This is a genomic window from Marinobacter sp. EhC06, from assembly GCF_001650915.1.
Lineage (GTDB): Bacteria > Pseudomonadota > Gammaproteobacteria > Pseudomonadales > Oleiphilaceae > Marinobacter.
In genome coordinates this window covers 1-56,639 of record NZ_LXYO01000015.1, presented here as the reverse complement: position 1 = coordinate 56,639, position 56,639 = coordinate 1, and the positions used below count along the sequence as shown (strand labels likewise).

Annotated in this window: 56 protein-coding genes and 5 pseudogenes; 43 read left to right on the top strand and 18 right to left on the bottom strand. The window is 54.8% G+C overall.

The genetic code is table 11. From position 1 onward, the window contains the following. Positions 1–420: 420 nt before the first annotated feature. On the bottom strand, positions 421–1,179 hold the full coding sequence (locus A8B84_RS09505; RefSeq protein ID WP_064227899.1) for a lysozyme inhibitor LprI family protein: 759 nt from the start codon (positions 1,177–1,179) through the stop codon (positions 421–423). 307 nt (positions 1,180–1,486) lie between these two features. Between A8B84_RS09505 and A8B84_RS09500 the strand changes: the two are divergent. The 3 genes and pseudogenes from A8B84_RS09500 to A8B84_RS09495 form a co-directional block, all read left to right on the top strand. Then, positions 1,487–2,359, top strand: a pseudogene (locus tag A8B84_RS09500) (metallophosphoesterase family protein); the annotation flags it as partial. Between the two features lie 415 nt (positions 2,360–2,774). Further along, positions 2,775–2,927, top strand: a complete 153-nt coding sequence (locus A8B84_RS21590; RefSeq protein ID WP_161487080.1) for a hypothetical protein — start codon at positions 2,775–2,777, stop codon at positions 2,925–2,927. 27 nt (positions 2,928–2,954) lie between these two features. Then, positions 2,955–3,179, top strand: coding sequence for a hypothetical protein (locus A8B84_RS09495; protein ID WP_064227898.1), 225 nt, complete (start codon positions 2,955–2,957; stop codon positions 3,177–3,179). A 41-nt stretch (positions 3,180–3,220) separates the two neighbouring features. Here the strand turns inward: A8B84_RS09495 and A8B84_RS09490 are convergent, their stop codons facing one another. Continuing rightward, the gene (locus A8B84_RS09490) at positions 3,221–3,976 is read right to left on the bottom strand and encodes a hypothetical protein (RefSeq protein WP_064227897.1); all 756 of its coding nucleotides are present in this window, start codon (positions 3,974–3,976) and stop codon (positions 3,221–3,223) included. A 125-nt stretch (positions 3,977–4,101) separates the two neighbouring features. Further along, positions 4,102–4,815 (bottom strand): DUF429 domain-containing protein, encoded by a 714-nt coding sequence (locus tag A8B84_RS09485; RefSeq protein ID WP_227512701.1) that lies wholly within the window; start codon positions 4,813–4,815, stop codon positions 4,102–4,104. An 812-nt stretch (positions 4,816–5,627) separates the two neighbouring features. On the opposite strand from A8B84_RS09485, the gene A8B84_RS09480 reads away from it, so the two are divergent. The 7 genes from A8B84_RS09480 (at position 5,628) to A8B84_RS09445 (ending at position 12,594) form a co-directional block, all read left to right on the top strand. Continuing rightward, positions 5,628–6,254: a hypothetical protein gene (locus A8B84_RS09480; protein ID WP_064227895.1), complete on the top strand. Its 627-nt coding sequence runs from the start codon at positions 5,628–5,630 to the stop codon at positions 6,252–6,254. 21 nt (positions 6,255–6,275) lie between these two features. Then, positions 6,276–6,926: a HEPN domain-containing protein gene (locus A8B84_RS09475; RefSeq protein ID WP_064227894.1), complete on the top strand. Its 651-nt coding sequence runs from the start codon at positions 6,276–6,278 to the stop codon at positions 6,924–6,926. 80 nt (positions 6,927–7,006) lie between these two features. Next, positions 7,007–8,416 carry a M16 family metallopeptidase gene (locus tag A8B84_RS09470; protein ID WP_082905128.1) on the top strand — a complete coding sequence of 470 codons (1,410 nt, stop codon included), beginning with the start codon at positions 7,007–7,009 and terminating at the stop codon, positions 8,414–8,416. Between the two features lie 237 nt (positions 8,417–8,653). Then, on the top strand, positions 8,654–9,169 hold the full coding sequence (locus A8B84_RS09465) for an opioid growth factor receptor-related protein (protein ID WP_064227892.1): 516 nt from the start codon (positions 8,654–8,656) through the stop codon (positions 9,167–9,169). A gap of 231 nt (positions 9,170–9,400) precedes the next feature. Continuing rightward, positions 9,401–10,501, top strand: a complete 1,101-nt coding sequence (locus tag A8B84_RS09460; RefSeq protein WP_138103069.1) for a hypothetical protein — start codon at positions 9,401–9,403, stop codon at positions 10,499–10,501. Between the two features lie 321 nt (positions 10,502–10,822). Beyond that, positions 10,823–11,935, top strand: a complete 1,113-nt coding sequence (locus A8B84_RS09450) for an ADP-ribosylglycohydrolase family protein (protein ID WP_064227889.1) — start codon at positions 10,823–10,825, stop codon at positions 11,933–11,935. Between the two features lie 38 nt (positions 11,936–11,973). After that, positions 11,974–12,594, top strand: a complete 621-nt coding sequence (locus tag A8B84_RS09445) for a hypothetical protein (protein WP_064227888.1) — start codon at positions 11,974–11,976, stop codon at positions 12,592–12,594. An 88-nt stretch (positions 12,595–12,682) separates the two neighbouring features. Here the strand turns inward: A8B84_RS09445 and A8B84_RS09440 are convergent, their stop codons facing one another. Then, on the bottom strand, positions 12,683–12,985 hold the full coding sequence (locus A8B84_RS09440) for a hypothetical protein (RefSeq protein WP_064227887.1): 303 nt from the start codon (positions 12,983–12,985) through the stop codon (positions 12,683–12,685). Positions 12,986–14,200: 1,215 nt separating this feature from the next. Between A8B84_RS09440 and A8B84_RS09435 the strand changes: the two genes are divergently transcribed. The 20 genes and pseudogenes from A8B84_RS09435 to A8B84_RS22155 all read left to right on the top strand — a co-directional run bounded on the left by A8B84_RS09435 (position 14,201) and on the right by A8B84_RS22155 (position 34,307). Next, positions 14,201–15,127: an integrase domain-containing protein gene (locus tag A8B84_RS09435; RefSeq protein WP_064227886.1), complete on the top strand. Its 927-nt coding sequence runs from the start codon at positions 14,201–14,203 to the stop codon at positions 15,125–15,127. 508 nt (positions 15,128–15,635) lie between these two features. Beyond that, positions 15,636–16,052, top strand: coding sequence for a hypothetical protein (locus A8B84_RS09430; RefSeq protein ID WP_138103067.1), 417 nt, complete (start codon positions 15,636–15,638; stop codon positions 16,050–16,052). Beyond that, positions 16,049–16,903, top strand: coding sequence for a hypothetical protein (locus A8B84_RS09425; RefSeq protein ID WP_064227884.1), 855 nt, complete (start codon positions 16,049–16,051; stop codon positions 16,901–16,903). The genes A8B84_RS09430 and A8B84_RS09425 overlap by 4 nt, the downstream gene beginning before the upstream one ends. Positions 16,904–16,906: 3 nt before the next feature. Next, complete coding sequence (locus tag A8B84_RS09420; protein ID WP_064227883.1) at positions 16,907–18,079, top strand: hypothetical protein; 1,173 nt, start codon at positions 16,907–16,909, stop codon at positions 18,077–18,079. A gap of 14 nt (positions 18,080–18,093) precedes the next feature. After that, complete coding sequence (locus A8B84_RS09415) at positions 18,094–18,879, top strand: hypothetical protein (protein ID WP_064227882.1); 786 nt, start codon at positions 18,094–18,096, stop codon at positions 18,877–18,879. A 947-nt stretch (positions 18,880–19,826) separates the two neighbouring features. After that, positions 19,827–20,087 (top strand): annotated as a pseudogene (locus A8B84_RS09410) (transposase); the annotation flags it as partial. A 239-nt stretch (positions 20,088–20,326) separates the two neighbouring features. Further along, positions 20,327–20,968, top strand: coding sequence for an IS110 family transposase (locus tag A8B84_RS09405; protein ID WP_201257881.1), 642 nt, complete (start codon positions 20,327–20,329; stop codon positions 20,966–20,968). Between the two features lie 515 nt (positions 20,969–21,483). Beyond that, complete coding sequence (locus tag A8B84_RS09395) at positions 21,484–21,930, top strand: MarR family transcriptional regulator (RefSeq protein ID WP_064227879.1); 447 nt, start codon at positions 21,484–21,486, stop codon at positions 21,928–21,930. Positions 21,931–22,266: 336 nt separating this feature from the next. Continuing rightward, a complete protein-coding gene (locus tag A8B84_RS09390) occupies positions 22,267–23,199 on the top strand; it encodes a lipid A deacylase LpxR family protein (protein ID WP_225316764.1) in 933 nt (310 codons plus the stop codon). A gap of 56 nt (positions 23,200–23,255) precedes the next feature. Continuing rightward, positions 23,256–24,509: an efflux RND transporter periplasmic adaptor subunit gene (locus A8B84_RS09385; RefSeq protein WP_064227878.1), complete on the top strand. Its 1,254-nt coding sequence runs from the start codon at positions 23,256–23,258 to the stop codon at positions 24,507–24,509. Next, entirely contained in the window at positions 24,506–27,673 is a 3,168-nt protein-coding gene (locus A8B84_RS09380) for an efflux RND transporter permease subunit (RefSeq protein WP_064227877.1), read from the top strand. The genes A8B84_RS09385 and A8B84_RS09380 overlap by 4 nt, the downstream gene beginning before the upstream one ends. Then, on the top strand, positions 27,663–29,096 hold the full coding sequence (locus A8B84_RS09375; RefSeq protein ID WP_064227876.1) for an efflux transporter outer membrane subunit: 1,434 nt from the start codon (positions 27,663–27,665) through the stop codon (positions 29,094–29,096). Before A8B84_RS09380 ends, A8B84_RS09375 begins: the two co-directional genes overlap by 11 nt. Further along, the gene (locus tag A8B84_RS09370; protein ID WP_064227875.1) at positions 29,080–29,547 is read left to right on the top strand and encodes a GbsR/MarR family transcriptional regulator; all 468 of its coding nucleotides are present in this window, start codon (positions 29,080–29,082) and stop codon (positions 29,545–29,547) included. The genes A8B84_RS09375 and A8B84_RS09370 overlap by 17 nt, the downstream gene beginning before the upstream one ends. A 228-nt stretch (positions 29,548–29,775) precedes the next feature. Further along, positions 29,776–30,396: a glutathione S-transferase family protein gene (locus A8B84_RS09365; protein WP_064227874.1), complete on the top strand. Its 621-nt coding sequence runs from the start codon at positions 29,776–29,778 to the stop codon at positions 30,394–30,396. Positions 30,397–30,459: 63 nt separating this feature from the next. Continuing rightward, entirely contained in the window at positions 30,460–31,128 is a 669-nt protein-coding gene (locus tag A8B84_RS09360; protein ID WP_064227873.1) for a cupin domain-containing protein, read from the top strand. Positions 31,129–31,172: 44 nt separating this feature from the next. After that, the gene (locus tag A8B84_RS09355; RefSeq protein ID WP_064227872.1) at positions 31,173–31,739 is read left to right on the top strand and encodes a TetR/AcrR family transcriptional regulator; all 567 of its coding nucleotides are present in this window, start codon (positions 31,173–31,175) and stop codon (positions 31,737–31,739) included. Positions 31,740–31,883: 144 nt separating this feature from the next. Next, complete coding sequence (locus tag A8B84_RS09350; RefSeq protein WP_064227871.1) at positions 31,884–32,690, top strand: dienelactone hydrolase family protein; 807 nt, start codon at positions 31,884–31,886, stop codon at positions 32,688–32,690. Between the two features lie 84 nt (positions 32,691–32,774). Then, a complete protein-coding gene (locus tag A8B84_RS09345) occupies positions 32,775–33,860 on the top strand; it encodes an aldo/keto reductase (RefSeq protein ID WP_064227870.1) in 1,086 nt (361 codons plus the stop codon). A 163-nt stretch (positions 33,861–34,023) separates the two neighbouring features. Beyond that, a complete protein-coding gene (locus tag A8B84_RS21710; RefSeq protein ID WP_201257880.1) occupies positions 34,024–34,149 on the top strand; it encodes a MipA/OmpV family protein in 126 nt (41 codons plus the stop codon). Positions 34,150–34,169: 20 nt separating this feature from the next. After that, positions 34,170–34,307: a MipA/OmpV family protein gene (locus A8B84_RS22155; RefSeq protein ID WP_367184215.1), complete on the top strand. Its 138-nt coding sequence runs from the start codon at positions 34,170–34,172 to the stop codon at positions 34,305–34,307. Between the two features lie 115 nt (positions 34,308–34,422). Here the strand turns inward: A8B84_RS22155 and A8B84_RS09340 are convergent, their stop codons facing one another. Genes A8B84_RS09340 through A8B84_RS09320 form a run of 5 tightly spaced genes read right to left on the bottom strand, consistent with a single transcriptional unit; the run spans position 34,423 to position 40,431 of the window. Next, positions 34,423–37,458 (bottom strand): efflux RND transporter permease subunit, encoded by a 3,036-nt coding sequence (locus A8B84_RS09340; RefSeq protein WP_064227869.1) that lies wholly within the window; start codon positions 37,456–37,458, stop codon positions 34,423–34,425. After that, positions 37,455–38,507, bottom strand: a complete 1,053-nt coding sequence (locus A8B84_RS09335; RefSeq protein ID WP_064227868.1) for an efflux RND transporter periplasmic adaptor subunit — start codon at positions 38,505–38,507, stop codon at positions 37,455–37,457. The genes A8B84_RS09340 and A8B84_RS09335 overlap by 4 nt, the downstream gene beginning before the upstream one ends. Positions 38,508–38,544: 37 nt before the next feature. Beyond that, a complete protein-coding gene (locus A8B84_RS09330) occupies positions 38,545–39,447 on the bottom strand; it encodes an alpha/beta fold hydrolase (RefSeq protein WP_064227867.1) in 903 nt (300 codons plus the stop codon). After that, positions 39,437–39,928, bottom strand: a complete 492-nt coding sequence (locus tag A8B84_RS09325) for a PaaI family thioesterase (protein WP_064227866.1) — start codon at positions 39,926–39,928, stop codon at positions 39,437–39,439. Before A8B84_RS09325 ends, A8B84_RS09330 begins: the two co-directional genes overlap by 11 nt. Continuing rightward, positions 39,925–40,431 carry a PaaI family thioesterase gene (locus tag A8B84_RS09320; protein WP_227512698.1) on the bottom strand — a complete coding sequence of 169 codons (507 nt, stop codon included), beginning with the start codon at positions 40,429–40,431 and terminating at the stop codon, positions 39,925–39,927. The genes A8B84_RS09325 and A8B84_RS09320 overlap by 4 nt, the downstream gene beginning before the upstream one ends. Positions 40,432–40,670: 239 nt before the next feature. Here A8B84_RS09320 and A8B84_RS09315 point away from each other — a divergent pair, with 239 nt between their 5' ends. After that, positions 40,671–41,285 (top strand): TetR/AcrR family transcriptional regulator, encoded by a 615-nt coding sequence (locus tag A8B84_RS09315; protein WP_064227865.1) that lies wholly within the window; start codon positions 40,671–40,673, stop codon positions 41,283–41,285. 30 nt (positions 41,286–41,315) lie between these two features. Here A8B84_RS09315 and A8B84_RS09310 read toward each other — a convergent pair whose 3' ends face one another. Both A8B84_RS09310 and A8B84_RS09305 read right to left on the bottom strand, forming a co-directional pair. Beyond that, positions 41,316–42,296, bottom strand: coding sequence for a lipid A deacylase LpxR family protein (locus A8B84_RS09310; protein ID WP_064227864.1), 981 nt, complete (start codon positions 42,294–42,296; stop codon positions 41,316–41,318). A 15-nt stretch (positions 42,297–42,311) separates the two neighbouring features. Then, positions 42,312–42,905, bottom strand: coding sequence for a MipA/OmpV family protein (locus A8B84_RS09305; protein ID WP_064227863.1), 594 nt, complete (start codon positions 42,903–42,905; stop codon positions 42,312–42,314). A 174-nt stretch (positions 42,906–43,079) separates the two neighbouring features. Here A8B84_RS09305 and A8B84_RS21860 point away from each other — a divergent pair, with 174 nt between their 5' ends. Together A8B84_RS21860 and A8B84_RS09295 are read left to right on the top strand one after the other, a co-directional pair. Then, positions 43,080–43,349, top strand: coding sequence for a hypothetical protein (locus A8B84_RS21860; RefSeq protein WP_064227862.1), 270 nt, complete (start codon positions 43,080–43,082; stop codon positions 43,347–43,349). Positions 43,350–43,599: 250 nt separating this feature from the next. Continuing rightward, positions 43,600–44,544: a ketopantoate reductase family protein gene (locus tag A8B84_RS09295; RefSeq protein WP_064227861.1), complete on the top strand. Its 945-nt coding sequence runs from the start codon at positions 43,600–43,602 to the stop codon at positions 44,542–44,544. 59 nt (positions 44,545–44,603) lie between these two features. On the opposite strand, the gene A8B84_RS09290 is transcribed toward A8B84_RS09295, so the two are convergent. Beyond that, positions 44,604–45,053, bottom strand: a complete 450-nt coding sequence (locus A8B84_RS09290; protein ID WP_264753892.1) for a substrate binding domain-containing protein — start codon at positions 45,051–45,053, stop codon at positions 44,604–44,606. Between A8B84_RS09290 and A8B84_RS21855 the strand changes: the two genes are divergently transcribed. Continuing rightward, on the top strand, positions 45,040–45,234 hold the full coding sequence (locus A8B84_RS21855) for a hypothetical protein (RefSeq protein ID WP_227513977.1): 195 nt from the start codon (positions 45,040–45,042) through the stop codon (positions 45,232–45,234). The genes A8B84_RS09290 and A8B84_RS21855 overlap by 14 nt on opposite strands. Here A8B84_RS21855 and A8B84_RS21495 read toward each other — a convergent pair. Next, positions 45,210–45,356: pseudogene (locus A8B84_RS21495) on the bottom strand (IS256 family transposase); the annotation flags it as partial. The gene A8B84_RS21855 and the pseudogene A8B84_RS21495 sit on opposite strands and share 25 nt — an antisense overlap. A 366-nt stretch (positions 45,357–45,722) precedes the next feature. On the opposite strand from A8B84_RS21495, the gene A8B84_RS21850 reads away from it, so the two are divergent. From A8B84_RS21850 to ltrA, 5 genes are all read left to right on the top strand, one after another. Then, a complete protein-coding gene (locus A8B84_RS21850) occupies positions 45,723–45,944 on the top strand; it encodes a hypothetical protein (protein ID WP_413772184.1) in 222 nt (73 codons plus the stop codon). 46 nt (positions 45,945–45,990) lie between these two features. Next, a complete protein-coding gene (locus A8B84_RS21845) occupies positions 45,991–46,158 on the top strand; it encodes a hypothetical protein (RefSeq protein ID WP_227512696.1) in 168 nt (55 codons plus the stop codon). A 58-nt stretch (positions 46,159–46,216) separates the two neighbouring features. Next, positions 46,217–47,032: a DODA-type extradiol aromatic ring-opening family dioxygenase gene (locus A8B84_RS09280; protein WP_064227860.1), complete on the top strand. Its 816-nt coding sequence runs from the start codon at positions 46,217–46,219 to the stop codon at positions 47,030–47,032. A gap of 149 nt (positions 47,033–47,181) precedes the next feature. Continuing rightward, positions 47,182–47,808: a 7TM-DISM domain-containing protein gene (locus A8B84_RS09275; protein ID WP_064227859.1), complete on the top strand. Its 627-nt coding sequence runs from the start codon at positions 47,182–47,184 to the stop codon at positions 47,806–47,808. 740 nt (positions 47,809–48,548) lie between these two features. Beyond that, on the top strand, positions 48,549–49,775 hold the full coding sequence (gene ltrA, locus A8B84_RS09270) for a group II intron reverse transcriptase/maturase (protein ID WP_367184214.1): 1,227 nt from the start codon (positions 48,549–48,551) through the stop codon (positions 49,773–49,775). 104 nt (positions 49,776–49,879) lie between these two features. On the opposite strand, the gene A8B84_RS21705 is transcribed toward ltrA, so the two are convergent. After that, entirely contained in the window at positions 49,880–50,035 is a 156-nt protein-coding gene (locus A8B84_RS21705) for a hypothetical protein (protein WP_201257879.1), read from the bottom strand. Positions 50,036–50,385: 350 nt separating this feature from the next. Between A8B84_RS21705 and paaI the strand changes: the two genes are divergently transcribed. Then, positions 50,386–50,832 carry a hydroxyphenylacetyl-CoA thioesterase PaaI gene (gene paaI / locus A8B84_RS09260; protein ID WP_064227858.1) on the top strand — a complete coding sequence of 149 codons (447 nt, stop codon included), beginning with the start codon at positions 50,386–50,388 and terminating at the stop codon, positions 50,830–50,832. Positions 50,833–51,070: 238 nt separating this feature from the next. On the opposite strand, the gene paaX is transcribed toward paaI, so the two are convergent. After that, positions 51,071–52,039, bottom strand: coding sequence for a phenylacetic acid degradation operon negative regulatory protein PaaX (gene paaX, locus A8B84_RS09255; protein WP_064227857.1), 969 nt, complete (start codon positions 52,037–52,039; stop codon positions 51,071–51,073). A 443-nt stretch (positions 52,040–52,482) separates the two neighbouring features. Here paaX and A8B84_RS09250 point away from each other — a divergent pair. From A8B84_RS09250 to A8B84_RS21490, 3 genes and pseudogenes are all read left to right on the top strand, one after another. Next, a pseudogene (locus A8B84_RS09250) lies at positions 52,483–53,394 on the top strand (transposase); the annotation flags it as partial. A gap of 5 nt (positions 53,395–53,399) precedes the next feature. Further along, a complete protein-coding gene (locus A8B84_RS09245; RefSeq protein WP_064227856.1) occupies positions 53,400–54,776 on the top strand; it encodes an IS1182 family transposase in 1,377 nt (458 codons plus the stop codon). Between the two features lie 127 nt (positions 54,777–54,903). Then, positions 54,904–55,107, top strand: a pseudogene (locus tag A8B84_RS21490) (IS110 family transposase); the annotation flags it as partial. A 418-nt stretch (positions 55,108–55,525) separates the two neighbouring features. Here the strand turns inward: A8B84_RS21490 and A8B84_RS21840 are convergent. The 3 genes from A8B84_RS21840 to A8B84_RS09230 all read right to left on the bottom strand — a co-directional run. Continuing rightward, complete coding sequence (locus A8B84_RS21840; RefSeq protein WP_227512695.1) at positions 55,526–55,861, bottom strand: transposase; 336 nt, start codon at positions 55,859–55,861, stop codon at positions 55,526–55,528. After that, the gene (locus A8B84_RS21835) at positions 55,858–56,010 is read right to left on the bottom strand and encodes a hypothetical protein (RefSeq protein ID WP_227512694.1); all 153 of its coding nucleotides are present in this window, start codon (positions 56,008–56,010) and stop codon (positions 55,858–55,860) included. Before A8B84_RS21835 ends, A8B84_RS21840 begins: the two co-directional genes overlap by 4 nt. 56 nt (positions 56,011–56,066) lie before the next feature. Then, positions 56,067–56,639: LysR substrate-binding domain-containing protein (locus tag A8B84_RS09230; protein ID WP_201257877.1), on the bottom strand; the 573-nt coding region annotated here is incomplete at its 5' end.

Genomic DNA, 56,639 nt, shown 5'->3' with positions numbered 1-56,639 from the left:
AAGAGCTGATGACTTAAACGCGACATCTACGTTGACAGACTCCGCCCCGGATCTTAGCCAAGTCAGATAGCTAGGCGTTTTCATGTCAAACTCTCCAATTCCTTTGTTGAATCGAGCATCAAATTGAGCCGAATCGCCATGATTGAGTGGGGGGCGATTTGTAGTGAGTGGGTCGTGAGAGAAACCAGTCCGATAAGGGCTGTAAGCAGACAAAATCGAGATAATGAAATCGATTCAATTCTCGATATACACTCTCACAGAAATTTTTCACCTTAATTTCATAGCTCTCGATAAGCAGGATTAAGATGCCCGCTTACACACAAATCTGGTGATTGTGCAAAAAATCAATCTCCACACCGCCCTCCTAGGCAAAGGCCAGCCCACACACAAGTCGTGAGCCTTTGCTCAGGGGCGGTTAGCTTATCGCCACGGTATAAAGATATCTGCGATAGGTTCTTTGTTTGTTTTGTCGAACCTGGAAAAAGTTATGTCGTGGAAGGCGGCTCTCATGCCGCAAGACGTTGATTTGCATGAATAGTCGGGGTCCAAAAGCGTTATCTGCCCCTCCGAAAACTTGATTTTTAGTTCGCAATCGTCGTTAAGTGGAGTGCCGTCCAAATCTCTGCCGACAACAATTTCACTTCCCTTGATTCTTCCAAGTCCGTTGAGTGTACAAGAATGACCATTCGTCGTTACCGTGTGCACCAACGTTTTTATAGTCCCGTCTGGCTGTGGCGCGCTCAACGAGAGGATATCAACAACTTCTGTAGAATCCTCCCAGTCTCGGCGAGCCGAGTTGTATATGGGAACACTGTGTTTTTTCTCATAGTGCCCCAGCCAACGGCTTTCCACTTTTGTTCCACGATCCCAGAATCGCAGTGTGTGAATGCGCTCGAGATAAGCTTCAACGAGGCATTCCTCCGATTTGCACTTTCTTTGCTTCTTTTTTATCCAAGCTATTTGGTCTCGTTTCAGGGCAGGCTCATAGGTAATGGTTTTGGTCATCTCGTATTGGGATATAAGTGCCTCGTCCAAAGCACTAAGTACATCTGACTCGCATATAAGCGTTTCAATTTGATTGAGAGTCCCGTCACAGTTAAAGCTTGCGGCATGCGATAAATGGGGCGTGGCCAAAACAAAGCAGTAGCAAGCCAAGACTTTTATTTTCTGACGAATCACGTTTTTGCTCCCTTGGTTTTTCCGAGCGCACTAAACACGGTCGCGAGTGGATATTCATTAGTCTACAACGGCTGAGAGCATCGAAGGGAAGAGATGTGATCCCTTCCTTTTGAATGCAGGCATTTCAGTGAATGGCTTGAAGGGGCAACTTCAATCATCAGACAGCAGATCGACTTGCTCAGCGACGCTTGATTAAATTTTCATTTTTTCTATTGATCTTTGCGACGTCATTTGTCGCCTCTTGCCTATACAGTGTCTGCATGTCGTCTAGAATGGCGCGAACAATTCGAATTTTCAGGGACATGGAATGCCAAAACTTCTGCACACAGCAGACTGGCAAATGGGCCGGGCATTTACCCGTTTCGAAACAGAGGACGGCGCAGCTTTGGTCGAAGCACGGTTTGAGGCTATCGAAACGCTTGCTCGGCTGGCCAACGAAAACAAGTGCGATGCGGTTCTTGTTGCTGGTGATGTCTTCGATGCCCAAACCGTTTCCGACCGCACCATTCGCCGGGTATTTAACGCGACAACAGCGTTTCCCGGGCCATGGGTCATGTTGCCAGGTAACCACGATGCGGCTCTGGCAGAGAGCGTCTGGACCCGGGAACGGCGCCTGGGTGCAGTGCCTGAAAACGTAAATTTGGCCCTCGAACCCGGCGTTATTGATTTGGAACTTCAGAAACTCAGCGTGCTCTGTGCACCGCTGACACAGCGAAACACCTACGAAGATCTGACCGAGCCTTTTAATGGCTTAGAGTCGCCGGAAGAGTTTGTCAGAATCGGCCTGGCTCACGGCAGTGTTCAGGGTTTGCTGTCCGACGATATTGATTCCACCAACCCTATAGCACCCGACCGTGCCAAAGCCAGCAAGCTGGATTATCTTGCCTTGGGCGACTGGCACGGTACCAAACAGATCAACGAGCGCACTTGGTACAGCGGGACGCCAGAGCCTGAACGGTTTCGAAATAATGATGCAGGGAATGCCCTTATCGTTGACGTCTCTGAATCTGGTGCAGCTCCTGCCGTAACCACTATTCCCGTTGGGAGATATCAGTGGCACCAGTGGCGAGAAATCCTGGCGGTACAGTCTGATCTGGAGCAGTTGCTGGAGCGATTGAATGGTCTGCCTGAATCCACCGTGCTCGACTTGCGACTTGAAGGTTCTGTGACTCTGGCCGGCGTCCATAATTATTGAGCGGCTTACATCGGAGCCTGTTATCTCTTTTAGTGGGAGTTTGGCCTGGGTATTTCCTCGGATGTGTCGAAAGTAGAGCAGTGGTGTGGCCAGAGAGGTAAACAAGCGCAAGAACCACGGTTTGTTGCGATGCAGATAGGGGGGTGCCTGGAATTCCAGCATCTTATCTATGAGTAAATCACTCTACAGGTGCGACATGATCTGTCGGCTTGACTGCTTAACATATGGGCAAACAACAAGGTCGGGTATCTTGGCGTCCTCATCTGAAAATGAATAACAATGCCCAGATATTCACTCAGCGTTTTTTAATCTAGAAAAAGCTTCTTTTCTGAAAGCGACACCATCTGTCGTTTAAGCCCTATAACCTAGCCTTCACTTAAAGCTGAATCAGGTGAGAACGATGTCTTTTCCTCAAATGGCGATTGGTGGTGCGGGTCTTGTGATGCTTTGGGCAGTCCTCAGTGGCGATTACTGGGTAATTCCTTTTGCCCTTATCGCAGTCGAAGTATCGACCGGCTTTGCCGGCTCGATCATGAGTTATCTTTTCGATTAATCCTGGATGACAGAGGAGTCTCTGGCCATGCATAAACGTAAGTATTCCAAGTATCGCCGAAAGCCAGCCGGGCTCGGGAGAGGATTTTTCTCGGTTGATCCGCGCCAACTGGAACGCGCCCGCAAGGCAGACCGTTTTGGGGATTCCGTCATCAAGGCCATTCTTTGGTTCGGGTATGGGTTCGCGCTGATGAGTTGGTTTGTAGCGGTCAACGGCGTCATTCTGTTTTCACAGATGCTGAAAACGAAATAACACCCGTAATATCGACGACGTATTAAATTGCTTGGCGGAAGCTATTCCGGATTACTCGAGGATCTATCGCGGGAGCAAATCCGGCTGTAAGATTTGTAATTTTCAAAGTGTTCTGCAGACGATAAAAAGGCGTTGGGCTGTGCAATGACTGTATACGCCGAAGGAAAATGCCTTTTAAAATCGGGCTCGACAACGTTCGCCACGCCTTTTCCAATACATATGACATGGTCCGGTTGGGCTGATATCACGATATCCCGTGTGTAAGAATGCCAGGATGTCTCTAGAGCATCGAACATGTTCGGGATCTTTTTCCCATCTTGATAGAGCGCGACGATGCTTGCATCGACAAGCCAGATTCCCCGTCTCTTCATCTGTTTCAGGGTTTCAATCTTGTTGCGGAGTCTCTGGTTGGCAGGTGTTTTACCCAGGATGGGGTGGAAATCGTCAGGGGAGGAAATCGGGTTGCAGCAACTGAAGAAGATTTTCCAGAACTGCGGTGTGCCGTCGCGTTTTGGGTGATCTACTGAGTTAGTCAGTTGTTTTTCGCCGTACCCCAAGCAATAGACGAATCGAGCATATTGCTGAGGATATCCCTCAAGACCGCGAACAGACTGCAAGGGGATTTGTCTCTCCAAATCGTTGGTAAATACATGGGATTCGGCAAGGAGCAGAAACCTGACTTTTTCGGGTTTAAAGTATTGACGGTAGGCTTCAACCAGCTCCACTGAATCCAGTGGCTCGGTGTTGTCTCCGAGAATCTCTTTGATTGCCGCGTAGGTCTTTCTTAGCTTGTCCATTCCACTTCCTTTAAAAGACAAAACGCCCACTTTCCACTTAATGCTGACATTCATAAAAGTGCGGCGTTGCAGCCTTATTTGCAGAAGAGCACACGCCCGCAGACTTTAAGGAAATGGGGGTGAGTTTACGGCAACTGTTCAACCTCAGGTACGTAAATGTAACCGTCCCCCGCCGAACCGAAAACCCTATCCTGCATCCCAAGCTGGTAAAACGCAGCGACTATCAGACAAATTACAGAGTCCAGTACGTCCTCGTTGTGCTTGAGTGCTTTACCTTTAAGCTGAGCGATATAATCGGGATCGAAGTAATGGCGGAAGCCTTCCGGTACTTCCAAGGTTAAATAGCCCTCGCCCGATAAGCTCGAGAGAAGTCGAGCCAGGGTGGCTTGCCCCGACCTTTTCTCACCAACGCGTCCACGTTTGTAGGGTAGGCGCATAGGCAGCTTAAACAGCTCTATGAGTGCTGGATGCGGGTAACACTCAATTTGCCAGCACTCGCTTGTGGAGCCCAGGTGAGTAAAGCCCTCGGCGACAAGGCGCTCCGAAAGCAATGCCGCATCGGAATCCGGGAACTTGGTTAAGTTTGAGGTGTGGCAGGACGCATGTCGGGACCCGTATTCACGGCCGATGGCCTTCTCGCAATCACGTTGGCCGGATTGGTTTTTGATAATCAGCGGCGCATCAATTGCGATCCCCCGAAGATTGGGAACGTTTGTCAGGGTCTCTAGGACTGCATTAGCTGTATAGAGCTGCTCGTGAACGGAAGCAATTTTCAACTTGCGGCCGGAAAGCGAACCTGCGGCTATTGCCGTCGGGTTGCGTTTGCTTTGCCAGGCCAGGTCGACGCCGGCAAGTGTTGCGGTTTCTGAACTTCTCTCGCCGTCTTGGATAAGCGCTCCCCGGTCTGATTGGCAGATAGCCTGTTAAACATATCCGCAGTTAGCCCCAGTGGCAACTGGGCCCGATTCGGCCTTTATCTCTCCTGCAGAAGTCGGATCGTCGTCTTAGGCGCCTCTAAATGGCTTCTGCGAAAGGAGAAATACATTCGGGGACTCCTCATTATTGATGCATGGCTGCTATCTTGTGGAGCGTGGTGGCAGAGACACCCTGATTTGTTCGATTTGAGAGCGGCACATCCGTGGATACCGATTCAGATCCCCGAGCATTGGCGCAGCTTTGGTGTGGTTAGCGTCCTCTAGAGTTCAGTTACAACAGTTCAAAAACATGCCCCGGATTAACTTGACCACTACAAAATGCCCTTGAGTGCGAGAAACGGATTTCATCGTTGTCCGAGATCTCAATGCCAACTCCTGAGAGGCGCGCCTCCGAACTGTTGCGAGGGATAGCCAGTTGCAGCGTCCATCCATCTCTTTACCCTGAAGAAATGCGCGTTGTAACGCGTTGTTTGGGCGAGCGACCGGGGCTACGTGAGCTGTTCGACCGTCAAACCATTGATGAGGTTGGGGACCGTACCAAAGACTATGGCGACCGCTTGGCTCGATGGTTTAAGGATAAAACTCGTTAGAAACTGCTTAGGTTTTCTTCAGAGCTCAAGGGAAATCGACAGCTAAAGCGTTTGCAGAGTTCTGCCCTGTCTCGGACGCTTAAATTTTGATCAAAGTTAAAAAGCAACGATAGGGAGCCGTCGGCTATGCCATTACAAAACCGGGTGAGTCCACTGGGTACGATTGAAAGCAGTCCTGCTCGAGGCACTCTTATGGGCAACAGAGGCGTTCTGCACAATTCCAAAAAAGAGGTGCAGCACCTGTTCAGAAATAAAGGCTGGATTACCTGCCTTTTGGAGTTCAAAGGCAGACAACGCGAATTGATGTCTGCTGGTTTCTACACAGAGCTGTTCTTCCTTGATGAGGTGACTGCTTTTGCGGCGGGGCATCGCCCTTGCGCGGAATGCAGACGCAAGCGTTACAACGAGTTTCGTGATGTCTGGAGTAGAGTGAATGATCCACGTATTGAAAAGCCTGTTCGAGCGCCTCAAATGGACGGGGTTCTTCATGAGGAAGGGCTACATGGCGACCAAAAGGTCACATGGAGAAGCCCTATCTCGGATTTACCGCATGAAACCATGTTTTCTTTTGACGGGGTTAGTTACGCCATCTGCAATCAAAGGGTGTTGAGGTGGGCCTTTGGTGGGTACTCGGTTGTTGAGCCTGAAAAGCTGCCAGATACAGTCGATGTCCTGACACCAAAATCTGTTGTCCGAATTGTCGAGAGCGGTTTTCGACCACAGTTTCACTCAAGTGCCGATTCATCAGACTAATCAGACGCGCAGGAACGCAATATGGATTATGAACAGTTAAAGCATCGACACAGAAACGAGCGAGATCAATTTCATCCAAACCTCAGTCTTCGCGTCCATCGATCACTCAGTTGGTTACAACGTGCCGAAATGCAGGATGACCTTGATGGTCGTTTTATCTTTTTATGGATCGCATTCAACGCAGCGTATGCCACCGACATCGAGGAAGAATACAGAACATCGGAACGGACAGCGTTCAGGGCTTTTTTAGAGAAGCTTTGCGGATTGGACAGAGAGCGTCGGTTGGAAGCCCTCGCCTGGAGTGAATTTCCTCGCAGCATCCGTGTGCTGTTGAACAATCGTTATGTGTTTCAGGCATTCTGGGATTACCACAATGGCAAACTTTCGCAGGAGGAGTGGCAGGTGCAGTTTGAGCGAGCCAAAGTGGCGGCCCAGACTGCGCTTGGGAGTCAAGATACCGCGACGGTTCTTGGCATTGCCTTGACCAGGATATACACGTTGCGGAATCAGATAATTCACGGCGGTGCCACTTGGAACAGCTCTGTTAATCGTGACCAGATCAGGGATTGCGTGGCTTTGATGGAAAAGTTGGTTCCCTTCATCCTCACGATTATGATGGATCATCCAGATACCCTTTGGGGCGACGCTTGTTATCCGGTCGTCACCGAATAATCTCCTGTCCATGCGACGCGTAAAGTCGCAATTGACCCGTACACTCAACCCATTCCCATCCGTTTAAAAGGTAACGCAGAATGTCTTCATCAACCGTCGGAACGATATATCGATCAGTTGCGATAAGGATGGTGCACCTCACGTGTTTAATGCTGTCGTTCGCCAGTGCGATTTCTGCTGCGCCTTCTATGAATAAGCTGGTTGAGCGCGCAAATGCCGGCGATTACTCGGCGCCTGAGTTGTACTCACCCACCTATATCCGCTTCGACAATGGCCTTCAGTTGGTGATGCTCGACCGTGAGTTTGCCCGTTCTGTGTCCTTCAAGGTCCGTGTGGGTGTTGGGATGTCTGATTTTGAGTGTGGCACTCAGGAGATCCCGCACGCGCTTGAACATATGGTTTTTGGCGGTTTGACCGACATGCCGGAAGCTGAGTTGGAGAAGCGTTTCTGGGAATTGGGGGTCAGCTCAAATGCGTACGTCGCAGGCTCCGAAACGGTATTTGAGGCTGCGGCGTTTCCTTCAAGTCTTGAAGAGACAATGGCGCTGACACGCCGGATGCTGACGGAGGGTCAATTCACTGAGGAACAGTGGCAGAAAACCAGCGATATTTTGTGGCAAGAAATGGGGGGCGAGCCCACGGAACTGGAACGCTCATCGTCGACCGCTGGTGAATTGGCATCAGCCGGTACGAAATTTCTTGCTGAGATTGATCGCCAGTACCATCAAGTTTGTCCTCAGTACGATCAGCAAAGCGATGTGGAGCTTGAGGATATTCAGAGCGCATACGACCGATATTATCAGCCCCAGAATATGCTTTGGGTTGTGGTCGGCGACATCAAGGAGGAAGAGGTCCGCGACTGGGCAAAAGCTAATCTTGCAACGTTAGAAAATCTTGGAGAGGTTCCCGATCAAAAGATTGCTCCAGAAAATTGGCCAGAACAGCGTACGTGGGAGGGCTATAGCTACGACTCTTCAGTTGGTCTTTATTTTAAAACACCCTCGATTGGCCACCCTGACTATTTTCCTTTAATGGCTCTGAAAGAATGGCTTGATCAGCGTGTTTACACCGCATTGCGAATTGGCGATGGGAGCGCATATTCACCAATGGTTGATTTTTGGGCTGACGAACATCATGGTCAGTTCGCTATGGCAACGGATACCCAACCGGGGTCCCACTCAAAAGCGCTCGCGCGGCTTGAGAGCCTACTGAGGTCGGTCACCGATCAATCATTAAGTGATCAAAGCTTCCAGCGCTTCATGACGGGAATTCTGAGAAGTTGGGCTCAGTCTCCTGAGACCAATGAGGGCTATGCAGACTTTTACATTGCATCTCTCTGGGAATTTGAAACTCGGGGGCGATTGATTCACTACGAGCGCGAGCTGGCGGCTGTGACGCTATCCGATGTCCAGCGCGTTGCCAGGGGTTTGCTCGAATCGGACTCAAAATACCGATTCATCAATATTGAATATCCAGAGGATACGCTTTGAGTCTTGTTTGCTGGCAGGCATGTGAGGATGCGAGCGCAGCGGGAAACAAATTGTCGAAGTAACCACCCTGAGCAGACTCCCTCGATTGCCTTTTGCTGTCAGAGGTTGCCGAGAATCTTGATCCACAAACGCTCGAATAGATCGGGGAATCGTCGACAATCTTGCCCATGCTTGGCTTGAACTCAAAGCTGCGCCAAGCCTTCATTGATTAGAAACCATAAACATGAGTTTACTCGGATGACCAGCACGGAGAAATTGATCGGATTTACGCTGGGCGATACGCCGGACCATAGTGGGCGACTGATTCATGGGGTTTGGGCATTTTCAGATTCTCTCCTTGAGACCACGCATGATTACATCCAATGGTTGTTCCCCATTCCCGAATCTAATGAGGTAAACCAATTCGCCCCCGTGCTCACCGATGAAGCTCGTATCTTTTTCAGAGGCAGTGATACGCTTCGCGCACAGCAAGAAAAATCACTGAATCGAATGCTCATTTTTCTGGGGTTGGAGAAACAACGTGGGGCCTTTGTTGCGGCATTGGACATCAATGCTCAACAGCATCGGTGGTTAAATCGCTTTGACCATAATCATCGCAGGATCACCCGGATGATCCGCAGTCTTGACCTGTGCGGTCAGCCGGAGCGTGCTAAAAAGCTGCGAACGGCTGTGATAGAAGTAGGGAAGCGACACGGTGATGTTCCGGAAGGCGTCATGGATTTCTGGCGGCAAGCGACAGACAGGTCGCAGTGAGGCTCAGGAATTCGCGACGCCCAAGGGAATGCGAATTACCGTTATAGAACCGCCCTTGGAAACCGTGTAGATGACCCTGACCCCGTATTAGGTCCACCCGGAGGTGGAAAAATCCGGCTCCTGATCATGAATATCCCGCGGAGGGGCGGTGGTCTCGAGCGGTTGGGGAACTGGGCCTACGTGCATGAGTAAGGGGAATTGTAAATGCATCGGACACAGCTGGATTCATAAATGAGTCGATTCACGTTAGAGCCCCGCAAGTGGTACGCCATGGAGCTCCTTGGTCCGGAGTTTGGTGAAAACGTTCGGCATTGTTCGCCCATAGAGGTTCATTCACTCAAGCCCGCAGGGGGCGGAAAGCGCTGCCTTGATCTTACTTTTTGTTATGCTGCGTATGCTGTAGGTGTTCAAAATAAGGCCTATACCCTGCAGACGATCAATCGCAGCAAACACTTTCTTCTGGCCAGTGTTGTTGGTACCGAACGCCTTGCCTTATTCATGGAGTTGACGGATGACTGGCTTAATAAGAACTTTGAGCATTCGTTGCACCCTGGTCGACGGGATAAAAAAAGTTCTTTCCGGGTGACCTCAGAATTCGATTTGCATGAAATCTTTGGCGCTTCGAAAAAAGAAGCATTTGGTGAGCTGCACTGGTCTGCCGAAACGATGAGTAGTTACGGCCTCCCGAACATTGGGTACCCAGTGCCTCATGCTGCCATCAAAGCTGCAATGTCCGGGCAGATTGAGATTGGATTTGAAGAGCTTCTGTATTGGCTGCAGCTTTATACAGAAATCAATACGGTTTCCCGTCGCGATTATGCGCCCGCTGTGACACGCCTCGCGGAAGTGATTACAAACGAGCCGGCAATGGACTTGGTGACCATAGAAGGGCAAAAATTTTGGCTGGAGCTCGGAGAGGTGGATTTGCTCCGCAACGATATTGTAACCATTCAGCGGGGTGACGAGTTGGTCGGTGCGTTTCAAAGACGTAAAGATGGCACTTTACGTTTTGCCGCCTATCAACCGTTGGATGCCAAAGCCATTGGCTATGCAACCGGGCTCGCTCTTCGGCCTGCTGCTAATGGCACCGTGTGCATGTGTCCCGATAACTGGGAATATGCGCTGGATTGTTCAGCCGGTAATGGAAACTGTTATGCGGCTGACCGCGGAACCTGTTATCTCTCCCGGTGGGAGTTTGGCCTGGGTATTTCCTCGGATGGGTCGAAAGTAGAGCAGTGGTATGGCCAGAGAGGTAAACAAGCGCAAGAACCAAGGTTTGTTGCAACGCAGATAGAGGTGTACCTGGAATTTCAGCATCTTATCGGTGAGTAAATCGCTCTACAGGTGCGACATGATCCGTCGGCTTGACTGCTTAACATATGGGCAAACAATAAGGTCGCGTATCTTGGCGTCCCCATCTGCAAAGTAATAACAATGCCCAGATATCATGGTGAGTTTGAACATACCCGCCTCTATGAAACCACGGCACCTATCGTCCAAAAGAAGCTGAGGGAATTCCATGCTGGGTTTGCACCTCTTTTCGTATCGCTCAGCCAGGAGTGACACACACGCATGGGATGTTTCGTAGGGAAGTTATTTTGCGGATAAAGAGTCATCTCGGTCAGGCCTAAGCGATTTCACAGGGAAGTTGTCATGACGAATCAAGTTCAACCGGATTCTTCTCCCAGCTGGGAGACCCCTATCAGAGACTACTTCAGTGCATGCCTTCTGGGCGGGGCTGTAGGTGATGCCCTGGGTGGCGCGGTGGAGTTCATGTCCCGCTCCCAGATTCTGGATCGCTTCGGACGGGACGGCATCACCGATTACGCTGAAGCGTACGGCGGAAAAGGTAAGATTACCGACGACACCCAGATGACGTTGTTCACCGCCGAGGGTTTGTTGAGGGGGAGAATGCGTGGGGTCACTAAGGGCATAACCAGTTTCGGTCACGCAGTTGCCGGCGCTTATCTTCGGTGGCTTGCAACGCAAAGGTATGAGAACCACCACATTTCATCGGTGTTGGATGGATGGCTCTTCCAGCAACGGGAGCTTCACAGCGTGAGGGCACCGGGGATGACTTGCCTGAGTGCGCTGCGAGATTATGAGGGCGATCCGGGTATTGCCGGGAACGACAGCAAGGGCTGTGGTGGCGTGATGCGAGTAGCCCCGGTTGGGTTGTTCTGGCTCACGTTCAAAGAAGGGCTTGAAACCTCCGCAGTGTTTGAGTCCGGCAAAATGTGTGCAGGCCTTACCCATGGCCACCCCAGTGGTTATCTCACGGGTGGCGTGCTGGCGATTCTTGTTTTCGCGCTGGCGGATGGTGCCACATTGAACGACGCCTTGGCTCAGGCAAGATCGCTGCTGATAACTTTTCCAGGTCATGAAGAAACTCTTAAGGCGTTGGATAAGGCAGTAACATTGAGCGCGTCCGACCTTCCGCACCACGAGGCCATCAAAATACTGGGTGAGGGTTGGGTTGCTGAAGAGGCCTTGGCGATTGCCGTCTATTGCGCCCTTGTGGCAGACAGTTTCGAGCAGGCCATTGTTCTGGCGGTGAATCATGACGGCGATTCGGATTCCACCGGTGCCATCACCGGAAACATACTCGGTGTGATGCAGGGGACCAGCGTCATTCCCGAGCGCTGGCTGGAGCCGTTGGAATTGCGTGGTGTTATTGAGAAAGTGGCTTCTGATTTGTGGACCTGCCAGCACTGGACGAGCCGGATGGATAGCGAGGATCTTTGGAAACGATATCCGGGTTACTGATGTAGCCGAGATCAAAAATACAACACGGAGCAGTGCTCATGCCTTTACAGAATCGCGTTACCCCCGAAGGAACAATTGAACGGGATAGCTCCAGAGGGACCTTTATGGGTAATCGCGGCGTGCTACACGATGCGGACAAAGAATTGAGGCGTCGGTTTAAAACTAAAGCCTGGATTACCTGCTTGCTAGAGTTTAAAGGAAGAAAAAGAGAATTGATGACTCCGAAAGCTTACACGGAGCTCTTTTTTCTGGATGAGGTGACCGCTTTTGCAGCCGGGCACAGGCCCTGTGCCGAATGCCGACGTGCCCGTTACAACGAATTCCGAAACGCTTGGATGACCGCTAACCAGTGGGACGGCAGTTCGGCGATTCGTGCGCCTGAGATAGATGAAATTCTGCATAAAGAACGGCTGGAAGATGATCAAAAAGTGACGTGGAAGGGCCCTTTGGCTGAGTTGCCTCATGGCGCGATGTTTCTGTCAGAAGGTGACAGTTATGCTGTCTGTAACGGCAAGGTTCTTAAGTGGAGCTTTTCCGGGTATGGCCCAGCAGATTTTAAGAAGCTTCCGAAGAATGTCGATGTTTTGACGCCGCGATCTGTTGTGAAGGTTTTTGCCAGTGGCTTCAGGCCGGAGTTTCATTCTACGGCTGGGGCTTGAGATCAAGGCAACGATTGGTTTGAGGGCTGGAGCCGCGTGATGGCCAACATCAGCGGCATTCAGCCCTCCTACCTGTCAAAACGTCACATTAGAAGCGCTTGTAGGAACGGTCGAAAACCATCACCCAATCTTCGATCCGATTCTGTGAGACCTGAACCCGATGATGAACCAGAAGCCCAGCCTCAGAAAGTTCCTCAAAAGCTTCTTTCTGTACTTTGGGCGTAAGGCTGAGGTTTTTCCGAACGCTTCGGGGAGTGATAAAGTTTTCAAAGTTCCAATTACGGAGTGCCATCCAAATCATGAGCGCTATTAAGGAAACTCCCGGGTTGTCTTCAATTTCCTGATCGGTCAGGTGGGGATGTTCATGGATTTTATCGTTTGAGTCTCTCATTACTTGGTCCTCTCTCGGATTACTAAGGGAAAGTTATATTTCCAGGTTGAAGGGCCCTGAGCCCTACATATCCAAGATATCCGATTGAAAAATCGCAAACCCGCAACAAAATGACAGTTTTTCCGCCTAGTTTTGCAGCGAGGCAGTTCGATTGAAACGAGAAGTCCCAGAAAGGAGCCAAAGGTTAAGTTTTCGTGTGTACCGCCAGTGAACCCATGGGTTCACATGGAAAAACGGCTCCAGATTGTTTTCTGAATCAGTGCACCTTGGGTGAACCTGTGGGTACACAGGCTTCGGAGACATCGACTCAAATCTACGCCAAGGTACCGTTGGTGAACCTGTAGGTTCTCCAGAGGTACACCTGACACTTCGCAGGTAAAACCCGGAAAAGACGGGGCCGAAAAAGATATTTTGTCTGTTTTGGAAGCTTGCGGAATGACTCAGATTATGGAAAAGTTTAATAGAACGTTTGTCCGCGACGCATAGCGGAATAGTGCTAGCTGGGCCTCGAACAGCTGCGGCCATCCCGTCGAACTAGATGGTAAGCCGCCTGCCAATCGGCAGTACCGCAAAGACTCACACCAATGAGTCACCTTCAGACAGCTGTACCGGACCTCCCGGTTTCAGCATCTCGGTAGGGATTTAATGATCCTCTCCGGAGAGTTTCCGTTCAGTTTTTTTGCCGCATGCATGCGTTTTGTCGCAATGCTGCTGCAAACCAACCTCGACGTTTAATTTTAGACTCGACTTCGCCATACGTGGAATAGTTCTGGCTGATTTATAAGGCCACCACTGGGGCATCGTCACTCGTTCTACTGCTTTTTAAAAAAATCATTTCACACAGAGACAGGTTAGAGCGATGTAATGCTAGGCCGTGCTACGCGCGGGATTAGCCGCCAACTTCGGTGGACGAAACTGGACGAAAACGTGGCTTCAGGCCAAGTATTCTCAGTTTTAACCACCCTTTCCATTGCTCGAGCCGCGCCATCTGGAGCGCGGGGCTCAATGCCTACGCCGGGGCTGTACCACCCAATGTCCTATCACGACAGGGTCGGTATCGCGCGCGACTTACTTCGCCACAGCACTCGATCCCGCAATGGAAAGCTCCGCTTACCAGAATTCCGGCATGACGCACCGGCACTCAAAGCGTCTTCTCTCAGAGGGTTTGCGTGCACCTGAAGCACAGCGCATCACTTAACAGCCAGGGAAACAGTTATGAGAGGAAATAATTTTGGTTTGAAAACTCGTGACATAGCCAAAGCCGGGCGCTTTGCCATGAATCGGGAGGTGGCCGACGGCAATGCCAGTTTTTCGACGGCAGCCACTATTGCGGATCGATTCAATCTTTTTTCTCAGTTCGCTAAAGACAGGGGGCTGAGAAGACTTGAGGAAATTACAGTTAATCTTGTCACTGATTACGGCCAGGCGCTGGCTCGCCAGGTCGAGACAGGTCATCTGTCTGCAGCCTACGCTCAGAACCTTGTATCTGCGGTGAATACCGTTATGCAAGCGGCCACAAGAGGTAATTGGCAATCGGTGAGTCCGACCAAGACCTGCAAAATACCGCAGCGGTGCCACGTGCGTGAAAACACCCCTGCATCGACAGACCGCGGTTCGGTCGACGCGGCAATGGCTGCCATGAGTGAACGAGGACGTGCGATCACGTGTCTGGCTCGAGACCTTGGTTTGCGATCCAAAGAAAGCAGCCTGATCGACGCAAAAGCCGCTTTTACAGAAGCGAAGAAAAGTAAAAAGGTCACGATCATTCACGGCACCAAGGGTGGCCGAAAACGGGAAGTGCCGATCATTACTGAACAACAGTTGGCGACACTGGAGCTTGCCTCTGCGGCTCAAGGTGAGGCTCGCTCTCTAGTGCCAGAGGATCAAACTTGGGCCCAGTTCTATGAGGGAGACTTGAGAGATACTCGAGAGATTCTCCAGGCCCACGGAATGACCGGGTTGCACGACCTTCGAGCTGGGTACGCATGCGATCGCTACCAGAAGCTTACCGGTGAACTTCCGCCGCTTAATGGCGGCAAGGCATCGAAAGCGGACGATATGGCGGCGCGAAAAGTGATTGCAGTCGAACTGGGACACGGCAGGACTGACGTTGTGAGTTCCTATATTGGAGGAAGGCCATGAATCAAGAACTCTTTTATAAGCTGCATCAGCATGCCCGTCGAGGAGGGAAAGTTGCAAGGAAACGCCAGCTCCAACGTGTAGAACGATTTGTTAAGTGGTGCGGCAGGGCGCCAGAACAAATTGGCCGAAGGCAGATTCATGAGTTTTATAGAGCTCACGATTTCGCGCCGACGACGGCCAGAGATTATGACAGCGCTATCCGACTTTTATGGGGAATTATGGGCAGAGCCGGCGAGCCGCCCCGACCACCACAAACACATGAGTAGTTTTTTGTCAGTTTGGAAGTGACCGGGTTGCAGATCGCGATTAATGAGGAAAATAGAAGCTGATCCCTCAATTGCGACACAGGTGCAAAATGGTAAATTTCAAACTGACTATTCGTCTCTCTGCGACACTCTCTCTGGTCATTTTTATGACCGCTTGCACTACTACTTACGAGCCTCCCGTGGTCGCCGAAAAGCTAATCTGGACATCGGACGGAGAAAGCGCTCGCCCAGCGTGGACACTTATGCCGGCTGCAAGAAAAGATTCAGCAGACCAGGCTGTCCGTGTGGTCGGGATGAGTAACCGGCACAGCACGCAAAAGGGCGCGCGAGATGCTGCCCTGGATGACGCACGCCGCCAGATCGCTAACTATTTTTCCAGCCAGGTCGAGGACAAGGTCGAGCGAATTGAAAGCGGAGCTAATACGCAGAGTGGGGTACAAGACCCAGTGCAGGAGCTGAACCGGATTACACAGCAGCTGTCTGTTCACGCCGTGAACTCAATGACAGTGGAGAATTCTCGATTTGAGCAATGGTTGGATAGCCGAACCGGCAAAACCTTCTTCAACGCATTTGTTCAGTCCGCCATGACGATGAATTCGCTTCATGTTGGAAGGTCCGGTGAATTGGAAGATCTGCGTCGGCTAGGGGAGGACGAATGATGAATAGAGGTGTTCTTCTAATCGCGATCAGTCTTCTTTTTATGGCATCTGGTATGGCCAGCGCAAACGATACACCTGTCCTGAAGTCCGCTGAGCTTCCATCGTGGACCTCACAAACTCAATTTCGGGAGCCTGGCGGCAGGCGGATGGTATTTGTGGGAATCGGGCAGGGCGACTCAATAGCGCAGGCAAAGACCCGGGCACGAAGTGATGCCCAAACACAGTTCCTCCTGGCGGTCGGCGGCGTGGTGATTACTAGCCAGAAGCTCGTGGAGTCCTCACAGAAAGGTGAAGGCGCCATCACCCAATATTCATTGTCGGGGGAACGCTATACCGACATTTCCTCGCGGGGCTTCTTTCATGGTGGTGATTCACAGTTCGTTGCTCACTCCTCCGGCACTGCTGTGAACGGGTATTTTCGTTTGAGCCTTCCGATCGAGTCTGTTGAGGCTGCGCGTGATGAAGTGGCTCGCGCCCACAGGGCAGAAGTTCTCCGCAAGATTGAGGCTTACCGATTGGCAGGGATCTCAAGGCGCAATGGAGTAAACGGTTACCGTTACGCGGTTGTTCAGGAGCAAGCGTCCGCCCTGAGCGGATCAAACGAACTGCGAATTTCTGTGGAATACGAAGCGCGACGGAAGGCCCGTCACATAGGACGAGTTTCTCTAGTTAATCGCCTGAAAGGCGCCTCCATCAGAGCTGTCTCGGCGAAGTCCGGCCAACAAGTCGATATGAGTCACTCCAGCGCCACAGGATTCGTGCGGTCGGAAGTTGTTGCTGAACGAGTTTGGTGGGAAGGCGAGGAAGCAGTTGCTGAAAGCTTCCTCCTGGGCTGGGTAAAAGGGGGCTGAGCCATGAGTGTGATGTTGAGATTTTTGGTCAAGGTGGCAGCTGCTCTCTTCCTGCCGGTTTTCGCTGTTGCGAACACCGTTGTCACCGTGGGTGCTACAGGGTCGGATCGGGACACCGCTATTGATGCGGCGTTGAGTAAGGCCTTGGTCGAGACGTTAGGTAGTGAGGTTTTTTCCGTGACAACAATGAATGGCGACCAGTTTCATTCAATGGCCACCGCTGTTACCAGTGGCCGGGTCCAGAGCTACGACCTTTTAGAAGAGCGTGAAATCTTTGATGGGGTGCATGTGCGTCTGCAGGTGACTCTGGCTGAAAAGGATATTGCCGGAATCGTACCGGAGGAGATAAAAACGTGGGATCAGCGAATTGAGGATGTGCGGAGTTGGGATCAGGCTCAGCAGTTGGTCGGCGAGTATCGTCGTCTCTTAGATGAGTTTCTGATCGGCCCGCGCCATCAACTGAACGCGGGTTATGCCATCGTACTCCGATCCTATGATGTCTCGGCTGTCGATGTTCACCAGATCACAGGCAGTATTTATGTGGATATCATCGTGAATCAGTCCTGGTGGGGCACCTATTATCGACTGGTCCACACGCTTGCTCCTCAGGGCAACCAGGTAATACCGGAAGGACCTCTGAAAGTTTCCAACGATACTGCTGCCGTTGATCTCGTCTCGAGTCGCCGGGTAGATAAAAGCCTGCGATACGAACTCGCACACCCTCTGCCGGTGCGCCTATCAGTTGGCAGGAACGTGGCTAACTTCATTCTCTATAAAAACGCCCTGTTGGTATCCGCTCAACCAATGACCGAGGATTCCGCGCAGACGGGCTACCAGCGATCACAGGCAACCAGAGGGGAGATATCGCTGACGAAGGGCAATGTCGTCGGCGGTGACGCCCAACTTGATAAACGAAAATCCGACCTGCAATGCGGCTCCGTCGAGCGAGGCTCGTCTGCAGTCTACTGTGGCCATCGCTTTACAGTGAAAATCCCGTTTGAGGCAGCAGATGAAGCCGAGGTGATAGAGATCATGCGGCGTGGTGTAAAAGCTGAGCTTAGCCTTTATGGAAACCACGTCTGCGAATATGACTGTCATTTGCTAGCCGACGATCCAGCAGAGGATTCTGATGCAAATGCGATTTTTAAGCAGTTGTTGTTGAAGTACCTGAAATAGAGGAGGGCGGGATAATGAGATTGGTTTTTTCAAAGCGGCAACGAGAAGGTATTGGTATGACGAAGTGTGCGTGGGGCATCATGGCGGCCATGCTGCTGGCGGTATCCTTCCCAGCGTCGGGATGGGACTTTGACAAGACTCGGGCACGAGACATTATGGACCGAGCTGCAAATGACGGGGATGCCACGGCTCGACTGCTCGTTGCAATGGCGCTGGATGAGCGGGTAGATACAATTTTCGATGGTTATGAGTTTCGGTTGCCTCTTTCGAAAGATCCGGAGCAGCTGTATATCCAGCGGCTTGATCATGACCACATCTACTCCAATTTAATGTATGGGTCTAGAAAGCACGCATCGAAGGTCACTCTGATGGTTTATGCGCTACAGGGTACGTTGTCCCTATGGAATCACAGGTACGGGAGGGCGGCGCTTTACTACCGAGCGGCGGAACAAATCGGCGTGAAGTTGATTCAAAAAAATGGGTTTGGAGCGGACCTGGCCGTCCTCACTTACGATGCCCGAGCAGGGAAAGTGGCTGCAATGCGTTGTAGTGGTAATGTTCCACCGCAGGATACGACCTACAAAATAGATAAAATGTTGGCTGGCCTGGAGCGAACCTCTCAGGTCGCAAAAGACTACCGCGCATACATACAGTATCACTCAGTCGGAAAGCCAAATACGTTGGGTTTGGAGCACTCTGGATGCTGGAGTGGTGCCCATGCTGGGGCGACCGTGGTATATCCGCTGGCGCCGTTCAACTATGAGCAGAACACATCAAAATACGTTGGGTTGGTTCCATGAGAAGAAGTTTCTCTGTGGGGCTTACTTGGTGTTTTGATTTTCCCGATATCTTGAGTAGAGACACCAGCCGGTGAGGATGGCTGCGCCGACGATGCCGATGGTCATGGCGGTCAAAACTCCGGTTTCTATGGTCATTTGGTCTGCACCTCCGCCTGATTTTGCAACGACGTGAATTCCGTAAAGATCATTCTGACATTTTTGGCGAGACTGTACACAACCTGGTTGCCCGTTAGTGATTAACTTATTTGTTCAGACTTTCTTAGTGTAGAGTTTCTTAGTAAGGGGACTTGTTTTCGGGCGTCAGCTGATCCGTTATCTGGCAACCCGTTGCTGGGAAATCGACCCCCGGCTAAAGTCGGATTCGTAGGCGCCAGTGATCTGCAGAAAAGACCCCCGATGCAAAACTCCGGCCCAGGACCCATGCTTTCAATATCTATACTTCTCGGGGCAGCCACTTGGGCCACATGCCTACCCGAGGTTGCTGCCGCAAGACCTTATCTGACACTTTGGGGCCCCAGCTCATGGTCAGATGCTATTTGAGATTAGAAGCACATCGGAGTCAAATTGTGAGTCGATCCAGTCAAACGCAGTTTCCCGTCGTTTTTGGTGAATCGCCGGGAGGGGGAGCGCTCTCAGAGAATCCTCTACGACATGGCCGTGCTTTGTAACCTTAAACTGGCCCCGCATAGCAGGGACACGATGGTATTGGGGCGAAGTGCGATATCAAGCTCTTAAACAAAAGCGAACATTCGGATCTCACGCGTTTTGGTCTAGTTTCAGCCGTCGAGACGTCTGAGTGATCGCCGATCGATTATGGAAAATCGGAATCTGGTGGTAGAAAAACTTAGCACAGGAAACTCAAACCGGTTCTAGCCCCTAGTGTAGTGGTTCAATGATTCCGGACACCAACGTAGGTGGTAATATCGCCACTATAAACGAGGTGTCTGATGACCAGAAAGCGACGTTCTTTTTCTCCTGAGTTCAAACAGGAAGCAGCCAGCTTGGTGCTGGATCAAGGTTACACGATTCCCCAGGCGAGTGTGTCCCTGGGAATTGGTGAAAGCGCTATTCGGCGCTGGGTTAACCAACTGACCGAGGAGCGTGACGGTGTCACCCCGAAGGGCAAGGCGTTAACCCCAGAGCAGCGCCGTATTCAGGAGCTGGAAGCCCGCTGCAAGCGCCTTGAACAGGAGAAAGACATACTAAAAAACCGCCTCCCCGGCGCTCCGCGGCCCACTAGATTAGAAACACCCCCCATCGACCGCTGCCCCAGCTAAACTTCTTTAGCTGGACAGTGATCGTCTGCTCTTTGGAGGCTTGGCCCCGTCAAAAAACCTGATCCAGGGGAAGCTGCGGACCCGTTATTGGTGGCGCCTTTGGCGACCCCGTTTAGGAATGTGATCTGATCCGAGTCCCCGTCCAGCCATCTCTTTGCTGGAGGATTATCATGAACAAGCTCAATTCACGACGTAATGGATTACCGGTCATCAACAATCGCGCAGCCGGCATAGATATTGGGTCTCGTTTTCATGTTGTGGCTGTACCCGCAGACCTTGATGAGCAGCCTGTGCGTACCTTTAAGGCATTTACGGCCGATTTGGAGTGCATGGCGCGGTGGTTATCGGATACGGGGATTACCACCGTCGCAATGGAGTCGACCGGCGTGTATTGGATTCCGGTTTACGAAGTCCTGGAAAGTCATGGATTGCAGGTCATACTGGCCAACGCTCGCGATGCCCGTGCCGTTCCAGGTCGGAAGACTGACGTTAATGATGCGCAGTGGATTCAGCGTTTACATGCATGTGGCTTGCTACGGGCAAGCTTTCACCCTGACCGAGAGATTGCCGCCTTACGCAGTTACCTACGTTTGCGTGAGCGCCATCTGGATTACGCCGCTGCGCATATCCAACACATGCAAAAAGCGCTCACCCACATGAATATCCAGTTGCACCATGTTGTGGCAGATATAACTGGTGCCACGGGTATGAAAATTATCCGCGCAATCGTTGATGGCGAACGTAGCCCGGCAGTGCTGGCCACAATGCGAGATATTCGGTGTAAATCAGACATTGCGACCATCCAAAATTGAGGGTTGGCAGACAAACGTGAAAAATAGCCGAAAAACACTCCCAACCTATTGAACTACGGGTTTTTTGGTCACCCAACCCCCGAATTCATGCCATTCTGGCCGATAAGCGGAACTTGGCCTTGTTGTCGGCCTTGCAGGCTCTACTCGACCGGGGACTGACCTTAGCGGATGCGGATTGCCTGGAAGACGCCGTGCCGAAGCCCCGGCTGGTGTCGAGTGAAGATGCTACGGTGTTGTGGAGCGCTCGGCACCAGCTTTTTAAAAGCCGGTCGGTCGCCGGTCACGACAGACAGCAAGGGTGTCTGCCAGGGCGACAATACGCTGAGGGCCTCCGGTCTCTGAAGAAGCGAGGAGTTACCTGTCTCAGTGGAAGGAGAAGTTCCTTAGCTGGCCTCGGAATCCACGTGATGTTGCCTATTGATCTGGTGCAAACCTGGCTAATGTGTAACTGACGCTTGTCTATATGATTAGCTTGCGATTTACTGTTACTGAATCGTCAATAGCAGGACAGTTAGATGGACCCACAAACCCCTCGAGATCAGTTTCCTTTCACCAATGCCCGGGTAGCAAGACGTTGGCGCAAGTTGCTGGATGAGCGCCTGAAAGACCTGGGGGTTACCCAGGCTCGCTGGTTCACCATGATCTGCCTGCAGCGTGGTGGTGGAGGATTGACCCAGCGGGAGCTAGCCCGCTTGATGACCATCGAGAACCCGACATTGGTCCGCCTGCTTGACAGCCTCGAGGAGCAGGGTCTGATTGAGCGCCGGCCCAGTGAGCGTGATCGGCGCGCCAGGCTGCTTTATCTTACCAATGCCGGTGAGCACTTTATGAGCGATCTGAATGAGCGGGCGAATGTCTTGCGAGAGGAGATGCTGAAAGGCATTGAAAATACCGACCTGGAAGTCGCCCTGCGTGTTTTTGAGCGGGTTATGGAAAATTCTGCCAACCTCAAAAATACCTGAACCCGAAACATTTTTCAGGCGCGAGCGACAAGATTAGAACTGGAGCGTTCCGCACATTCCACCGGCACAGGACAGTTCCATCACGGCTAGCTGTCAATCATTACTTGTGTTACGTTTAGTTTATACTGAACAGATTGAACAAGTTGTGCGGACAGCCGTCTCATCATTTCTGGCCGGCGACCAAAAAGTCGCCGTACGGAAGGTATGTCAGCATCCGGGAGCAAGTTCTTTTACATCCGGTTCAACCCAGCTTTGGCAGAGGAATCTTCAGTGAAATCTGGATGTTGCAGAAAGCGTTACCGGAATTGGTGCTCAGGTCTGTTGCTGGGTTCTCTTGTGACATCAGCTTCCGCTGAAGGCCTGCTGTCCCTGAAAGTAGAAAATGATGCGTTTTCCGCCGGCGGCGATGGTCAATATACCAACGGCGTAGAGGTGATCTGGGCTTTTGAGCCCCCTGATCGACATTGGAGCCGCCGTCTTGCGGACGTTATTCCAGGCTGGTCTGGCAGTAGTCTTGCCGGCGCAACATATCGGCTAGGACAACAGATGTATACGCCGGAAGATATAGAGGTTGAAGCGCTTATTAAAGATGATCGTCCCTATGCCGGCCTTTTGTTTGGTGGGATTTCGCTACTAAGCGAAAGGGAACACGGTGGTTTGCGTTTGGCAGACAGCCTGCATATCGACGTGGGCATCGTAGGCCCGGCCTCCGGCGCTGAGGTGGGTCAACGAAATTTCCATGAACTTATTGCGGCAGACAAGCCGAGGGGTTGGGATAACCAGCTTGATAACGAGCCAGTTATCAATTTCGGTTATGAACGTGCCTGGTTTATGAAGCAAAACTTCTCTGGGCTGACCATTGAATATGGGCCGTCTGCCGGGTTTGCGCTCGGCAACCTGTATACCTACGCTTCCGGCGGCCTGGGGTTTCGTTTGGGAGAGGGGCTTGATCGTAGTTTCGGCATTCCGTCAGTCGCTCCTGCACAAGGCGGGCAATCCTCTTTTCGGCGGGATCAGGGCTTTAGCTGGTACGTCTTCGCTGCCGTTGAAGGGCGCTATATGGCACACAACCTGCTGCTCGACGGCAACAGTTTCGAGGACAGCCACTCCGTTGATAGTCGCGAATGGGTTGGCGACGCCCAGGTGGGTGCGGCATTGACCTGGGATCGCTGGCAGATCGCTTACACCTACCTGTGGCGAAGCGAAGAATTTGAGGAAAAGGACGGCGTCGATCAGTTTGGATCGATCGTTCTGTCTACCTGGTTATAAACGAAGGCATGGATCGAACGGTTTTTGAGTCTTTGGCCCATTCAGAGGTTAGTTATATGGAAACAGAGAAGAGTTTGATGGTGCGTCTATTTGGGGCCCGCATGCTGCCCATGTGGTTGGCGGTTCTTTTGCTGGCTGGTTGTGACAACTCCTCCGGTCAGACAAAGGCTGAACGGTCTGCGCCGCCGCCTCCAGAAGTCGGCGTTGTTGAGGTGCAGCCGCAGCGTGTGAATCTTTCAATGGAACTGCCGGGCAGAACCGCTGCTTACCGTATCTCGGAGGTGAGGCCGCAAGTCACGGGCATTTTGCAGGAGCGCTTGTTTGAACAAGGCGCCCAGGTAAAAGCAGGTGAGGTCCTCTACCAGATCGACTCCAACCGATACCGTGCTGCCCATCAACGGGCCCAAGCAGAACTGGAGCGCGCACAGGCCGAATTGCGACAGGCGCAGCGGGAGTGGGCACGTACGTCAGACTTGTTTGAGAAGAATGCGGTCAGCAAGCGTCAACGTGATGAAGCGCTATCGGCCTTGGAGGCAGCCCGGGCGGATGTCTCCCGATCTGAGGCGATGCTCGAAACGGCGGGTATCGAGCTGGCGTATACCGAGGTCAAGGCTCCCATCGCAGGGCGCATTGGCCCGACACTGTACACGGAGGGTGCGCTGGTGACCGCCAATCAACCCCAGATCCTGGCGCGCGTTGTGCAGCTTGATCCCATGTATGTCGATATTCAGCTACCGGTCGAAAAACTGGCTCGAATTCGGTCGTCTCTGAAGGAGGGCGCGGCTTCTAAGGCCGGCCCAAATGAAGCCGAGACTGTTTTGTTGCGCGAAGACGGCACCCCCTATCCGCATAAGGGACGCGTTGACGTTACGGATGTAACCGTCAACCAAAGCACCAGTTCGGTCACTGTGCGGGCGGTTTTCCCCAATCCTGACGAAGACCTTCTGCCTGGAATGTACGTGCGCGTTCGCCTGAGCGAGGGGGTGCGGGAGAACGCCATTCTGGCGCCGCAGCAGGGCGTGAGCCGTAATCCGCAAGGCGAGGCCACGGCGTTGCTGGTCAACCCGCAGGGAGAAGTTGTTGCCCGCCAGTTAGAGGCAGAGCAGGCCATTGGCGCTTTCTGGCTGGTGGAGAACGGGTTAGAGCCGGGGGATCGCCTTATCGTCTCCGGTCTGCAAAAGGTTCGGCCAGGGGCCAAGGTGAAGCCGGTTGAGGCAGATGTTCCATTACATCCCACCCAAAACCAGCAAGCCAGTGGCACGGATAGTTCACAGGAAAGCGCCTCCGGCGACGAGGGCCCCGCACAATGATTAATTTCTTTATTTCCAGGCCCGTTTTTTCCTGGGTTCTGGCCATTGTCGCCATGTTGGCGGGCATCATGGCGATCTTCGTTTTGCCGGTCCAGCGATACCCGTCGGTGGCGCCGCCGGCGGTGGAGATTCAGGCCGATTATCCTGGCGCCTCGGCGGACACCGTGTCCAATACGGTGGTTCAGGTCATCGAACAAGAGATGACCGGCCTCGACAATCTGCTCTATATGGGGTCGACAGCGGATTCCTCAGGCCACGCTACGGTTACTCTCACCTTTGCGGCGGGCACCGATCCGGACATTGCCCAGGTCCAGGTGCAGAACAAGCTCAAACTGGCGGAACCCCGACTCCCGGAAGTGGTGCGCCAGCAGGGGATCAGCGTCGAGAAATCCAGCACCAGTTTTCTGATGGTAATGGCATTCGTCTCCACCGATGGTCGCCTCAGCAAGCTGGATATCGCCGATTTTATCAGCTCCGAGTTAGCCGAACCCATTGGACGGGTGACTGGTATCGGCAGCGTGCAGGTTTTCGGCTCTGAATATGCGATGCGGATTTGGCTGGACCCTTCGGCGTTGACCAATTACGGCCTGACCGTCGCCGACGTGAGCGCCGCCATCGAGGCGCAAAACGCCCAGGTCACCGCCGGCCAGCTCGGCGGGCTGCCCGCGGTCGAGGGTCAGCAGCTCAATGCCACGGTCACCGCCCAGACCTTGCTCACCTCAACCGAAGAGTTCCGCAACATCCTGCTCAAGAGTATGCCCGACGGGTCCCGGGTGCGCCTGGGGGATGTTGCCCGCGTTGAGCTGGGCGGCGGTGCAGTCCAGATTGACACTTTCTACGATGGCGAGCCGGCAGCCGGCCTTGGCATCAATCTGGCGCCGGGTGCCAACTCGCTTGCGGTCACAGAGGCTGTTAAAGCGCGGCTCCAGGAGCTCGAGCCGTATTTTCCGGAAGGGGTGGAAATTCGGTATCCCTACCAGACGGCCCCCTTCGTGGAGGCCTCCATCGACGCGGTGGTCACAACCATCATCGAGGCAATCGCCCTGGTGGTCCTGGTCATGCTCGTATTTCTCCAGAGTTGGCGGGCTACCCTGATACCCGCCATCGCAATCCCGGTGGTGCTGCTCGGCACCTTTGCGATCATGGCGGCTTTCGGCTTTTCCATCAACATGCTCACTCTCTTCGGCCTCGTATTGGCGATCGGCCTTCTGGTGGATGATGCCATCGTGGTGGTTGAGAACGTCGAGCGTGTGATGCATGAGGACGGCCTGAGCCCGATGGAGGCGACGCGCAAGTCCATGGGGCAGATTGCCAGCGCGCTGATTGGCATCGGTGTGGTGCTGTCTGCTGTGTTTATCCCGATGGCCTTCTTCCCGGGCTCCACCGGGGCAATCTATCGGCAGTTTTCCCTGAGTATTGCCGGTGCCATGGTTCTTTCGGTGCTGGTGGCTCTGATTCTCAGCCCCATGCTGTGCGGTCGGATACTCAAGCCCACGCATGAAAGAACCCTGTTGCAAAAACTGTTCGGCTGGTTTGAAGCAGGCCTGGCGCGACTGACCCGGGGGTATGTCCGGCTGGTTGGCCATACGGCGCGCCATGCCTGGCTCTACACCTTTGCGTTTCTGGGCATCGTCGGCCTGGTGGCCGTTCTCTTTGTACGGTTGCCCGGCGGATTCCTGCCCGCGGAGGATCAGGGGTTCGTCGTGGTGCAGTATCAGTTGCCCGCCGGTGCGACTCAGCAACGCACAATCGATACCATTGAGGTTATCGAAGATTACTTTATGGAGCAGGATGAGGTGCAGGGCCTCTTCACCATCGCTGGTTTCAGCTTCGCTGGCCGGGCGCAGAATGCGGGGCTGGCGTTCGTTAATCTCAAGCCGTGGAGTGAGCGTGATCCTGAGACGCAAAGCGCCGGCGCCATCATTCAGCGGGCGAACCGGGCGCTTGCCGGGCTGGTCCGTGATGGGCGGGCTTTTGCTTTCAACTTGCCACCGATACCGGCATTGGGGCAGGCCCTGGGTTTTGAGTTGCGTTTGCAGGATCGTGGTGCCATTGGGCATGAAGCGCTCATGGCAGCGCAAGGTCAGTTGCTGCAGTTGGCGGCCGAAAGCCCCGTTTTGACCAGTGTGCGTCCCAACGGTCTGGCGGACAATCCCCGCTACAAAGTCGACATCGACCACGAAAAGGCGCAAGCCCTTGGCATAGAGCTTTCCGAGATCAGTCGGCTTCTGTCGGTGACCTGGGGCTCGCAATACGTTAACGATTTTCTCCATGAGGGGCGGGTCAAGCGAGTCTATGTTCAGGGCGATGCCCCTTTCCGGATGCTGCCAGAGGATTTTGAGGCCTGGTATCTGCGAGCTGCTGATGGGGAGATGACCCCGCTGAGCGAAGTGACGAACGGGCGCTGGGAGTATGGTTCACCGCGTCTTGAGCGTTTCAACGGTGTTCCGTCCCGCCAGATTCAGGGTGAGCCGGCTCCCGGTTACAGTACCGGTGAGGCCATGGTCGAGGTTGAACGTTTGATCGCTCAACTCCCGGACGGTGTGGCCGGAGCCTGGAGTGGGCTGTCCTATCAGGAACGTCAGGCCGGTACCCAGGCCCCCCTGCTTTATGCGTTGTCGGTACTGGTGGTGTTTCTGGCGCTCGCCGCGCTCTATGAGAGTTGGACCATCCCCATTTCCGTCATGCTGGCGGTGCCATTGGGCGTACTTGGGGCGGTACTTGCAGCCATGGTGCGCGGCCTGCCTAACGACGTCTTCTTCCAGGTTGGCATTCTGACTACGGTTGGTGTGACTGCGCGCAACGCTATACTTCTGGTGGAGTTCGCCCGAGCACTCGAGGATCAGGGAATGAAGCTGATTGAGGCAACCAAGGAAGCGGCGCGAGTGCGCTTGAGGCCGATTCTGATGACATCGGTTGCTTTCAGCATGGGTGTGTTGCCACTTGCTTTCGCCAGCGGGGCTGGTGCAACCACACGTATTGCGATAGGTACGGCGGTTCTCGGCGGCATGATTTCGGCAACGATACTGGCGACGTTCTTTATTCCACTGTTCTATGTGGTCGTCCGCCGTATCACGGATTTTCTGAGTGGCACCAGAGACCAAAACGGCTCGGCATCGGCCGCTCCCGAACGTGCAGACGGAGGTGTGGCTGATGACCGTTAAGATATTGCTGACCACTTTGATAGCGTTGTCACTTGGTGGCTGCTCACTCGCGCCAACTGTTGAGAAACCCGAGCCGTCGGTGCCGGAAGACTGGACGTCCGCACGACTTTTGGCGGACGAGAAGCTCCCCCTGGACTGGTGGCGTGGCTACGGCGATCCGGCACTTGTCACGCTTGTTGAGGAGGCGCTTGATGCCAACAGCGATCTGCAGCTCGCGGCTGCCCGGGTTGCCGAAGCACGGGCGCTCCTTACCGGGCAGCAGGCAGAGCAATACCCGCTTCTGGAGGTGGAGGGCTCAGCGGTGCGCCAAGGACCGAGTGAGGAGGCCGTCAACAGTACCGGTGGTCAACCCTTCAATGATATCCAGGTTGGCGGTGTTCTATCGTACGAGCTGGATCTCTGGGGGCGGCTAGCCAATGCCAGCGAAGCGGCCCGGGCACGGCTGCTGGCCAGCGCCGCGAATCGCGAGGCCGTAAGACTGGCCGTGATTGGTGAGGTGGCCAATGGTTACTTCAATTTGCGAGCCCTTGACCGCCAGATTGAGATCGCGGAACGCACCGTATCGTCCCGCCGCGAATCGGTTGCTTTGCAACGGTCCCTGTTTGAAGGAGGCGAGATTAACGAATTGGCCCTGCGGCAGGCAGAATCCGAGCTTGCCGCTGCAGAGTCGGAGCTTCCGAGGCTTCGCCAGCAGCACACCCTTCAGCGAAACGCCTTGGCAGTGCTTCTGGGGCGAGAGCCACGGCAGATTGTACTGAGTGATATTGTCGTAGCGGATACCATCGGTGATATTGATGTTCCAGCCAGCATTCCTGCCGGCCGGCCGGCGGATCTGATGGTCCGGCGACCCGACATTGCCGCAGCCGAACAGGAGTTGATTGCGGCCAACGCCGAAATCGGTGTTGCCCGGGCGGCGTTCCTGCCCAGGATTTCGTTTGAGGGGCTGCTGGGCCTGCGAAGTGCGTCCGGGGGCGACTTGTTCCAGGGTTCGGCATCCAATTGGCAGTTGGGCGGCTCTTTAGTCGGTCCATTGCTGGATTTCGGGCGTTCCGAGGCACTGGTCAATCAGGCGGAGGCGCGTCAACGCCAGGCTCTGATTGCCTATCGTCAGGCCATTCAGGTAGCGTTTCGGGAGGTGTTCGACGCCATGGCCGGGGTGCGTGGTGCCGAAGAGCGCCTGGAAGCGCAGGCCCGGCAGGTATCAGCACTGCGAAGCACCACTAAGCTTGCGCGGTTGCGCTTTGAGGGTGGCGCTTCCAGTTATCTGGAAGTACTGGATGCTGAGCGGAGCCTGTTTACAACCGAACTTGATCTCGTGGAAACGCGACGCGATCAATTGCAGTCGACGGTTAATTTGTATCGCGCGTTGGGAGGGGGTTGGCAGAGTTCATCGCAATCTTCAGATTATGAAAACACTGACTGAATCAGACAGACGGTTTATTGAACGCCTTGGTCTTCAGGCTCAATCCGAAGGTTTTTCCCGGATTGCCGGCCAAATTTGGGCGACACTTATCGTGTCGGATGAGCCGGTCAGCTCATCGCAGCTTGTGGATACGTTGCGTGTCAGTAAGGCGAGCGTCAGTACGAATACGTGCTTTCTCGAAAGACTTGGTATTGTTGAACGCCGAAGCATTCCGGGTGAGCGCCAGGATTTTTTCGCCATTCGTCCGCATCCTTACGCTGCTTTGGTCGAAGGGCAGATAAAACGGCTCGAGGCCCGAAAGGAGGTGATCGCGGAAGCCAAGGCAACCATTACCAATGAACAGACGCTTGCCAAGCTGGCTGATCTGGACCAGTTCTACACGCTGTATTACGAGAGCTCCAAAGACCTTCTGAAGCAGCTGAAATCTCAGATCCACGAATATAAAACCTAATAAACTAAAAGGATTAACCTCGAGTTTCCTCCGGGCCTGAAGGAAACGCTGGCTATGTCAGAGCAACCCTGGCCGGTGTTACTGCGAGGAGGCCTGGACCGTCCTTACTGTTTGGGATGTCTTGTCAGCGGCTCAAAGCAAAGCAGAATAATTAAATTGCCTCTTGCGTACCTATCTACTGATAGGTAGATTAAACGTCGTATGCTTAATGACCAACAGAGGTAACCAATGAAAATTTACGACACTGAAGGCTTTCCCAACCCGCTCCGCGTTCGCATCGCCCTGGCAGAAAAAGGCGCAACGAATAAGGTGGAATTCGTTCCGGTAGATGTGATGAGCGGCGAGCACCGTTCCGATGCGTTCAAGACGAAAAACCCGGATGCCACCGTGCCCATGCTGGAACTTGACGACGGCACCTGCATCGCCCAGTGCAATGCCATCACCGAATATATCGACGGCGTCTTTGATGGTCCGTCCCTCACGGGCACGACCCCAGCGGAGCGCGCCCGTATCGCAATGATGAATCTGCGGGCAGAAAACGGGCTGATGAACGCCGTGGGTGCCTATTTCCACCACGCGACCCCGGGGCTCGGTCCGGATCTGGAAACCTGGCAATGCGCTGAGTGGGGCAATAAACAGAAAGAAGTGGCCAGCGCAACCATGGCCTACCTTGACAGTGTTCTGGCGGACAACGAGTTTCTCGCAGGTGACAGCTTCTCGGTCGCAGACATCACCGCCTTTGCCGGCCTGGGGTTTGCGGATTTCGCGAAGGTTGACATTCCCGAGTCCCTGACCCATCTACAGGCCTGGCGCGCAAAAGTCGCAGCCCGTCCTTCAATTGCCGGGTAATACGAAACCTTCGGATTTAATGCAAGCGCTGAAAACAGGAAGGTCTCAAAAGGGAGGAATAACATGGAGATCAATGCAGATTTCTCTAAACCGGTGGTTGTGCATTCCGACCAGGTTGAATGGCAGCCCTCGCCCATGAAAGGGGTGGAGCGGCGCATGCTGGACCGGATCGGAGACGAAGTTGCCCGCGCCACCACCATCGTGCGTTATGCGCCGGGCAGTCATTTCTCGGCGCATACCCATACCGGGGGAGAAGAATTCATCGTACTCGACGGTGTGTTCCAGGACGAGCACGGTGATTTTCCTGCCGGCAGTTATGTGCGCAACCCTCCAACCACGTCACATATTCCGGGCTCTGACACAGGCTGCACGATATTTGTGAAACTGTGGCAGTTCGACCTGGCCGATCGCACCCAGTTCAGCAAGAGTATGGAGGCCGGACTGGGCGCCCCGGTAGACGGCGTTGCCACTGCAAAGCTGCATGAGGACGATCGTGAGATCGTGACCTACAGCCAGCTCGATGCGGGGGCAACACTGACCTCTGAGGCGCCCGGCGGAATCGAACTGCTGGTAATCGAAGGCTCGGTGACCGGCAATGGCGAGTTGCTGGCCAGGCATGACTGGCTGCGCCTCCCTGAAGGACACCGGTTGTCCCTGACGGCCGGGGACGGCGGCGCGAAGATCTGGATGAAAACGGGTCACCTGCGATTTGCCGGGGCACCGAGGGTGTAAGGCCCGGCAATAGCGGGATTGAAAAGGCAGACAGGTGAATAACCATGAACCGTGATACCAGAACAGCCCTGATGGATCTTGCCGAGCACACCGTCCGGTCACGGGGCTTTGATGGGTTCAGCTATGCGGATCTGGCTGAGGCCATCGGCATTCGAAAGGCCTCGATCCATTATCATTTCCCCACCAAGGCGAAGCTCTCCGAAGCCTTGATCGAGCGCTATCAGACCAGTCTGCAGCAGGGTCTGACCGAGATAGACGCAGCCCATGCCAGCGCCGCTGCGCGCCTCAAGGCACTCATTGCCCTGTACCGCGGTGCGTTGCATGATGGACAAACCGTGTGTCTGTGTGTTGCCTTTTCGACCTGCCGCGAAAGCCTGTCCGACACCGTCATTGCCAGAGTCGGCGCCGTTCGCGCAATGGTTCTGCAGTGGATTGCAGAAACGTTTGAGCTGGGACAAAGGGATGGATCCGTCTCGGCCATCCTGGGTCCCGCCGATGAAGCGCAGGCGACCCTGGCGATGCTGGAAGGGGCCCACCTTGCCGCGCGCACCGAAGAAGACCTCGCCGTGTTTGATGCTGCAACGCGACTGCTGCGCGCCCGCTGCCAGTAACGACGGGACAGGAATCGCGTTTAGAGCCAGCGATTACATTCGTATCCGCGCGCCCGGAGACCTCTCCCGGGAGCTTTGGTTGATGCCTATCCGTACATAACCACTACGCAAACCGACTCATAACGAGCGAAAAGGAGCAAACAGATGATGAGCACCCTGAAAACAGCACTGGCAGCAGCAACGCTGTCACTCACTGTTCCAAGTACGCAGGTACTGGCAGAAACGCAAACCAGAACCATCGAGTATCAAGTCGGCGACGAGACCTTCAGCGGCTACATGGCCTGGGATGATGAATTCGGGCAGAAGCGCCCGGGGGTTCTGGTGGTTCATGAATGGTGGGGGCACAATGAATTCGCGCGAAATCAGGCAGAACGGCTTGCTTCCGCCGGCTATACAGCGTTTGCGCTGGATATGTATGGCGCTGGCAAATTAGCCGATCATCCCGATACTGCCCAGAAATTCATGCAGGAAGCCACCAAGGACATGGACCAGGTTAAGGCACGCTTCATGAAGGCGATGGACATCCTGAAGAACCACGAAAGTGTTGACGCGTCCCGAATTGCAGCGCAGGGCTACTGCTTTGGCGGTGCGATTGTTCTCAACATGGCGCGCATGGGCGTTGATCTGGACGGCGTTGTCAGCTTCCACGGTGCGCTCGGCAGCCCTCTCCAGGCTGAACCCGGGTCTGTAAAAGCCAGGATCCAGGTTTACACCGGCGGTGCCGACAAACTGGTCTCCTCGGATCAGGTGGCGAGCCTGGTCAAAGAGATGCAGGATGCCGAAGTCGATCTGACACTGGTGAGCTTCCCCGGAGTGCTGCACTCATTCACCAACCCGGGTGCTGACAAGATCGCCGAAGAGTTTGGCATGCCGGTGGGTTATGACGAAGCGGCTGCCAGCCGTTCCTGGGATGGCACCATGCGTTTCTACAAGGCCATCTTCGCCGAGTAACACAAGCGGGCACAAAAAAACCGAAACCAGCAGTCTTTACATTGAATTCTGGAACACCAACCGAAAAACATGAGGAGGTGCAACATGGCAACTGAGAGTTTACCGCGGTTCAATGATGACAATCGTCCAGGCTACAAGTCGCTGGGCAACTCGGGGCTGTTCGTCTCCGAACTGTGCCTGGGCACCATGACCTTCGGCGGCGATGAGGACATCTGGGGGCTGATCGGGCAATTGCAGCAGGAACAGGCCGACGAACTGGTGAGGATCGCCCTGGAAGCCGGTATCAACTTTATCGATACGGCCAACATCTATGGCTTCGGGGCCAGCGAGCGCATCGTCGGCCAGTCCCTGAAGAACCTCGGCGTTCGCCGGGAAGATGTCGTGCTGGCCACCAAGGTGCTCGGCCCAATGGGCGATAGCCCCAATGCCCGTGGCGCTTCCCGCGGCCACATCATGAGCGAATGCAAGGCGAGCCTGGCGCGCCTGCAAACGGATTATATCGACCTGTACCAGATCCACGGTTTTGACCCGGCCACCCCGATCGAGGAGACCCTGGAGGCACTGAACACCCTGGTGCAACAGGGCCATGTGCGTTATGTGGGCTTGTCTAACTGGGCCGCCTGGCAGGTCATGAAGGCCATCGGTATCACCCGGGCCCGCAACCTGTGCCCGGTCACGTCTCTGCAGGCGTACTACACCCTGGTGGGGCGCGACCTGGAACGGGAGGTGATCCCCATGCTGGCGTCGGAAAAGGTCGGGTTGATGGTGTGGAGCCCGCTGGCCGGCGGTTACCTGTCCGGCAAATACGAGGATCCGGACGTATCCGAGGAGAACCGGCGCACTAAGTTCGACTTCCCTCCGGTTAACCGCGAGCGGGGCAAAGAGGTTATCAAGGTCATGCGTGAGGTGGCTGACGGAAAGCAGATTGACGGCGAACCCGTCACCGTGGCCCAGATCGCGCTGGCGTGGCTACTACACCAGGAACCTGTATCCAGTGTTATTGTTGGTGCCAAGCGACCAGATCAGCTGAAAGCCAATATCCGGGCCGCACAGATCCGATTGTCTGATGGCGAGCGTACAGCCCTGGACGAGGTGAGTCGTATCCCGGAGGAGTACCCGGGCTGGATGATGGCAATGATGGCCGGGTACCGAAATCCTTCCGAGTCCTGAATCCGATAGTGACCCACTTAATATTCTTCGCTGCGCCTCGGCGGCGCAGCCACTCAATGGGAAAAGCCGTCTATGCTTTCAAAAGGTAAACGTCTGTGGCTTATGGCCACATCAGCTACGTTGTCGTTTGCTTCAACCCCCGGCCTGGCAAAGCCCGCGTGGGATGCCCAGCCTGGGTGCGGGTGTACTCTATGCTCCGGACTACCTTGGCAGCGATGATTATGAAACCAGGGTCTGGCCGACGATCAATGTGAGCTATGGTGTGATGGCTATGCCCGGTATGGCCTGACAGGCAGTTTAACCTATTCGTTGTCTGCGCAATGGTCGGTCACCGCGACTGCTGGGGTGTCACAATTAACCGGCGATGCCGAGGATAGCCCGATTGTCAGTGACATCGGGGAGGCTACCCAAGCCTACACCGGTGTGTTTATGAGTTACCGATTCTGAATGTCTCCGGGGACCGGGGCAATTCATGTCACGGGAAGGGGCAAGTAACCCCTGAATCTCCCGGTTCTGGCTTCGTCGGCTATGTAAGGATTACTTCGGAGCTCAAACACCTGGCTCACTTTTCCTTTAACCGAAACCAGAGTGCGTAAAGCGCCGGAACAAACAGTAGGGTGATCAGAGTGCCGACTGCTACGCCCCCTATAAGCACATAAGCGAGCGGCCCCCAGAAAAGGTCAAAGGTCAGAGGTACAAACGCCAGAACGGCCGCCAGGGCAGTGAGTACCACGGGGCGGGCGCGTTGGACGGCTGCCTCGACCACGGCTTCCCGGGCAGCCATCCCAGTTGTGAAGTTGTCCTGCACCTGCTGCGTCAGAATCATGGTGTTTCGCATCAGGATGCCGCCCAGGCCAATCAGTCCCAGCAACGCGGTAAAGCCAAAAGGTTGATTAAACAACAGCAAAGCCAGCACAGCGCCAATCAGCCCCAATGGCGCGGTGGCCAGAACGGTCAATGTGCCGATAAATGAACGCATCTGAAGCATGATGAAGATCAGCATCAACGCCAACATCACGGGGTGTAATGTCTGGATGGAGGCGTTGGCTTTGGCGGATTGCTCCACCGTACCGCCAATTTCAATACGATAACCGTCCGGTAACCGTTCACGCAGGCCTGTCATCGTACTCCAGATCTCTTTGGTGACATCCGGTGGCTGGGCGCCGTTTACATCCGCCTGGACGGCCAGGAAAGGAGCACGGTTGTAACGCTTTATAACGGGTTCCTCATAACGAACCTGCCACTGGCCCAGTTGTTGTACGGACAGTTTGCGGCCGTCGCGGGTTTTGATCTCAAGATCTTCGGGCATTATCACGTCACCGCGGGCATTGCGCGCCACCAGTTGAACGCTCCTTATGCCCTGGCGTAGCTCGGTGACGGTCACTCCGCGGAGTTGGAACTGGAGTTGCCGGGCGACCTCTGCCGGGGTCAGGCCCATCCAACCCAGGTTTTCCGGGTCCAGCTCAAGATAGAGCGTGGGCACGCGCTCATCCCATTCGAGGTGCGGCATGACGATGTTCGGATGCCCAGTCATGAGAGTCCGGATCTGGTGCGCGATCTCTCTGAGTTGATCGGGTTCCGGACCCAACACGCGAAAACTGACCGGCCAGGCCACCGGCGGGCCGTACAGCAAACGCGTTACCCGCACTCTTGCCTCCGGAAATTCACCCGCCGCGATTCTGGCTTCCAGCGCTGAGATGATGTGATCGCGCCCTTCAACGTCCTGCCCAATGGCAATCAACTTGGCAAAGGCCGGGTCCGGCTGCTCGGGGTTTGCCGATACGAAGAATCGGGGTGCACCGGCACCGATGTATGCAGAAAGGCTTTTCACCTCCGGCATGTCCATCAATATCGCTTCCAGGCGTCTGACACTTTGATCCGTGGTGGTAATAGCGCTCCCCTGCGGAGCATAGACACTGATCAGAACCTCGGGGCGATCAGAACTGGGGAAAAATTGCTTCTGCACTTGAGTTGCCATACCGAAAGCACTGATCGCCAGCAAACCGACTGTGAGAAAAACGACGGTTTTCCGGTACCGTACACACGCGGCAATTACCCCCCGCAATCGCTGATAAAAAGTGCTTTGGTACAGGTCCTGGCCAGTATGCCCGGGGTATTCGGGCAAAAGCTTCACGCCCAGATAAGGCGTGAAGGTTACCGCTACTCCCCAGGAAATCAACAACGAAAAAGCCAGAACCCAGAAGATGTTGCCGGTGTATTCCCCGACACCCGACTGAGCAAATCCGATGGGGACAAAACCGGCCACCGTCACCAGCGTTCCAAACAGCATGGGCGCGGCTGTGACGCTCCAGGCATGACTGGCTGCCCGTACCCGGTCCCAGCCACTCTCCATCTTCACAATCATCATTTCAATGGCGATGATCGCATCGTCCACTAACAGGCCCAGTGCGATAATCAACGCGCCCAGGGTGATGCGGTCCAGGTTAATGCCCGCTATTTTCATCAACAAAAAGGTCAGCCCGAGAGTAACGGGAATAGCAATGCCCACCACTAAACCCGCACGCAGGCCGATCGCCAGAATACTGACGCCCATTACGACGACCAACGCCACCAGAAACTTGACCTGAAAAAGATCAACCGCCTGAGTGATGGCCTCAGCCTGGTTGGTCAGGGTCTGTATTGACATCCCCAGGGGCAGCCTGGACTGTTCAGTGCTGACAAACTCGCGCAGGCGCTCGCCAAACGCCAGGCCATTTTCGCCCGCCTCCATGACGACGCCCAGAAGGATCGCATCCTCACCGCTGGAACGGACGATATAGTTCAACGGATCTTCATAGCCCAAACGCACCTCGGCCAGATCAGACACGGTGATAAGCTGGTCTCCGATACGCAGAGGTACTGAGGCGAGGCGCTCAAGGTCAGACAGGTCAATGTTGCTGCGGACATAAACCCGCGGGCCGGCAAGATCAACAAAGCCCAGAGGCTCAAGGCGATTGTTGGCCTCTATCGCCTGTAACACGTCTTCTGCCGACAAACCGAGGTTGTTGAGCCGGTCCTGATCAAACTCGAGATACACCCGCTCAGGACGCTCAGCCAGGAGCTGTGCTTTTTGTAAGCCGGGAAGGCGTTGCAGGCGATCTCGTATCGATTCTGCCTCGCGGGTCAGTTCACGCATTGGCATTCCCGGTGCTGTGAGGGCCATCAGGGAGAAATACACGTCCGAAAAATCATCGTTAACGATGGGGCCGATGACACCCCGTGGGAGATTGGGGCTTTCATCGGACATGCGCTTGCGAACCTGATAGTAGAGATCGGGCATTTTTTCACTGGGCGTATAATCCTGGAACCGGATAAGCATGGTGGCCTGTCCGGGCCGGATGGTGGTTTCAACAGTGTCGAAATACGCCACTTCCTGGATTTGCTTTTCCAGGCGATCCACCACCTGATCCTGTAGCACCTCAGGGGTTGCTCCTGGCCAAACCACAGAAACCACCATCGCCCGGACAGTGAACGCTGGGTCTTCTGCCCGGCCAAGGGACGAGAACGCGTAGAAGCCGGAGACAACGGACAGCAGAAGGAAAAAGAGGGTGACCGAACGCTCGCGCACTGCCAGTGCGGAAAGATTAGGCAAGCTCATTGAGCCAGCTCCCGCACCGCCATGCCAGGCGTGAGCAGGTGTGTCCCTAATGCGACGATGGGCGTAGTCGCGTTGATGTTGGCCCGGATCTGCGCATACTCCTCACCCAAATCGATAACCTCGACCGCAAGGGGGGTCACTGTGCCGTCGGAGACCAACCAGACCTGCGGCGTTTCTCCTCTTTCATCAAGGGCACCCAGCGGTACACGATGGCTGGCCGTGGTTTGTTTCTGCATCAGCCGGACTCTCACCACTGAACCAAGCGTTAAAGACGAAGGGTAGGGCCCCTCCAGGCTGTATCGGGCACGCCAGCTCCGGCTTCTGGCGTCGGCAGCCCCGGCAATCTCTCTCAGATTCACCGCAAGCTGTTCGCCATTGGGTAAAGGAACATAACCTTGCCGGGGCGGGTTACTGCCCTGAGGTAAAAAAACCTCGACTTCCAGGGATTGATCTTCGGCCAGAATGGCAAGGGTTTGACCGATACCCACAACCTGGCCGGGCTCAACGATGACCTCAGTGATTACGCCTGCATTGGCGGCTTTTAGTTCGGCATACCCCAGAGCATTCTGAGCCTGCTGATTTCGTGCATAAGCCGTTTCCACCTGGCTGCGCGCTTCACGCTCTGCCAGTTCAAGGCGTTGCAGGGTTTGTTCGCTGACAAACTGGCGTCCTACCAGTTCCTGCTGGCGCTGGAGCTCATTGATGGCAATGGCCAGGGCCGCTTCTGCACGCTTCAGATCAGCGGCGGCCCCCTCTGCGGTTGCGATAAGGTCTCGTGAATCGAGCTTGAACAGTAAACTGCCCTTTTCCACGCTCTGACCGGGATCGATGAAACGTTGTTGAATCCGGCCGGCGATCTGAAAGGCCTGGGGAACTTCGTGGCGGCCTCGCAGGGTTCCTGAAAACCTCTGAGATGTTGGACCTGCCTCCTTCAATTCCACTGTTTTTACCCAGGGAACAGGGGGGCGGGCCTCTGGAGGCGGTTCCGCAGACTGCTGACAACCAGACAGAATGAGCAGCGAGATAAACAGGGTCAGCAGACAGCGCATGGCAGATGTCCCGATCGGCAAAATTAAGGTGTGGGTATCAGTACTCGCGGCATCCGGATAAAGCTAGTTGCAGGATAGCATCGCGAACGGTGTCCTTCTGCTCCATAGGCAGAAAATGGGTCGTGCCCTCAAGAACCCTGACGTCAGCCGAAGGCAACAGGGCCTTCAGGCGTTTTTGTGCCTTTGGTGAGAAGGTTGACCCGCGTTCTGCCGCCAGTGCTATAACCGGGCACCGCAACTGACGAATACCCGGCCACGGGTTGTGTTCGGTATGGGCAAAGGTAGCGCTTTCCCACTCCGGCGCACACGCCAATTGAACTTGGTCACCCTGCGGCACGAAGGCGTGTTGGACGTAGGCGTTCAGCCATGCTTCGGGCCAGGTCTTGAAGCCACCGCGGCCACGGTAGTTGTCCAGCGCAACAGCGTGCGAGTCGAATACCCTGCGCCGACGTGCGGCTCCGGCGGCCAGTGACAACCGGTGTGACTGGCGTATCAGCTTGGTCAGCCCCAGCTTCAGGCCCTGCCCCTGATCCATGATTACCGGTTCCGCCAGAATCAGACCCAGCACCTTTTCCGGCCGTCGGGCAGCGGCCATGATGCTGGTGGTGGCACCGATGGAATGGCCGGCAAGCCAGACCGGCTCGTCCTGGCTATCCAGCAGAGCCGTCATGTCGCGATAGTAGGTTTCCCAGCCCCGGAATGTCGACAGGTTGGCCGCACCGGCGCTGGCCCCATGCCCCCGCATGTCCCAGGCCAGGACATTGACGTCCGTGGCAAGCTCGTCAAGGAGAGGGCGATACAGGCGGCCATGGAAACCCGTGGCATGTGCCCAGTGCAGCGTGGGGCGCGCTTTGGATTGCGGCCAGCGCCACAGTGCGATATCGGCGCCATCCGTCGCCCGGAATTCGTCGCGTTCAGGTGTGTTGTGCTTAATGTCCATGACGGTCTTCTTGTTGGGCGGCCATTGTCGGGAGCAATAACTGAACCTGACCAGTGGCGATCGGTTTGTTCTCATCGCCTTGCCAGCAGGTCACCTGGACCAGGCTGGTGCGCCTGCCTTGCCGAATAATGTCGGCCCTGGCGAACGTCGATCGGGCCTTCGCGGAGCGGAGGTAATTGATGTGGCTGTCGAGAATGCGCGGGCAACGTATCTCTGCATCCTGGCTTTGCGCAGCCACCCGTGCGGTGAGTTCGATCAGGGCCCCAAGCACACCGCCATGGAGGGCAGGTAGCATGAAGTTGCCAATCAGTGCTTCACGACACGGCAAATGAACCAATACACCTGCATCACCGCGCTGAACCTCAAGCCCGAGGTGCCGTGCGTAGGGAATACGCTCCAGCAGAGCCTGCCAGTCAGCACATTCTTTCCCACTTTCTGCAGCGCCTGAGATGTGTTGTGCCGAATCGCCAGTCGTGCTCATGCGCTCTCCTTTCCCCGTCCACCGGCATGGAATTGCTGGCCCTGGGTGTTACGCATGAAGGTGGCGTTTGCCGTTGCCAGTAACTCACGATTGCCCTCGTTAAGGATGTCACAATGAATAAACGCGACCTCGTCCGTTAAATGTCGACAGGTAGCCACCGCTAACAGGGCCTGGTCGCCGCTGGCAGGGCGCAGATAATCCATGCGCAGATCCAGCGTGGCAATGGGCATCAACTCCAGGGCCCCCGCGAATACCGCCAAGCCTCCGGCGGAGTCTGCCAGCGAGTAAAGTACGCTGGTGCAGATTTCTTTTGTATCCTCATGGGCGAACATCCATGACTGCGGGGTTAGCCGCATACAGACCTGGCCCTGGTCTACCGAGACGACCTGCATGCCCAGCTCCCTGCCGTGGGGAACCTGCTCGGTGAACTGCCACGCCGTCGCCACAGCGTTACTGTGCTGAACTGTGTTCGGCTTGGCCATCAGATCTGCCCAGCCTGGCATGCCTTTCGTACCGGGGCGGAAGTGATGGGAAACCGCTGATTTTCATCGATCATTGCCATGTCATTGTCTACCGAATAATATTGTTGCTGGATTTTGGTTGGTTAACCAACCAAAAGTCAAGGCTATGTTTGCGGACAAATGGCAGGCCACCTGCGTAATGGCGTACGATCAGTGCAGCGAGTCTGGTGGCGACCGCTCCGATGAATAATAAATGGGCTTGCTGAGGAGATACTTAAGCGATGGTTAACAGACAGATGACTCCTGCAAGCAAACTGGGCGACCAGGGCAATGTTTTGTCTAACGCAGCCCGGCTTTTTCGTGAGAAAGGTTTTGAAAGGACGTCGCTCAAGGAGATTGCCGAGGCCTGCAATATGCTGCCCGGAAGTCTGTATTATCGTTACAACAGCAAGGAAGCGCTGCTTGTCGAGCTGATGCGCCGGGGAATTGACCTGGTGACCGCAGAGATCGAGTCGGCTTACGCCAGCTCGGATGACCCGTTTGAACGATTGCGTCTTTGTATCAACGCACATCTGCGCGCTCTGTTGGTAGATTCGGATGCGGTTTACGTGCTGTTGTTTGAATGGCGGGCGCTGGGCCCGGAGGCTCGTAAGGAAATCATCGAACTGCGTGACCAGTACGAGTCCCTGTGGGCCGGTATCCTCGAAACAATGATTGCGCAGGGCGTGGTCCGGAAGAATGTTGACGGCCGTTTGCTTCGCTTGATCGGCCTTGGGGCGCTCAACTGGGTTGCAACCTGGTTCGACCCGAACGGGGCCCATTCACTCGACGCCATTGGTGATTTGATCTGGCAGATCGCTATGGACGGTGTCATCAATAAAGGAGTCAAGGTGTAGGGTAAACACTGCCCGAAAATGTCTCGGCACTCAGAAGCGATACGCAGCCGACACAGTCCCAAAAGAAAGTGCATCTTTATTCCTTTCATTCTGACTGGTCGTCGCTCTGAGTGTGATGGCAATCTGGATTCCAGGCGAATGCCAGCCAACGCCCACGCCGCCCAGACCAACAACAGAACGCTGGTCATAATCGTAGCGCCCTGACTGCTCCTCCAGATAGGAATAGGGTATGAACTCCATACCCAAACCAATGAACACGGACCAACCCGAGCCGGGGGCATTCAGTGAGCCCGGCAGGGCAATGGTTGAAGAGGCTCCTGCATAATCCGGGATGATATTGGCGGGCAAGTTGGTGCCGATTCGCCAAGTCATACCCAACTCGCCACTGCTGACGAAATTCGACAGCCTGCCACCGGTTACCCAGGCAACCTCCTGAGGTATCCCACTGCCGATATTTTCGAGAAACAACCGCCGAGCATGAAAGGTGTGCACTTCGCCAATGACATCAGTGCCCAGCTGGTTATCCCAGCCATTCGGATTGGTGCTGCCGGTCAGTTTGTGGACCCATTTCTGCGTTGCTTCGGCGCCGGAATTCGGTCCAACGACACCCAGACCGATGCCATAGCCGGTCTGGGATTCTGAACTCCAGCTCCACAGAGTGATTGAGCTGGAGAGGTAGCCCACGTAAGGCAAGTCTTCATAAATCGGCCCAGATGCTTGTAGGTTCTCTGGGGTGACCATCAGTTGGCTCAAGCTGAAGGTCAAGGCATGAGCGTTGCCCGTGCGACCAATAACGGGCAACCAATCCATCGCGTTCCTGGCCCTTCTGGCCAGACACACCTCGCAGTTATTGTTCTCTGCCGACGCACTCAGATAGGACAATCGACCACCATTGGTATAGCCCTTATCCGAGCCGGTCAGAAGGTCGTTGTCCCAGGAAATGCTAAAGGCCCCGGAACTGGCTCCGACAAAACCGGGAACAAGTGCAAACAAAAAAATGATCAATCTCAAGAGAGCTTCGTCCCGTTAAAAGCGATAGTTCATCAAAAATCCGCCGAAGCCCTGAACATGATCTCCAATATCCGCAACTATCGGACTGTATTTGGCCTCTCCAGTTAGGTAGGCCACTCCCGCAAGACCGGTCAGTGACCAGTCGGCACTTAGGCGGTAAGTCATAGTGCCACCAAAACGTATGCGCAGGTAACCGTTATCAACATCATAGGCGCTCAGGCCGGAGCGGGTGCTCTCTGCCTCGGATACGCCAAACTTGCTCTCCGTCCAGCGCTCACTGCTGTAGAAGAGGCCGGGACCGGCCGACAACAAAAGGTTTTTTGTCAGCGGGGTTCGCCAACTTCCCTTAAGTGTCAACTGATAGCCGTCGACGTCGCCGGTCACCGGTGTCTTTACCGACGCGCTGTAATTGAAAGGCCCGTCCTCCATGGCAACGCGCAAACCAATGGCAGCCCCACTGTCCACCTTATCCAGGTTGCTCAGGTCATCCTCATTATCACGGCCCCCGACATAGCCGATGTAGGTCGACAGCGACCATGCGCCATAACTAATAAAGTTCCAGCCGAGGCCATCGCGGATATTCAGATAGAACCGGTCGTCATAAGTCATCTGTGAAACAGAGGCTTTGATAGGGCCGCAATGCCAGTCGAGCCTGCGTCGTCTGATACGACAGGACCTTGCTGTGGACAGCGTGGCATTTATTACCTCAGCCCCGGGGGCGCCCAGCCGGAAATCTTTCATCAGTGCGGTGAAGGTGCTCTGGCCCGGCGCCTGCAGTCTGGCATGAAAGCACGCGGGTTCGAAGTTGCCGTTAATGGCCCCAGGGATTCCGGGCTGAAATTACTGGCCGAGAGCATGATGCAACTGGTGCCCCAGGAAGTGATCGAATTACGGCTGAATACCGGCATGACAGTGAGCATTATCGTACCATTGGCCATTGCCTTAAGGTATTGCGAAATCAGGGCGTACTGCACATCTGCCTGGACCGGCTGGATGCCGACGGCAATAACGCCAGCCATAGTCAGCCCCATGACGGCTATATCCGTCATCTGATTCGACAGTGGGAAGACGAGCAGAAGTGGGTGAAAGCCATGTCGAAATCGGGTTTGAACGGTAGCCGTCCATCACCGGGCCAGAGTAACCCGGTTGCAGACCCGACACTGTGTACTCAACACCGCCTTCAGCCTGGGCGGCATGAAAGCGCCCCAACGCCTGTTTGGCTTTTCGCTGAATGAGAACAGCCAATCCCTCGCAGGTTATGGCTGGATGCAATAGGCTATGGGAAACACAAGGGATTCCGTAAATGCTCAGATTATTGATGATCGGTGCCGGCGGCATCGGTGGTTACTACGCCGCCAGGCTTCTGGATGCCGGGCATCGGGTAGTGCTGACAGCAAGGGGGGAACACCTGGACGCGTTGAAGGATAACGGCCTGATGGTCCACTATGAAGATCGCGAGTTGGCCCATGCCCCGGCTGCTCATGACCATCAGGAGCTTGTTGCCCAGTACAAGCCAGACGAGTTTGACCTTATCCTCATCGCACTCAAAGCCACGGCGACTGCTTCGGTGGTGAGCGAGCTCGGCGATTGGCTAAAGCAGGGGCAGACCCCCGTGCTTTCCTTACAGAACGGCGTCGATAACGAACCACTCCTGGCGGAAAAGTTTGGTGCTGACAGGGTCATTGGTGGGCTTGCAGTCCGCATAGGAGGGCATATTGCAAGGCCGGGTGTTATCGAGGCTGAGGGCCTCGCACAAATCGTGATGGGGGCATGGCCCAAAGTCAGTGGTCGGCAAGACTCCCGAACTCCGCTACTCAAGACCCTGGTTGCCGCTTTTAATGATGCCGGTATTCCAACCAGATCCTCGGACAACATTCGCTATGAGCTCTGGCGTAAACTGGTTATTAATAATGGTGTAAACCCACTTTCCGCGCTTACAGGGCTGGATACCCGAAGCCTTACCCATCACCCTGGATTCGGCAGAATCGCGTATGGAATGATGGCTGAAACCGTCGAGGCCTCAAGGGCAGACGGCGTGAATCTCGGGAAGGCAGATCTGGACGAGATGTTTGAGTTGATCAGCAGCTTCAACGCCATCAAGACGTCAATGCTGATCGACAGGGAGAGAGGTCGCCCGCTGGAACTGGATACCATTGCCGGGGCGGTACTGCGACGCTGCAAGCATCTCGGAGTTGAGGCTCCCTATACAGAGACAGTCCACGCATTATTACTGCACTCAGATGAGTGAAACCGAATGAATTCATGGACGGGCTGGTATCGAGGCAATCGTCGGCGTGACAGAGCTCGCTAGGCGAACCTGTCCCAGTACGGAGGTTCGCCGAAAAAACCATCGATGAAATCGGTAAAGCCGCGCACCTTGCTCGCCAACAGTTGCCGGTGGGCGTATACCGCATAAAGTGCCATGGGCTCTGGTTCATGCTCAGGCAGGACAACCTCCAGCTTTCCTTCCCTGATCGCCGCGCCCGCAATGAAGGTGGGCTGCAGGGCAATTCCGGCGCCTGCAATCGCCGCTTCTATCAGCACGTCACCGTTGTTGCTGATCATCTCCCTGGTGTTTTCGCGACCACTGCCTTGCAGCCATTTCTGTACCGTGTGGGCGGCGTCCATGTAGCTGTAGTGCAGGTAGCGGTGGTTACCGAGATCTTCCGGGCGCTCCGGTGTGCCGTGTTGTTTCAGGTAGGCCGGCGATGCGCACAGGACCAGCCTTACCGGGGCGAGCCGTTTGGCGATCAGCAAGGAGCTCTTGAGGTGCCCGATCCGACGCGATATCGAACCCTTCCCCAACGATAACGACTTTCCGGTCGTTCAACTGCAGATCAATGCCAACGGCGGGGTGGGACTCCGGGAACGCGTTCAGCAGGGGGAGTTGTTGTCAAATCTGGTGTATGACCATCAGGCAGCGTTCCTGTCAGATTGATCATCCACCTGTTCTCCATCCCGAAACTGGACGTTGTTCACGACCAGTCTGAGTTGGTCGAACCCTTTGATCCGCTTCCAGCGTTTCTGGGCGGATTGGAGCAGTTTGAACACCATCGATACTCGCAGGATAAGGAGGGACGGTTTATTCGCCAGACCTCTCCTTTTCGCAACTGTGATTACATCGGATCGTGCGCCTGGGGCCCACCGGTAAAGGTGGTTCAAGGCGGATAAGGGGCGTTATCACCTGTACGTGGCGTACATTTATCCTTGGGCATCGCGGGCACTTATGGCCCGGGAACTGAAAGGGCTCAAGGACGTCATTGGTGTTACCATCGTCAACCCCCCGGCTCACAGACCAGGACTTGGAGTTGGCGGCAAGATACACTCAACCGCGCGCTATAGGCACGAGTTGTATACCCGTGCCGATCCACAATCTCTGGTCGCGCCACTGTGCCGGCGCTCTGGGACAAACACACGGGCACCCTCGTGAATAACGAGTCTGCAGATATCCTGCGGATGCTGAACAGTGCGTTCGCGGCGATTGTGGATGAAGGCCCGGATCTGTATCCGGAAGAGTTGGCAGGGGATATCGACAGGCTCAACGATTATCTGTACACGGCCCTGAACAACGGCGTGTACCAAGCGGGCTTTGCCGCCTTGATGAAATGGATTCCCGTCTGCGAATGGACGCACCTGCCTGTTTGGTGAGCAACTCACAGAGACGGATATACGTCTGTTCGTAACCTGGTGCGTTTTGACGCCGCCTACCACGGCCCACGGCCTGTTCAAGTGTAACCGCAATACCCTGCGAGTCATTCCGCGCCTGCACGACTACATGCACCGGATTCTGGCGCTTGACGGCATTGCCAATACGGTCAACCTTGATCGCATCAGGCCGGGTATTACTCCAGCAAGGCGCTGAACCCGACGGGTATTGTGCCGGCAGGGCCGGGCCAACTCTGAACACAGGAGCAACCGCCATGAAAACTGAAACTAATGTGCTGTTCATCTCCCATGGCGGCGGGCCAATGCCGCTGTTGGGGGATCCCGGTCACCGTGAAATGGTCGAGCGGCTCACGGAGCTTGCCGACAGGCTTCACAAACCGTCGGCGATACTGGTTATCAGCGCCCACTGGGAGGAGTCAGTGCCGATGATCACCTCGGGGGCCAGTCCGCAGCTCATCTACGATTACTATGACTTCCCGCCGGAGGCCTACAGTATCGAGTATCCCTGCCTGGGAGAGCCGGGGCTGGCGCGGCAGGTTTACCACGCGTTGGTACAGTCTGGAATCCCAGCGCAACTTGATGATCGAAGGGGCTTTGATCACGGCCTGTTCGTGCCGCTCAAGCTGATGTATCCGGATGCGGATATCCCATGCGTGCAGCTGTCCCTGGTAGACAGTCTGGATGCCAGCACCCACTTGGCGATTGGTCGTGCTTTGCAGGGGCTGGACTACGCCAACCTGCTCGTGATCGGTTCTGGGTTCTCGTTCCATAACATGCGGGCGTTTTTCGCGACAGATACGCCGGAGATTCGGGCTCGTAATCAGGCTTTCGAGGACTGGCTGGAAGAGACGTGTGGTGATACCGCCCTGCAGGAATCGGAACGTGGTGAGCGCCTGGCTCACTGGGAGCGAGCGCCCCACGCCCGCTTCTGCCACCCCCGGGAAGAACACCTTCTGCCTTTGCATGTGTGCTACGGGCTTGCGGACAAGCCCAGTGACACGCATATATCGGCAACCATCCTCGGGAAAAAGTCGGGGATGTTTTATTGGAGAGTGGAAAGGCTGGATTGACCTGCCGAAGGCATCAATCTCCACAAACTTTCAGGTATCAAAAAGAGGGGGGAGGCTACAGAAACTCACGCAAAACGCGATAAAAGCAATCGTTTTGTTCCAGCGGCAGGTGCTAGACTTCAGCCTTTTAAGGTGTAAGGACACCCTAAATGCCTCCCCACCGAGCGGTTTTGTGTTTTTTCTTTTTGTGGATAGCCGGTATTTCAGCCCAGGCATCGCCGGTGGCCCTGGACCTTAGTCAGCAAGGAGGCCAGTTAACAGATTTCACGGTCGAGTATTTCATCGACGATTCCCAGTCGCTGGATTATGAGGCGATTCACAAGCAAGCCTTTCGGGAAACCACCAGCACCACAACACTTGGCACACGGGCGACGGTGACCTGGTACCAGGTGGCACTGCACAACCCGGGCGCTGAATCCAGGTCGCTTTTTCTGCACTTACCCAAGGCCTATCACGTGCGTTCGATCGATGTCTTTGAGGAACGCGCTGACAATCTTGTCGATCAGGCATCCGTTGATCTTAATGATGCAAGTGACCATCCACTGATGTATCGGGGTACGGTGGTCTACCCGTTTACGGTACCGTCGGGGGAAACCACGTCTCTGTATGTCCGCAGCCATGTGTATTCGCATCAATGGTTTTCGTTGAAGATCTACGACGATGAACAGTCTCGGAAAGCGCTGGTCGGCGGCCACCTGGACATCGCGCTTCTGGTCGGAATGAATGTTGGCACTGGTGTTCTACTGCCGGATTTTTCCAACTCTGGGTGGACCTAATACTGGGTCAGGGTCAGTAACGGACATTACTAGGGAGCAGTTGGATTAAAGACTGGGGGCAGGTCAGTGGCGCTGTAAATGCGCTACGAGGTAAGGCTGGCCAGCCGCCTTGTCCCCGAGTCATGGCCGCGACGGGTAACCGGAATGGGCAAGCGTTGACAGGGGTTGTTGTGGGCCAGGTATTGAGCTCCGAAAATTCTCGCCCTTGGGGTGCCGACGGTATGCCCGTTCACGGAAGGCAATACCGGCCGAGGCGCAAATGGCAAGTCTTGGTCGGACCCCACGGAGTCATAGAACCTGAGCACGCAGCTCTATACAGCATGCACGGAACCTGGGAGAGCCCAGCGCGTATCTGGTGGTGTGGGTAGTGCATCACCAGATCGGCAGGTGAAGGTGAAAGACCCGAACGACCTGCACAAGCACGGCTGGGCAGGTCGGACGAGCCCATAGTAGTGGAGAAGCGGATGAACGAAGGTAATCAACGAGGGCAATACCAACCTCGCCAAAAACCGGAGGAGTTCGTGGAGCGAAGGGGCTCGGCCAAGGGGAACACCGCTCAGGCGCCCACGACTGGGACACAGAGCCCAGGGGCCGTGTCGCGTGGTCTGATCGGTGTACAGGAAGCCGCAAGAAGGGACAGGACGTTGCAGTTTACTGCCTTGCTGCACCACCTAACGCCAGAGCGCCTGAGAGGAAGCTTTGCGCGCCTCAAGCGCAATGCGAGTCCAGGCGTGGACGGGGTGCGGTGGGAAGATTACGCACCGATTGCAGAGAAGCGGGTCGCGGATCTGCACCGGAGTGTACAAGAGGGCATTTATCGGGCTCAGCCGGTCAAACGAGCGCGCATCCTCAAAGAGGACGGCAGTGAGAGACTGCTGGGCGTGTCGGCCCTGGAGGACAAGGTTGTCCAGGGCGCACTGGTGGAGGTGCTCAATGCCATTTACGAGGTTGACTTTAAAGGCTTCAGCTACGGCTTTCGGCCGGGGCGAGGTCAACACGATGCGTTGGACGCGCTCTGGGTCGGCCTGACCAGTCAACCGGTCAACTGGGTCCTGGATATGGCCATCCAAGGGTTTTTCGACCACATCCAGCACGACTGGCTCATGCGCTTTCTTAGCCACCGGATTGGCGACAAGCGCATTCTGCGACTGATCAAGAAATGGCTGCGAGTAGGTGCCCTTGATGAGGGGCAATGGCTCGATCTCGCCGAGGGATCACCCCAAGGCGCCGTGATCTCGCCGTTGCTGGCCAACATTTACCTCCACTATGCGTTTGACCTGTGGGCCGACTGGTGGCGCCGACACCACGCACGTGGACGGGTGGTTATTGTGCGTTACGCTGACGACACCGTTATGGGGTTCCAATACCGCGGTGACGCGGAGGCTTTTCGCACCGCCGTGGCGCAACGCCTCAAGCGGTTCGGTTTGACGCTACACCCGAAGAAGACGCGGCTACTGGAGTTTGGCCGCTATGCCACCCTCAATCGTAAGCAGCGCGGCGAAGGCAAGCCGGAAACCTTTGACTTCCTGGGCATGACGCACATTTGTTCGTGCACACGCCGAGGCAAGTACACCATCCGGCGCCAGACCACCGCGAAGCGCTTACGGGCTAAACTGCAACAAGTGAAAAAGCAATTGCGTCGGCGCCTGCATCGACCGGTTCTAGAGACCGCTCGCTGGCTGCGCGCCGTGCTTCAGGGGTACTACAATTATCACGCGTACAATCTGGCCTCGCTTCGAGCTTTCTGGCACCATCTCAGCCGCGCCTGGTTCAAGGCGTTAAGGCGTAGAAGCCAGAAAGCACGGGGCTTGACGTGGGAGCGCTTCAAACGCTTTCGCGATACCTGGCTCCCGCTACCGCGCATCCTCCACCCCTGGCCCAGCGAGCGGTTTCGCCGTCGTCACCCGAGGCAGGAGCCGTATGCGGTAATACCGCACGTACGGATCTGTGCGGGGGGTGCCTCGTGAGGTGTATTCCTACCGCAACTAAAATGACGTAATGGGTTAAAGGTTTTCGACTTCACGTCAAGGACTCCGGATTTTAGTAGCCCCTTACCACCCGGCGTCGCCTGTCACTCGGATTGCTCGTACTTGGGCTTGTAGCCGCTTGCATCCACACGAGCCCGATCAGGGTCGGCTTCCTGCAGGCTGGCGAGAGACCGAAGCGTCAGCCGCCGGTATCCTTCAGCCCCCTTCTTCTTCCAGGCAATTTCCTTATTGTTGAGCATCCGTATTACCTTGGCCGGTGAGCCAACGATCAGTGAGCCTAGTTCACAGGTGAACTTCGCTTTTACAAAGGCGCAGACGCCAACGATGGAACGAGGCGTAACTCTAATATATAATTGTGACCCAAGGTCGGTGGCACCGTGTCGGTTTAGAACACTTTTCACGCTACCCCTTACAACCGACGACACGGGAACAACGCGGGATCGAACTATTCCGGCACCTCCCCTGAGCTGGAATAACCGGCTTCGTACGGCACACTTCTTTAAAGTGTTCACAAACAGCTTCGCAGAAAATCACTAAAGCCCTGCCTTGCCGCTCCGGAAGAACGCAATTGCACAGAAGAGGTTTATTCATGAATGAGATGGATCCACAAGTACTCGCCGAAGAATGCGCGAAAGCCATGTTCGCGCGGGACCGCGCCAGCCAGAAGCTGGGAATGAACATTGAATCTGTCGCGCCCGGCAAGGCGGTCATCACCATGACCGTGACCGGCGACATGATCCAGGGCCACGGCTCCTGCCATGGCGGCTACCTATTTATCCTGGCCGACTCCGCGTTTGCCTTTGCCGGCAATAGCTACGACCGGGCCACTGTTGCCTCGGGTTGCAGTATTGATTACATGTACGGTGCCAAGGAGGGAGACCGACTGATCGCCACCGCCAAAGAACAGGTCCGGGGCGGCCGCACCGGTGTTTACGACATCACATTAACCAATCAGGACGGTCGCAAAGTAGCCCTGTTCCGGGGCCGTTCCTACGAGGTTCGTGGAACCGTACGCAATTCGGAGGAAACCACATGAACACCTACAGCTTCCCTAACGTCCCTTACAAAAGTTCGTCTTGTTATTAAGCTTATCGGATAGACGAGCAATTGATTCAATGATTTGATCCGCTGTCTTGCGCCAGACAAAAGGCTTGGGATCGTCGTTTTATCGTGCCAGATAGTCTTTCATGGGCGCCCCCACTTCGCGAGTGCTGAGGTGCGAGTTGCGCTTGACCCAGCAAGCCGCCGCTGCCGGTTGAGTTGACTCCCGTCGGTTATAACGCTTCCGGTTCTTTCTTCAGGTCAGTCTGTGTCGTCGTATCTCTCAGGCCACCGAAGCGCTTGAAAAACTTTTCGCCTGGTCCTGGAAGGGGGCCGGAGGCGTTCTCAAGGTTCTCGTCCAGCCATTGCTCCGCCCGGATACAGATTTGTCGATACAGGTTTCGGCACAGCTGCTTTGCGCTTCTGCCTTCCCAGTCTCCGGGCAACAGCTCATAGGGCAGCAATGGATCCCTCACAAGAATTTTCCGGTATTCATGGATCAGAAGGATCCTTAGAATCAGGCACTCCTCGGGGCTGAGAGTGTCCTCTGTCTGGAGTTCACGCCACAAGGGGCGGAACTGGCTTAGGAAGCGCCGGTAGCGGCCGCCCAGCTCATCCAGGTTCCAGCTTTCGCGAACCTGCAGTCTCAGCGCCCTTGGGCTCTTCTGCTCCATGGGCATGGTCTGCATTACGATGGTGTCTTCCAGCGCACCCCATTCTTGAAGCATGGGGATCAACTCGCCGCGGGTGAACCGCGGGTGCTCCATCAAGCCCGGCGCCATGCTGCCAAAACTCAGCCACTTCAATTCCTCCCGGACTTTCTGCTTCAGCTCAGGAGAGAGCTGGTTCAGGTACACCAGGCACCAGCTGCCGCTCCATTCCTCCGTGTCCAGGTTGTAGACGTGCCGGAAGGCCTGCTCGAACCGACGCAGTCCCGGGCCGGTGAGACTGTAGTAACTGCAACGACCCACTTTCTCTGTCTGCAGCCAGGATTCCTGAACCAGACGATACACCGAGGTGCGGACAAGCCGCTGACTGATACCCATGGGTTCAACCAGCTTCATCAGGCTTCCAAGCCAGACATTGCCGCCGCGGGGAACGATGGCATCGCCATAAATGGTGATGATGAGGGAGCCTGTGCGCAGCGGCCGCTTCTTCTGGAAATTCTTGACGAGCAATTCTAGTTGGTTTTTTGCAGTCATGGCCCGAGTTCGCAAATAAGAATCAATGAAACACGTTGCATGTATTATGCGGTTCTTACGTGCCAGGTAAACGTTTGTCTTTCTATTTGCTGTACTGGCGCGTTGGGTCAATGTCGACTTTGCTGTAAGAATTGTGACTCAGACTTTCTAAAAATGGTGGTCACGAGAAAGGTGATATAAATTTCGTTTTCTGTTTTGAAAAATGGTATCTAATTTTACAGAGAGAGCGAAGAAACCGAAAATAATTTCGTGTAGCTTAACAAAAGGTCACCGATATAGTTATAGCTCAAGAGTATAGTTGCAGAAAGCATCGATGGAGCTACTGCCATGGTCGACCAATTATTTCTCTGATCATTACAAACGAAGAACGTGATGAGCTCAATACTTGGGTTCGTCGCCGGCAGATGCCGGAGTCTGTCAACGTAGTTGTGTGTGCCACAGCAATGCGAGCAGCCGAGCAACACCGTGCGCGAATGATCCTGTTGAGCACCGAGGGCCTACCCGGACGACTGATTGCTGAGCGAGTGGGTGTATCGGCAGAAACCGTCAGTAAGTGGCGTAAGCGGTTTGAGCAGTTTCGCGTGGCGGGGGCTGTCTTTCGCGATGATCTCGTCGTGGGCGTCGAATGCATGCACTGCTGGTACTGGATCTCCGATCTGTGTGAAGAATACGGCATCCAATTTTTCCTGGGACACGCGCTTTATATGAAGGCCATCCACTGCGGTAAAACCAAGAATGATCGCATCGATTCCTTCAAGATTGCGATGGTCATGCGCGGTGGTAATTTCTCATTGGCCTATGTCTATCCCAAAGAGATGCGGGCCACCCGCGATCTGTTGCGCCGTCGCACCCGCATGGTCCGGCGTGGGGCCATGCTCAAGGCCCACGCAGTGAACACTCTGGGCCAGTACAATCTGCCGCCCAGCAAAGTCTACCTCAACAACCCAGGCGGCCGGTCACAACTCGCCGCTGCTTTTACCGATCCAGACGTTCAGCGCAACATCGATCTGGACCTGGCCATCGTCGATTGTTACCAGCACGAACTCAAAAAGCTTGAATGGCACCTGGAACAGCAGGCCAAACTACACGACCCAGCGTCACTCAACGTGCTGAAGACCATTCCTGGAGTAGGTCGCATTCTGGCCCTGACCATTCTTTACGAAGTCGGCGATATTCAACGCTTCGAATCCGTTCAGAAGTTCGCGTCCTACGCTCGCCTGGTGAAATGCAAAGCCGAATCCGCCGGCAAGGTTTACGGCACTCAGGGCAACAAGATCGGCAATGCCCAGCTTAAGAGGCTGTGTGAAAACAGCCTCTTAAGCTGGCAAAATAACCGCGACATGGCTCGCGGTTATTTTTTATGAGTCATCTGGAAGGCTCTCCTCGAAATCAGACGCTGCTACTCCCGCCCAGCGTTGAAGATTACGTCCCCGACGATCACCCGGTTCGCGTCATTGATGCGTTTGTGGATACGCTGAACCTGTCCGAGATGGGCTTCCGGAAAGCCCAAACGGCTAACACAGGCCGCCGTCCCTACCACCCTGGAGATCTGCTCAAGCTTTATATCTACGCCTACCTGAATCAGACCAGCAGCACCCGGCGCCTGGAGGAGGAATGCCACCGCAATCTGGAAGTGCTTTGGTTGATGAAGCAGTTGGTACCGGACTTCAAGACCGTTGCAGACTTCCGCAAGGATAACGGTGATGCGGTCAAGAAGGTGTGCCGTCAATTCATTGTCTTCTGTAGACAGGCCGGGCTGGTCAGTGGCCAGCTTGTCGCGATTGATGGCAGCAAATTCAAGGCAGCGGCCAGTAAAGATCAGGCCATCTCCCGTAAGCAACTGCAGAAACAGCTGGGCAAGCTGGATCAGAAGATCGACGGCTACCTTGCCCAGCTAGCGGCTTCGGAGCAAGAGGGCGAGTCAGATCTGGACCGTGACAAGGTGGCAGAGGCGCTAGCGTATCTGGAAGCCCACAAGGCAGAACTGCAGGATGAGCTCAAGACCCTGGTGAAAGACGGTAAAACACAACACTGTCGCACCGAACCGGATGCCAGGCTGATGAAATCCGGCCGAGAAGGCATGGTGGTTGGTTATAACCCGCAGAATGCCGTTGATGAGGAACACCAACTGATCGTTCACCACGAGTTGACCCGGACAGGCAACGACACCCTGCATGAGGCACTGGGGGGCGAATTAGAAACCATCGCTGCTGATGCAGGCTATTCCAACGGTGAACAGATAAGCCACCTTCAATCCTCCGAGTACGACTTGGCGGTGCCATCGAATCGGGCCGTCAACAATCAAGGAACCGGCGAGTACTTCCAGAAAAATTATCTGCCGGAAGAAGACGCCTACCGCTGTCCTGCTGGACAACTATTGCACCACAAGACCATCAGCAATCAACAGAGGATGCATTTGTATGCCCGTTCCGACTGCAATCAATGCCCCCTGCAGGTGAAGTGTACTAAGGCCGATCGACGTTGGATAACGCGACACTTTGATGAGGCGGCCCTGGAGAAGGCCGACGACGCAGCAACGCCCGAGCGGATGATCCTTCGTATGGCCACCGTGGAGCCCACCTTCGCGACTCTGAAGAGACTGCTGAATAAAGGCCGGTTTACCTGCTGGGGTCATGGCTCTGCCAGTAGTGAATACAGCCTGGGTGTTCTGAGTTATAACCTCATGCGGGCGATCAACGTGCTGGGCGTAAAGGAAATGCTGGCGAGACTTGCCTGAGCATCCTCGCGGCTCTTTTATTACCTGAGAATAATGAGTGATTAAAAGCAAAAATGTCCCGGACAATGTCCGAGGCATTCTGCTCGCTGGCATGGAGGCTGGGTGAACAACGCTTTTTCACAGCCTCCTTAAGTGGGAAGCAGCCGTGCTGTTTATCCGTTATATTGACAAGGCCAAGCGCTACGTCGAAAAACTCCGGAGGCGAATGAACAAACCCAAGGCCCTATCCGCCTTGGCGCACAAGATGGGCCGAGCGGTGTACTTCATGCTCAAAGACAAAAGGGTGTTCGATGAACAACAGTTCCTGAGAGGTAGTCACGCCACGGGCTGAGCGTGACGTCTAACTGGATCAGAAAGGATGACGCTGAAGACTGCGAGTCTGCTGACTGGTACCCGATGCCGAAGCGGTATTCTGTCACCGATGTTGAAGCCAGAGCGACTTGATTAGCCAGCCCGTGGGCATGCCTTAATACCATGAGCCAGTGCGCTTACACCGGTCCTGAGCCTGACACTAACTGGAGCCATGCAGCCCGACGCTTGAATAGCGCCAGTGACCGGTTATCGATGAATGTCTGGTGCCCCTGACCCACCGATGGAACGACCGGTCAGGATGTGGCCTAAAGCCACGTAAGAGAGCCCCTATATGTGTTTGCTGTAAGTGCCTGACAGCTCCGCGAGACTGACGAAGCAGGCGTTCTCGCTCATGGGTTTAGGTTGGCCGCTGGCGCGGCCAAAAAAATGACTATTGCCTATTGAATCCGAGAAGGCTCATATGTGTTCTTGGTGGAACTCGGCGCAGTAATAATAGTGGCATCGCCAATGCTGCCTTCGCGCAGCATCAGGCCGTTTTTCTCCAGATGTTTGTTCACCTCTTTAAACGGCGCCTTGCTAAGACCGTGCTGCTCCAGGAAATGCCGAAGAAGGTTGAGAATGGTGGTCTCGTCCGGCAAACGGCCCAGCTTCAGACCGGCGAAGTGCCGCATGGATTCGATCTCGTACAGAGCATCTTCCATTGCCGAGTCGCTCAGGTTATCGAACAACTGCATGCAGTGAACTCGCAGCATGGCAGACAACGGGGAGGTCACCCGTTCTGGCCCTTAGGATAGTAACGAGCCACCTTCTTCTCCAACTGCGTCCAGGGAAGCAATTTGTCCATCTGTTCCAGAAAGATCTCACGACGCGTTTTGCGCTTCTTGATCTGGTACTCGGCTTCGGAGAAGGTGATTTGATCCATGGTGGCAACGAATCCTATGCGGGTGACGATGGTCGCATTATCGCTAATTTCGAGACTTATTCAGTCTCCTTAAATCTTCGCAGTGTTGCAAGAAACGAGTTTAAAAGGTTCGAGCTATCATCTTTTCGGTATACACAGGACAGGTCTATGAAGGCCTCCTTCGGGAGATCTGAAATCTCTCGGTAGACAACTCCCGGGAGGGAAAGTGTCGATCCTGATTTGGATACCAAGCACACTCCGAAGCCACTTGCGACAAGGGCAACGCCAGTCACCACATCGCCCACCTCTTGCGTGATTTCCGGGGTAAAGCCGGCGGCATAACAAAGGGACATCACCTTATCGACGAAATTCGGGCGGCTACTGGAAGAGAAAAGCACCATTGGATAATTGGCCAACTCCCGGAATCTGATAACCGGTTGAGTGGCCAGAGGGCTGTTGATGTTGACGGCTAGCAGTAGTCGCTCCTGGTTCACCAATTCTGTGGTTATATCGGGAAGTGGCTTGAGCATCCTGTTAAATCCGAGAGTAATTCGGTGTTGCCTCAGGGCCTGGATCTGCTCCTCCTTCTCCATCGTGTGAAGAACCACCTTCACCTCAGGATAGTCCTGTTTGAATTGCAGGAGAACCCG

Bases quoted from the DNA above. Each gene is read 5' to 3' on its own strand.
- A8B84_RS09350 (WP_064227871.1), top strand. From the start codon at position 31,884: ATGATGAGCACCCTGAAAACAGCACTGGCAGCAGCAACGCTGTCACTC.
- A8B84_RS09305 (WP_064227863.1), bottom strand. From the start codon at position 42,905: ATGACTTATGACGACCGGTTCTATCTGAATATCCGCGATGGCCTCGGC.
- A8B84_RS09405 (WP_201257881.1), top strand. From the start codon at position 20,327: ATGAACAAGCTCAATTCACGACGTAATGGATTACCGGTCATCAACAAT.
- A8B84_RS09320 (WP_227512698.1), bottom strand. From the start codon at position 40,431: ATGCCAGGCTGGGCAGATCTGATGGCCAAGCCGAACACAGTTCAGCAC.
- A8B84_RS09295 (WP_064227861.1), top strand. From the start codon at position 43,600: ATGCTCAGATTATTGATGATCGGTGCCGGCGGCATCGGTGGTTACTAC.
- A8B84_RS09315 (WP_064227865.1), top strand. From the start codon at position 40,671: ATGGTTAACAGACAGATGACTCCTGCAAGCAAACTGGGCGACCAGGGC.
- A8B84_RS09275 (WP_064227859.1), top strand. From the start codon at position 47,182: ATGCCTCCCCACCGAGCGGTTTTGTGTTTTTTCTTTTTGTGGATAGCC.
- A8B84_RS09440 (WP_064227887.1), bottom strand. From the start codon at position 12,985: ATGAGAGACTCAAACGATAAAATCCATGAACATCCCCACCTGACCGAT.
- A8B84_RS21705 (WP_201257879.1), bottom strand. From the start codon at position 50,035: ATGCTCAACAATAAGGAAATTGCCTGGAAGAAGAAGGGGGCTGAAGGA.
- paaX (WP_064227857.1), bottom strand. From the start codon at position 52,039: ATGACTGCAAAAAACCAACTAGAATTGCTCGTCAAGAATTTCCAGAAG.
- A8B84_RS09415 (WP_064227882.1), top strand. From the start codon at position 18,094: ATGAGATTGGTTTTTTCAAAGCGGCAACGAGAAGGTATTGGTATGACG.
- A8B84_RS09490 (WP_064227897.1), bottom strand. From the start codon at position 3,976: ATGGACAAGCTAAGAAAGACCTACGCGGCAATCAAAGAGATTCTCGGA.
- A8B84_RS09325 (WP_064227866.1), bottom strand. From the start codon at position 39,928: ATGAGCACGACTGGCGATTCGGCACAACACATCTCAGGCGCTGCAGAA.
- A8B84_RS09430 (WP_138103067.1), top strand. From the start codon at position 15,636: ATGCCGGCTGCAAGAAAAGATTCAGCAGACCAGGCTGTCCGTGTGGTC.
- A8B84_RS09435 (WP_064227886.1), top strand. From the start codon at position 14,201: ATGAGAGGAAATAATTTTGGTTTGAAAACTCGTGACATAGCCAAAGCC.
- A8B84_RS09480 (WP_064227895.1), top strand. From the start codon at position 5,628: ATGCCATTACAAAACCGGGTGAGTCCACTGGGTACGATTGAAAGCAGT.
- A8B84_RS09370 (WP_064227875.1), top strand. From the start codon at position 29,080: ATGAAAACACTGACTGAATCAGACAGACGGTTTATTGAACGCCTTGGT.
- A8B84_RS09340 (WP_064227869.1), bottom strand. From the start codon at position 37,458: ATGAGCTTGCCTAATCTTTCCGCACTGGCAGTGCGCGAGCGTTCGGTC.
- A8B84_RS09360 (WP_064227873.1), top strand. From the start codon at position 30,460: ATGGAGATCAATGCAGATTTCTCTAAACCGGTGGTTGTGCATTCCGAC.
- A8B84_RS09445 (WP_064227888.1), top strand. From the start codon at position 11,974: ATGCCTTTACAGAATCGCGTTACCCCCGAAGGAACAATTGAACGGGAT.
- A8B84_RS09420 (WP_064227883.1), top strand. From the start codon at position 16,907: ATGAGTGTGATGTTGAGATTTTTGGTCAAGGTGGCAGCTGCTCTCTTC.
- A8B84_RS09355 (WP_064227872.1), top strand. From the start codon at position 31,173: ATGAACCGTGATACCAGAACAGCCCTGATGGATCTTGCCGAGCACACC.
- A8B84_RS09450 (WP_064227889.1), top strand. From the start codon at position 10,823: ATGACGAATCAAGTTCAACCGGATTCTTCTCCCAGCTGGGAGACCCCT.
- A8B84_RS21860 (WP_064227862.1), top strand. From the start codon at position 43,080: ATGAAAGCACGCGGGTTCGAAGTTGCCGTTAATGGCCCCAGGGATTCC.
- paaI (WP_064227858.1), top strand. From the start codon at position 50,386: ATGAATGAGATGGATCCACAAGTACTCGCCGAAGAATGCGCGAAAGCC.
- A8B84_RS09460 (WP_138103069.1), top strand. From the start codon at position 9,401: ATGAGTCGATTCACGTTAGAGCCCCGCAAGTGGTACGCCATGGAGCTC.
- A8B84_RS09380 (WP_064227877.1), top strand. From the start codon at position 24,506: ATGATTAATTTCTTTATTTCCAGGCCCGTTTTTTCCTGGGTTCTGGCC.
- A8B84_RS09365 (WP_064227874.1), top strand. From the start codon at position 29,776: ATGAAAATTTACGACACTGAAGGCTTTCCCAACCCGCTCCGCGTTCGC.
- A8B84_RS09245 (WP_064227856.1), top strand. From the start codon at position 53,400: ATGAGTCATCTGGAAGGCTCTCCTCGAAATCAGACGCTGCTACTCCCG.
- A8B84_RS09335 (WP_064227868.1), bottom strand. From the start codon at position 38,507: ATGCGCTGTCTGCTGACCCTGTTTATCTCGCTGCTCATTCTGTCTGGT.
- A8B84_RS09345 (WP_064227870.1), top strand. From the start codon at position 32,775: ATGGCAACTGAGAGTTTACCGCGGTTCAATGATGACAATCGTCCAGGC.
- A8B84_RS09385 (WP_064227878.1), top strand. From the start codon at position 23,256: ATGGAAACAGAGAAGAGTTTGATGGTGCGTCTATTTGGGGCCCGCATG.
- A8B84_RS09495 (WP_064227898.1), top strand. From the start codon at position 2,955: ATGCATAAACGTAAGTATTCCAAGTATCGCCGAAAGCCAGCCGGGCTC.
- A8B84_RS09475 (WP_064227894.1), top strand. From the start codon at position 6,276: ATGGATTATGAACAGTTAAAGCATCGACACAGAAACGAGCGAGATCAA.
- A8B84_RS09465 (WP_064227892.1), top strand. From the start codon at position 8,654: ATGACCAGCACGGAGAAATTGATCGGATTTACGCTGGGCGATACGCCG.
- A8B84_RS09375 (WP_064227876.1), top strand. From the start codon at position 27,663: ATGACCGTTAAGATATTGCTGACCACTTTGATAGCGTTGTCACTTGGT.
- A8B84_RS09425 (WP_064227884.1), top strand. From the start codon at position 16,049: ATGATGAATAGAGGTGTTCTTCTAATCGCGATCAGTCTTCTTTTTATG.
- A8B84_RS09280 (WP_064227860.1), top strand. From the start codon at position 46,217: ATGAAAACTGAAACTAATGTGCTGTTCATCTCCCATGGCGGCGGGCCA.
- A8B84_RS09395 (WP_064227879.1), top strand. From the start codon at position 21,484: ATGGACCCACAAACCCCTCGAGATCAGTTTCCTTTCACCAATGCCCGG.
- A8B84_RS21710 (WP_201257880.1), top strand. From the start codon at position 34,024: ATGCCCAGCCTGGGTGCGGGTGTACTCTATGCTCCGGACTACCTTGGC.
- A8B84_RS09330 (WP_064227867.1), bottom strand. From the start codon at position 39,447: ATGGACATTAAGCACAACACACCTGAACGCGACGAATTCCGGGCGACG.
- A8B84_RS09470 (WP_082905128.1), top strand. From the start codon at position 7,007: ATGTCTTCATCAACCGTCGGAACGATATATCGATCAGTTGCGATAAGG.
- A8B84_RS21590 (WP_161487080.1), top strand. From the start codon at position 2,775: ATGTCTTTTCCTCAAATGGCGATTGGTGGTGCGGGTCTTGTGATGCTT.
- A8B84_RS21835 (WP_227512694.1), bottom strand. From the start codon at position 56,010: ATGGATCAAATCACCTTCTCCGAAGCCGAGTACCAGATCAAGAAGCGC.